General features: G+C 63.1%; 52 protein-coding genes and 2 pseudogenes (1 of these 54 only partly in view). 27 read left to right on the top strand and 27 right to left on the bottom strand.

Going from position 1 to position 57207, the window contains the following annotated elements:
* The 4 genes from BFQ01_RS01405 to BFQ01_RS01390 all read right to left on the bottom strand — a co-directional run.
* Positions 1-1255, bottom strand: the 5' portion of a protein-coding gene (locus tag BFQ01_RS01405) for an ABC transporter substrate-binding protein (protein WP_065923971.1). It extends 356 nt beyond the left edge of the window; the window shows 1255 of its 1611 coding nt (coding positions 1-1255); its start codon is at positions 1253-1255; its stop codon lies off the left edge, out of view.
* 45 nt (positions 1256-1300) lie between these two features.
* The gene (locus BFQ01_RS01400) at positions 1301-2338 is read right to left on the bottom strand and encodes an ABC transporter permease (RefSeq protein WP_065923970.1); all 1038 of its coding nucleotides are present in this window, start codon (positions 2336-2338) and stop codon (positions 1301-1303) included.
* A gap of 20 nt (positions 2339-2358) precedes the next feature.
* Positions 2359-3969 carry an ABC transporter substrate-binding protein gene (locus BFQ01_RS01395; RefSeq protein ID WP_065923969.1) on the bottom strand — a complete coding sequence of 537 codons (1611 nt, stop codon included), beginning with the start codon at positions 3967-3969 and terminating at the stop codon, positions 2359-2361.
* Between the two features lie 85 nt (positions 3970-4054).
* Positions 4055-5209, bottom strand: coding sequence for a mandelate racemase family protein (locus BFQ01_RS01390; protein ID WP_065923968.1), 1155 nt, complete (start codon positions 5207-5209; stop codon positions 4055-4057).
* 359 nt (positions 5210-5568) lie between these two features.
* On the opposite strand from BFQ01_RS01390, the gene BFQ01_RS01385 reads away from it, so the two are divergent.
* Positions 5569-6294 (top strand): oligogalacturonate-specific porin KdgM family protein, encoded by a 726-nt coding sequence (locus tag BFQ01_RS01385; RefSeq protein ID WP_065923967.1) that lies wholly within the window; start codon positions 5569-5571, stop codon positions 6292-6294.
* Between the two features lie 81 nt (positions 6295-6375).
* Positions 6376-7209 (top strand): NAD-dependent epimerase/dehydratase family protein, encoded by an 834-nt coding sequence (locus BFQ01_RS01380; RefSeq protein WP_065923979.1) that lies wholly within the window; start codon positions 6376-6378, stop codon positions 7207-7209.
* On the opposite strand, the gene BFQ01_RS01375 is transcribed toward BFQ01_RS01380, so the two are convergent.
* Complete coding sequence (locus BFQ01_RS01375; protein ID WP_065923966.1) at positions 7149-7928, bottom strand: FadR/GntR family transcriptional regulator; 780 nt, start codon at positions 7926-7928, stop codon at positions 7149-7151. The genes BFQ01_RS01380 and BFQ01_RS01375 overlap by 61 nt on opposite strands.
* A 220-nt stretch (positions 7929-8148) precedes the next feature.
* Between BFQ01_RS01375 and BFQ01_RS01370 the strand changes: the two genes are divergently transcribed.
* Positions 8149-9012, top strand: coding sequence for a sensor domain-containing diguanylate cyclase (locus BFQ01_RS01370; RefSeq protein WP_065923978.1), 864 nt, complete (start codon positions 8149-8151; stop codon positions 9010-9012).
* A 62-nt stretch (positions 9013-9074) separates the two neighbouring features.
* On the opposite strand, the gene BFQ01_RS01365 is transcribed toward BFQ01_RS01370, so the two are convergent.
* The 6 genes from BFQ01_RS01365 to hpaA form a co-directional block, all read right to left on the bottom strand.
* Positions 9075-10523 (bottom strand): amidase, encoded by a 1449-nt coding sequence (locus tag BFQ01_RS01365; RefSeq protein ID WP_065923965.1) that lies wholly within the window; start codon positions 10521-10523, stop codon positions 9075-9077.
* Between the two features lie 16 nt (positions 10524-10539).
* Positions 10540-11772 (bottom strand): MFS transporter, encoded by a 1233-nt coding sequence (locus BFQ01_RS01360; RefSeq protein ID WP_065923964.1) that lies wholly within the window; start codon positions 11770-11772, stop codon positions 10540-10542.
* 10 nt (positions 11773-11782) lie between these two features.
* Entirely contained in the window at positions 11783-12715 is a 933-nt protein-coding gene (locus BFQ01_RS01355) for a SphA family protein (protein ID WP_065923963.1), read from the bottom strand.
* Positions 12716-12783: 68 nt separating this feature from the next.
* Positions 12784-13764, bottom strand: a complete 981-nt coding sequence (locus BFQ01_RS01350; RefSeq protein WP_065923962.1) for a helix-turn-helix domain-containing protein — start codon at positions 13762-13764, stop codon at positions 12784-12786.
* Positions 13765-13931: 167 nt separating this feature from the next.
* On the bottom strand, positions 13932-14354 hold the full coding sequence (gene hpaR, locus BFQ01_RS01345; protein ID WP_027603497.1) for a homoprotocatechuate degradation operon regulator HpaR: 423 nt from the start codon (positions 14352-14354) through the stop codon (positions 13932-13934).
* Between the two features lie 173 nt (positions 14355-14527).
* Positions 14528-15433 (bottom strand): 4-hydroxyphenylacetate catabolism regulatory protein HpaA, encoded by a 906-nt coding sequence (gene hpaA / locus BFQ01_RS01340; protein ID WP_027603496.1) that lies wholly within the window; start codon positions 15431-15433, stop codon positions 14528-14530.
* Positions 15434-15594: 161 nt separating this feature from the next.
* Between hpaA and BFQ01_RS01335 the strand changes: the two genes are divergently transcribed.
* From BFQ01_RS01335 to hpaI, 8 genes are all read left to right on the top strand, one after another.
* Positions 15595-16263 carry a fumarylacetoacetate hydrolase family protein gene (locus BFQ01_RS01335; RefSeq protein ID WP_065923961.1) on the top strand — a complete coding sequence of 223 codons (669 nt, stop codon included), beginning with the start codon at positions 15595-15597 and terminating at the stop codon, positions 16261-16263.
* Positions 16260-17030, top strand: a complete 771-nt coding sequence (locus BFQ01_RS01330; protein WP_065923960.1) for a fumarylacetoacetate hydrolase family protein — start codon at positions 16260-16262, stop codon at positions 17028-17030. The genes BFQ01_RS01335 and BFQ01_RS01330 overlap by 4 nt, the downstream gene beginning before the upstream one ends.
* Before the next feature lie 5 nt (positions 17031-17035).
* The gene (gene hpaE, locus BFQ01_RS01325; protein ID WP_065923959.1) at positions 17036-18496 is read left to right on the top strand and encodes a 5-carboxymethyl-2-hydroxymuconate semialdehyde dehydrogenase; all 1461 of its coding nucleotides are present in this window, start codon (positions 17036-17038) and stop codon (positions 18494-18496) included.
* A gap of 148 nt (positions 18497-18644) precedes the next feature.
* Positions 18645-19502: a 3,4-dihydroxyphenylacetate 2,3-dioxygenase gene (hpaD, locus tag BFQ01_RS01320; RefSeq protein WP_053139655.1), complete on the top strand. Its 858-nt coding sequence runs from the start codon at positions 18645-18647 to the stop codon at positions 19500-19502.
* A gap of 45 nt (positions 19503-19547) precedes the next feature.
* A complete protein-coding gene (locus BFQ01_RS01315; protein ID WP_065923958.1) occupies positions 19548-19940 on the top strand; it encodes a 5-carboxymethyl-2-hydroxymuconate Delta-isomerase in 393 nt (130 codons plus the stop codon).
* A gap of 51 nt (positions 19941-19991) precedes the next feature.
* Positions 19992-21296, top strand: a complete 1305-nt coding sequence (locus BFQ01_RS01310; protein WP_065923957.1) for an MFS transporter — start codon at positions 19992-19994, stop codon at positions 21294-21296.
* A gap of 12 nt (positions 21297-21308) precedes the next feature.
* Complete coding sequence (hpaH, locus tag BFQ01_RS01305; protein ID WP_065923956.1) at positions 21309-22112, top strand: 2-oxo-hept-4-ene-1,7-dioate hydratase; 804 nt, start codon at positions 21309-21311, stop codon at positions 22110-22112.
* 13 nt (positions 22113-22125) lie between these two features.
* Positions 22126-22929: a 4-hydroxy-2-oxoheptanedioate aldolase gene (gene hpaI, locus BFQ01_RS01300; protein WP_065923955.1), complete on the top strand. Its 804-nt coding sequence runs from the start codon at positions 22126-22128 to the stop codon at positions 22927-22929.
* Between the two features lie 183 nt (positions 22930-23112).
* Here hpaI and hpaR (BFQ01_RS01295) read toward each other — a convergent pair whose 3' ends face one another.
* A complete protein-coding gene (hpaR, locus tag BFQ01_RS01295) occupies positions 23113-23535 on the bottom strand; it encodes a homoprotocatechuate degradation operon regulator HpaR (RefSeq protein ID WP_027603487.1) in 423 nt (140 codons plus the stop codon).
* Positions 23536-23774: 239 nt separating this feature from the next.
* Between hpaR (BFQ01_RS01295) and BFQ01_RS01290 the strand changes: the two genes are divergently transcribed.
* The 6 genes from BFQ01_RS01290 to BFQ01_RS01265 all read left to right on the top strand — a co-directional run bounded on the left by BFQ01_RS01290 (position 23775) and on the right by BFQ01_RS01265 (position 28650).
* A complete protein-coding gene (locus tag BFQ01_RS01290; RefSeq protein ID WP_065923954.1) occupies positions 23775-25073 on the top strand; it encodes an NAD(P)/FAD-dependent oxidoreductase in 1299 nt (432 codons plus the stop codon).
* Positions 25074-25104: 31 nt separating this feature from the next.
* Positions 25105-25470: a cupin domain-containing protein gene (locus tag BFQ01_RS01285; protein ID WP_065923953.1), complete on the top strand. Its 366-nt coding sequence runs from the start codon at positions 25105-25107 to the stop codon at positions 25468-25470.
* Between the two features lie 57 nt (positions 25471-25527).
* Positions 25528-26187, top strand: a complete 660-nt coding sequence (locus BFQ01_RS01280; protein WP_065923952.1) for a response regulator transcription factor — start codon at positions 25528-25530, stop codon at positions 26185-26187.
* Positions 26188-26272: 85 nt separating this feature from the next.
* The gene (locus BFQ01_RS01275) at positions 26273-27094 is read left to right on the top strand and encodes a molybdenum cofactor biosynthesis F family protein (RefSeq protein WP_065923951.1); all 822 of its coding nucleotides are present in this window, start codon (positions 26273-26275) and stop codon (positions 27092-27094) included.
* The gene (locus BFQ01_RS01270) at positions 27087-27887 is read left to right on the top strand and encodes an SDR family NAD(P)-dependent oxidoreductase (RefSeq protein WP_065923950.1); all 801 of its coding nucleotides are present in this window, start codon (positions 27087-27089) and stop codon (positions 27885-27887) included. The genes BFQ01_RS01275 and BFQ01_RS01270 overlap by 8 nt, the downstream gene beginning before the upstream one ends.
* On the top strand, positions 27880-28650 hold the full coding sequence (locus BFQ01_RS01265; RefSeq protein WP_065923949.1) for an SDR family oxidoreductase: 771 nt from the start codon (positions 27880-27882) through the stop codon (positions 28648-28650). The genes BFQ01_RS01270 and BFQ01_RS01265 overlap by 8 nt, the downstream gene beginning before the upstream one ends.
* Positions 28651-28673: 23 nt before the next feature.
* Here BFQ01_RS01265 and BFQ01_RS01260 read toward each other — a convergent pair whose 3' ends face one another.
* From BFQ01_RS01260 to BFQ01_RS01245, 4 genes are all read right to left on the bottom strand, one after another.
* A complete protein-coding gene (locus BFQ01_RS01260; RefSeq protein ID WP_065923948.1) occupies positions 28674-29303 on the bottom strand; it encodes a TetR/AcrR family transcriptional regulator in 630 nt (209 codons plus the stop codon).
* 15 nt (positions 29304-29318) lie between these two features.
* Entirely contained in the window at positions 29319-30281 is a 963-nt protein-coding gene (feaR, locus tag BFQ01_RS01255; protein ID WP_027603480.1) for a transcriptional regulator FeaR, read from the bottom strand.
* A gap of 116 nt (positions 30282-30397) precedes the next feature.
* Complete coding sequence (locus BFQ01_RS01250; protein ID WP_065923947.1) at positions 30398-31018, bottom strand: DUF3156 family protein; 621 nt, start codon at positions 31016-31018, stop codon at positions 30398-30400.
* A complete protein-coding gene (locus BFQ01_RS01245; RefSeq protein WP_065923946.1) occupies positions 30963-32462 on the bottom strand; it encodes an APC family permease in 1500 nt (499 codons plus the stop codon). The genes BFQ01_RS01250 and BFQ01_RS01245 overlap by 56 nt, the downstream gene beginning before the upstream one ends.
* 291 nt (positions 32463-32753) lie before the next feature.
* On the opposite strand from BFQ01_RS01245, the gene BFQ01_RS01240 reads away from it, so the two are divergent.
* Positions 32754-34082 (top strand): hypothetical protein, encoded by a 1329-nt coding sequence (locus tag BFQ01_RS01240; protein WP_065923945.1) that lies wholly within the window; start codon positions 32754-32756, stop codon positions 34080-34082.
* A 45-nt stretch (positions 34083-34127) separates the two neighbouring features.
* On the opposite strand, the pseudogene BFQ01_RS33245 reads toward BFQ01_RS01240, so the two are convergent.
* Positions 34128-34409 (bottom strand): annotated as a pseudogene (locus BFQ01_RS33245) (methyl-accepting chemotaxis protein); the annotation flags it as partial.
* Between the two features lie 15 nt (positions 34410-34424).
* A pseudogene (locus tag BFQ01_RS33240) lies at positions 34425-34667 on the bottom strand (PAS domain-containing protein); the annotation flags it as partial.
* A 684-nt stretch (positions 34668-35351) separates the two neighbouring features.
* Between BFQ01_RS33240 and BFQ01_RS01230 the strand changes: the two are divergent.
* From BFQ01_RS01230 to BFQ01_RS01215, 4 genes are all read left to right on the top strand, one after another.
* Positions 35352-36329: a helix-turn-helix transcriptional regulator gene (locus BFQ01_RS01230; protein WP_065923943.1), complete on the top strand. Its 978-nt coding sequence runs from the start codon at positions 35352-35354 to the stop codon at positions 36327-36329.
* A gap of 132 nt (positions 36330-36461) precedes the next feature.
* Positions 36462-37343 (top strand): transporter, encoded by an 882-nt coding sequence (locus BFQ01_RS01225; RefSeq protein ID WP_141691232.1) that lies wholly within the window; start codon positions 36462-36464, stop codon positions 37341-37343.
* A 22-nt stretch (positions 37344-37365) separates the two neighbouring features.
* Positions 37366-38529 (top strand): MFS transporter, encoded by a 1164-nt coding sequence (locus tag BFQ01_RS01220; protein ID WP_065923942.1) that lies wholly within the window; start codon positions 37366-37368, stop codon positions 38527-38529.
* A 34-nt stretch (positions 38530-38563) separates the two neighbouring features.
* Positions 38564-39670 (top strand): class II histone deacetylase, encoded by a 1107-nt coding sequence (locus BFQ01_RS01215; protein WP_065923941.1) that lies wholly within the window; start codon positions 38564-38566, stop codon positions 39668-39670.
* 50 nt (positions 39671-39720) lie between these two features.
* Here BFQ01_RS01215 and BFQ01_RS01210 read toward each other — a convergent pair whose 3' ends face one another.
* Together BFQ01_RS01210 and BFQ01_RS01205 are read right to left on the bottom strand one after the other, a co-directional pair.
* A complete protein-coding gene (locus BFQ01_RS01210; RefSeq protein ID WP_065923940.1) occupies positions 39721-40653 on the bottom strand; it encodes a p-hydroxyphenylacetate 3-hydroxylase reductase component in 933 nt (310 codons plus the stop codon).
* Between the two features lie 56 nt (positions 40654-40709).
* Positions 40710-41879 (bottom strand): p-hydroxyphenylacetate 3-hydroxylase oxygenase component, encoded by a 1170-nt coding sequence (locus BFQ01_RS01205; RefSeq protein ID WP_065923939.1) that lies wholly within the window; start codon positions 41877-41879, stop codon positions 40710-40712.
* 263 nt (positions 41880-42142) lie between these two features.
* Between BFQ01_RS01205 and BFQ01_RS01200 the strand changes: the two genes are divergently transcribed.
* The 3 genes from BFQ01_RS01200 to BFQ01_RS01190 all read left to right on the top strand — a co-directional run bounded on the left by BFQ01_RS01200 (position 42143) and on the right by BFQ01_RS01190 (position 45809).
* A complete protein-coding gene (locus BFQ01_RS01200; protein WP_065923938.1) occupies positions 42143-43630 on the top strand; it encodes an aldehyde dehydrogenase family protein in 1488 nt (495 codons plus the stop codon).
* A 137-nt stretch (positions 43631-43767) separates the two neighbouring features.
* A complete protein-coding gene (locus BFQ01_RS01195; RefSeq protein WP_053139697.1) occupies positions 43768-44829 on the top strand; it encodes an aromatic ring-hydroxylating oxygenase subunit alpha in 1062 nt (353 codons plus the stop codon).
* A gap of 29 nt (positions 44830-44858) precedes the next feature.
* A complete protein-coding gene (locus tag BFQ01_RS01190; RefSeq protein ID WP_065923937.1) occupies positions 44859-45809 on the top strand; it encodes a PDR/VanB family oxidoreductase in 951 nt (316 codons plus the stop codon).
* Positions 45810-45815: 6 nt separating this feature from the next.
* Here the strand turns inward: BFQ01_RS01190 and BFQ01_RS01185 are convergent, their stop codons facing one another.
* The 6 genes from BFQ01_RS01185 to BFQ01_RS01160 all read right to left on the bottom strand — a co-directional run bounded on the left by BFQ01_RS01185 (position 45816) and on the right by BFQ01_RS01160 (position 53899).
* A complete protein-coding gene (locus BFQ01_RS01185; RefSeq protein WP_065923936.1) occupies positions 45816-46529 on the bottom strand; it encodes a GntR family transcriptional regulator in 714 nt (237 codons plus the stop codon).
* A 67-nt stretch (positions 46530-46596) separates the two neighbouring features.
* Entirely contained in the window at positions 46597-48339 is a 1743-nt protein-coding gene (locus BFQ01_RS01180; RefSeq protein WP_065923935.1) for an acyl-CoA dehydrogenase, read from the bottom strand.
* A 29-nt stretch (positions 48340-48368) separates the two neighbouring features.
* Positions 48369-49610: a thiolase family protein gene (locus BFQ01_RS01175; RefSeq protein WP_065923934.1), complete on the bottom strand. Its 1242-nt coding sequence runs from the start codon at positions 49608-49610 to the stop codon at positions 48369-48371.
* Complete coding sequence (locus BFQ01_RS01170; RefSeq protein ID WP_065923933.1) at positions 49607-51481, bottom strand: feruloyl-CoA synthase; 1875 nt, start codon at positions 51479-51481, stop codon at positions 49607-49609. Before BFQ01_RS01170 ends, BFQ01_RS01175 begins: the two co-directional genes overlap by 4 nt.
* A 62-nt stretch (positions 51482-51543) precedes the next feature.
* Positions 51544-52992, bottom strand: a complete 1449-nt coding sequence (locus tag BFQ01_RS01165; protein ID WP_053139707.1) for an aldehyde dehydrogenase — start codon at positions 52990-52992, stop codon at positions 51544-51546.
* Between the two features lie 76 nt (positions 52993-53068).
* Positions 53069-53899, bottom strand: a complete 831-nt coding sequence (locus BFQ01_RS01160) for a p-hydroxycinnamoyl CoA hydratase/lyase (protein WP_065923932.1) — start codon at positions 53897-53899, stop codon at positions 53069-53071.
* A gap of 214 nt (positions 53900-54113) precedes the next feature.
* Here BFQ01_RS01160 and BFQ01_RS01155 point away from each other — a divergent pair, with 214 nt between their 5' ends.
* Positions 54114-54602 (top strand): MarR family winged helix-turn-helix transcriptional regulator, encoded by a 489-nt coding sequence (locus BFQ01_RS01155; protein WP_065923931.1) that lies wholly within the window; start codon positions 54114-54116, stop codon positions 54600-54602.
* 5 nt (positions 54603-54607) lie between these two features.
* Here BFQ01_RS01155 and BFQ01_RS01150 read toward each other — a convergent pair whose 3' ends face one another.
* Positions 54608-55933, bottom strand: a complete 1326-nt coding sequence (locus BFQ01_RS01150; protein WP_065923930.1) for an OprD family porin — start codon at positions 55931-55933, stop codon at positions 54608-54610.
* A gap of 308 nt (positions 55934-56241) precedes the next feature.
* On the opposite strand from BFQ01_RS01150, the gene mhpT reads away from it, so the two are divergent.
* The coding region (gene mhpT, locus BFQ01_RS01145; protein ID WP_065923929.1) for a 3-(3-hydroxy-phenyl)propionate transporter MhpT at positions 56242-57207 on the top strand (966 nt) is incomplete at its 3' end.

Raw genomic sequence — 57207 nt, 5'->3', positions numbered from 1 at the left:
CGAAATTGCGCGCGCGCATGGCGCCGTAGACCTGGTTGCCGGTGCCGGTGACGATGCTGGCCTTGATCCCGCCTTCGGCCAGGGTCGCTTGCAGGCGCGCGGCGATGTCGATAAACGGCGGCTCCGACAATGTACGAATGGTGGTGTTGAAACCGTCGGGGTAACCCGCCTCGGCCAGCAGCTTTTTCGCCTTGGCCACGTCCATGTGATAGCCCGGATCCGGCAAGCGCGCTTCCAGCCCCAACTGCATCGGCCGCTGATTGAGCTTGCCGTAATACGGCATCACCTGTTCATCCAGACCCTTGTAGTCGATCAGGTTGCGCACGGCTTCACGCACCTGAGTCTTGGCAAACTCGGGTTGCTTCATGCTCATCGCCACGTAGTACATGGTGCCGCGCGGCAATGATTGCACCTGAATCTTGTCCGAGCCGTCGATGGCGCGAATGTCCGGTGCCGCCATGCCGTAGGCCAGGTCGAGGTCGCCGCGCTCGAGCATCAGGCGCAAGGATTGGGATTCGGTCATGTGCCGCACCACCACGCGCTTGAGCTTGGCCGCGCCGCCCCAGTAGCCGTCGAAACGGGTCAGCAGCAGCGAATCGTTGGCGCTCCATTTGGTCAGCACGAAGGGGCCACTGCCGGCCTCGTTGGTCACCAGCCAGCCGGCGCCGAGGTCGCCGTTTTTCTCATGGGCCAGGGCGGTCTTGCGGTCCACTACCACAGCGCTCGGCGAGATCGCCAGGGAGTCCACCAGCAGCAGCGGGTCCATGGTCTGCGGCAGGTCGATGACCAGGGTGTGGGCGTCCGTGGCGCGGATCAGCGATTGGATATTCTCGACGCTGTAGCCATAGGCCTTCCAGGTGGTGGCCAGGCCGAAATTGAGCTTCATCACCCGGTACAGCGACCACGCCACGTCCTCGGCGGTCAGCGGGTTGCCCGAATGGAATTTCACATCCTGGCGCAGATGAAAGGTCACCTGCTTGCCGTCTTCGCTGATGTCCCAGCGTTCGGCCAATTGCGGCAGGTGTTTTTCCGGGTTGCCCTGGTCACGCTTGATCAGCGTGTCGTAGAGGTTGGCGTTGACGCCGGAGGCATCCAGGCCAGGCGCATTGGCCGGGTCGATGGAGAACAGGTTGACCATGCTCATGCCGACGATCAATTGATCGGCGGGGGTCTTGGCGCTGGCCGTTGTCATCGGCCCAAGGGCGAGCATCGCCGTCAACAGGCCAAGGTGCAGTGTTGAAAATACCGTCTTCATGCAAAATTCCTTCTTTTTATAGTTTTATCGGTACGGCGCAGTGCGTTAACGGGTACGGGGGTCGAACACCTTGTACAAGGCGTCACTGATCAGGTTGAGCGCAACGAAAATCAAGCCGATCACCAACACACAGCCCATCACCGCGTTCATGTCGCCGAGCATCAGGCTGCTGGTCAGGTACTGGCCGAACCCCGGCCAGGCAAACACGGTTTCGATCAGCACCGCGCCCTCCAGCAACGAGCCGTAGGCCAACGCAACCACCGTCAGCAACTGCACGAGGATGTTGCGAAACGCATGCCCCCACACCACCTGGCGCCGGGAAAGGCCCTTGACCCGCGCGGTGATGATGTACTCCTGGGACAGCTGCTCGAGCATGAAGCTGCGGGTCATGCGGCTGATATACGCCACCGAGTTCAGACCCAGGATCAGCGCCGGCAACACGATGTGGCGCAGAGCGCTGGCGAAGGCCTCCCAGTCACGTGCCAGGGTCGAGTCGATCAGCAGCAGGCCGGTGACCTCGGGCACCATGCCGTCGTAGGCCAGGTCGATGCGCCCCGCTCCACCGGCCCAGCCGAGCCAGGCGTAGAACACCAGCAGCCCCATCATGCCCAGCCAGAAAATCGGCGTGGAGTAGCCGAACAAGGTGATCACCCGCGCCACGTGATCGCCGAGGCGCCCCTGGTTGCTGGCGGCACAGACGCCCAGGGGCAAACCGATCAGCACGCCGAACAGGATCGCCAGGGTGGCCAGTTCGATCGTCGCGGGGAAGACGCGCAGGATGTCGTCGAGTACCGGGTGGCCGGTCAACAGCGCATTGCCGAAGTCACCGTGGAGCAGGTCGTTGAGGTAAAGACCGAATTGGGTCCAGATCGGCTTGTCCAGGCCCATCGACCGGTACACCTGATCGTAGGTTGAACTGTCGGCATCCGGCCCGACGACCGCCAGCACGGGGTCGAGCGGCATGACCCGGCCGATGATGAACGTCAGGGCCAGCAGGCCGAGCAAGGTCACCAGCACCGTACCCGCACGCCGGGCCGTGTTGGACGCGCGAGCGCCCATGACAGAGGCAGTCATAACAAACATAGTGAGCTCCTGATAATCGGTCAGCGCTTCTTGTAGACGTCTTTGTAGCGTGTGGTCGCGGCGGTATGGCCCTGGAAGTCGGCCACGTCTTCGTACACCACCACGGTGTCGGTCATTTGCGAGACCGGCAAAATGGCCCCGACCTGCCGGTCGACCTGCTCCTGGATGTCGCGGTACTGGGCCAGTTGCTTGCCTGTGTCAGGCTCGACTTCCGCGCGCTCGATCAGCTGGTTCAGCTCAGGGCTGTAGAAGGATGTGCGCCAGCCCTGGAAGTTGGTGAGCTTGGCCTCATCGCGGTTATCCGGGTTGTACACCAGCGTACGCAGGCTGGAGTGCGGATGCCGTTCCGCCCCGCCACCGCCGCGGCCGACGATGATGTCGAAGCTGCGCTCACGCATTGCGCCGTAGATCTGGTTGCCCGTGCCGGTGATGATGCTGGCATCGATACCGGCCTGGGCCAGGGTCGACTGCAGGTTGGAGGCAATGTTGATAAACGGCGGTTCGGCGAGCACGCGAATGGTGGTCTTGAAACCGTTCGGGTAACCGGCCTCGGCCAGCCAGGCCTTGGCCTGCTTGACGTTGAGCGTGTAGCCGGGATCCGGCAGGCGTGCGGCCAGGCCCAGGGGCAGCGGCCGTTGGTTGATCACGCCGTAATGGGGCATGACGGTCTGGTTGATGCCCTGGTAATCGATCAGCGCACGCACGGCCTTGCGCACACGCGCATCGGCGAACATCGGTTGCTTCACACTCAGGGCGACGTAGTACAGGGTGCCGCGCTGCAAGGTCTGGGTGCGGACCTTGGCGCTTTTCTGCAGGGCTTCAATATCCGGCGCAGACATGCCTTTGGCGATGTCCAGGTCGCCGCGCTCGATCATCAGGCGCAACGACTGCGACTCGGTCATGTTGCGCATGACGATGCGCTTGAGCTTGGCCGGGCCGCCCCAGTACCCGTCGAAACGGCTCATCAGGATCACGTCGTTGGCGCGCCAGTCATTGAGCACGAACGCACCGCTGCCGGCGGCGTGAGTCACCAGCCAGGCGGCGCCCATGTCGTTGTTCTTCTGGTGTTCGAGGACTTTTTTGCGATCGAGGACAAACGCACTCGGCGAGGTCGCCAGGGTGTTGAGCACCAGCAGCGGGTCGGTGGGCCGCGGCAACTCGATCACGAAGGTCGTGGCATCCGTGGCACGCATGTAGCGCTCGACGTTCTCGGCGGTAAAGCCGTAGGCCTTCCAGGTGGAAGCCAGCGCCAGGTTGAGCTTGAGCACGCGCTGCAACGACCAGGCAACGTCTTCGGCACTCAGGTCATTGCCGGACTGGAATTTCACGCCGGTGCGCAGGTTGAAGGTCAGGGTCTTGCGGTCGTCACTGACCTGCCAGCGCTCGGCCAGCGCCGGCACCAGGCGATCCGGCTGGGCAACGTCCTGCACCAGCAACATGTCATAGAGGTTGGCGTTGATCTCCGACACATCCAGGCCGGTGGCCGCCGCCGGGTCGAGGGACAGCAGGTTGATCATGCTCATGCCGACGATCAATTGATCGGCCGGGGTTTTTGCGAAACTTGCAGGTACAGCGGTGACAGCCAGCGCGGCGACGAACACCCGCGCCCACAGCGAAGGGAAAATGCTCATAACAAGAGTGCCTTTTTTATATTTATTCTTGTATTGGTAGGTGCTCTTGATCAGCCCGACTCATGCCGGACTGACCGTGTGCACGTCAGAAGCTTTTAAGCGTATTGGTCTCGATGAAGTTGAAATCGATGTCTTCACCCAGGCCCGGCAAGTCGGACAGGTGCACAAAACCGTCGCTGTCCATCGGGTCTACCAGACGCTTGAGGTAGGCCGGCACTTCGTCGTAATCCAGGTACGGGTGCAACAGGCCACGCTCATACCAGGTGCAGTTCTTGATCGCGCCGACGACAGCCAGGTTGGCCGCACCGTTGCCATGAATCTCGCAATCCATGCCGAAGGATTCAGCCAGGTGCGCAACCTTCAGGCACGGCGCAATGCCGCCGACGCCCGCCACACCGGCGCGCAAGATATCGCACACATCGTGCTTGACCCAACTGGCGCGGCTCAGGTGTTTGCCGGACAGGGTTTCCGGACCCAGCACCGGAATGTCCAACTGCCCCGCCAGCCAGGCATAGGACTCGGCGGACTCTTCCATCATCGGCTCTTCGAACCAGGCGAAGTCGAGCTTCTCCAGCTCACGCCCGATGTACAGCGCTTCGGTGCGGCTGTACCAGTGATAACCGTCCAACATCAGGGCGATGTCCGGGCCGACCGCTTCGCGTACCGCCGCACAAGCCTGCACGTCGATGCGCGGGCTCGGGGCGAAGGACACCGGCGGCATCCAGGTGTGCAGCTTGATGGCCTTGTAGCCGCGCTGCACCAGGGTCTCGGCAAAACGCCCGTAGTCTTCCGGGGTCGCCAGGCCACCGGGCAGTTCGTCGCCACACATGGTGGAGCCGTAGGCCGGCACCTTGTCGCGGAAACCGCCAATCAACTTGTGCACCGGCACACCCAGTTTGCGCCCGGCCCAATCCCACAGGGCCTGCTCCACCAGCGCCAGGGCGCGGTCGGTCAACTGGCTGGCACTGCCGCGCTGCCAGTGTGCGAGGTCGTGCCAGATTTTTTCGCGATCGAAAGCGTTCTGCCCCACCAGCACTTTGCGCACGAAACCATCCAGTACATACGGGCGGATCAGCTCCGGGGCGCCGAAGGCATAACCCTCCTGGCCGTCTTCGGTCTGGATGCGCAGCAAAGCCATCTGCGCCTGGGTGACATCACCGGGGTGCGCATGGCCGGCACTGTCCACTGCGCGGCGGGTCGGGTAGGAAAATACCTGGACGTTGACTGCTGTGATTCTCATGGACGTCGTAAGCCTTCTTATTGGATTTGTGACGGAAGTATCGTCTGTTGCGACCGATCATAGGTCATCGTACAACACTTGAAAAGACCCAATAACCCGCCCCTCACCTGCTTGCATTTTCAGTAAATCCCGGCAAAACCCTTATTTTTAAAGACAACCAAGGAATAACTCGGATTGCTGTAAAGCCCTATTCACTGGGCACATATATTTCAAGATGTTTCAAAACCACCGATAACCCATAGACGAGTCATCTTGTCGTACGATAACGTATATCGGCACCTTAGATGAGAGCCATCCGCAACAACCCACTGCCGTAGCAACCGTCAAACGACCCTAACAAAAACAAAAAAGAAGACCGTATGAACACCACCCTACGCACGCTCGTTACTGCCCTGACCCTCGGCCTGCCGCTGTATGTCAGCGCTGACTCTGCCAGCATCAACTACCGCCACCAGTTCACCGAGGAGGACAGCGCCCACGCTGACCGAATCAAGCTCAACTACCGCCTGGACAGTGGCCTGGGATTTGAAGCGGAAATGAAATACCGCACCGCCGGCGACCGTGAAGACGTCGCCTACGACAACATGGTCAACAACGGGCACGAGTTCACCGTGAGCTACAACTACAAACTCAGCGCGCAATCGACGTTGACCCCGGCGTTCCAGATGGACAGCTCGAAAGACTCGACCACCTACAAGTTCGGCCTCAAGTACAACTACAAGATCAACGACGCCTTCTACGCCGCCACGCGCTATCGCCTGGATGCCAAGAAGCTGGACCGCGACCAGGTCAACGAGGACTTGCCCGACCACATCAAGGATGACCAGACCACCCATCGTTTCGAGGGCTGGCTCGGCTACACGCCGGCCAGTAAGTGGGCGTATGAATATCAGTTCATCTACTTCAAGACTGACTACATCCGCTACGACAACAAGAAGAGCGATTACGAACAGAACCTGATCGTCAAATACAAGCTCACCAAGGAATGGGCCCCGTTCATGGAGATTGGTGATGTGAAGGTCAACGCCACGTCCGAAGACCGCCAGGCGCGGTGGCGCCTGGGCATCCAGTACAACTTCATGTAAAGCCCCCACGACTTGCCTGGCGAGTGCGCATCGCTCGACAGGCAAGCCACCTGCATTCAGCGTTCAATGGAAGACCTGACCATGACCACACCACCCAAACCCTTCACGCGCATCTTGCTCACCGGCGCCGCCGGCGGCCTGGGGCAAATCCTGCGGAACACCTTGCACGCCCATGCCGACATCGTCCGCGCCTCGGACATCAGCCCCATGGCCCCCAGCCGTGGTGAGCACGACGAGGTGATCACCTGCAACCTGGCCGACAAGGCCGCCGTTGCGGCGTTGGTCACCGGCGTCGACGCCATCGTTCACCTGGGCGGGATTTCCGTGGAGCGGCCGTTCGAGGAGATTCTCGACGCCAATATTCGCGGCACATTCCACATTTATGAGGCGGCGCGACAACAGGGGGTCAAGCGGATTGTGTTTGCCAGTTCCAACCACGTCACCGGTTTCTATCCCCAGGACGTTGAACTGGACGTGCACTCACCGCGCCGTCCGGATGGCTACTACGCCCTCTCCAAGGCCTACGGCGAAGACCTGGCGGCGTTCTACTTTCACCGCTATGGGATTGAAACCGTGAGCCTGCGCATCGGCTCGTCGTTCCCCGAGCCGCGCAACCGGCGGATGCTTTCGACCTGGCTGAGTTACGCCGACCTGGACCGTCTGGTGGCGCGCGCCCTGCTGGCCAAGGAGGTTGGGCACAGTGTGGTGTATGGCGTCTCGGACAATCGCGATCGCTGGTGGAGTACTCGGCACACGGAACACCTGGGCTTTGCACCCAAGGACAGCTCGGAAGCGTTTCGCGCCAAGGTCGAGCAGCAACCGCCGGCGGCGGCTGATGAACCGGGCAGCGGGCTTCAGGGCGGCGCGTTCACTGCGGCAGGGCCGTTCGACAACTCGGCGGCGGCGGCTTCATAGGCCCGGCGCATACGCTCGCGACTGTTGGACAGATGCAGGCGCATCGCCGCCCGAGCCGCATCGGCGTCACGGCGCAGGATGGCTTTGTAGATGTCCTCATGCTCACGACTCAGGCGCTCCAGGAAGGGCTCCTTGTTGTCGTTGGCCAAGCGTTTTGAGTGCAGGCGTGTACGCGGCAGGATGTTGACCCCCAGGTGCAACATGATGTCGGTGAAGTAGCGATTGCCCGTGGCCAACGCGATCTGCTGGTGAAACTGAAAGTCTGCCGACACCGCGTAGTCGGCACTCACCGCCCGCGAGTTCAGCGCATCCAGCGAGTCGCGCATCACCTGCAATTGCTCGTCGGTCCGCCCCACGCACGCGAGGCCGGCGGCCTCTACCTCCAGACTGATGCGCAACTCCAGCACAGCCAGCACATCCTGCAGGGTCACGATGCTGTCCGGGTCGATGCGAAACCCGCTGGGGCTCGGGATATCCTTCACAAAGGTACCGACGCCGTGCCGGGTTTCCACCAGGCCCGAGGCCTGCAGGCGCGAAATGGCCTCGCGCACCACCGTGCGGCTCACCCCATGTTCGGCCATCACTTCGGATTCGGTGGGCAGCTTGGTGGCACGCGGCAGCTCACCGGAACAGATGCGCCGGGAAAGCTCGGTGACCAGTTCTTCGGCCAGGCTGCGGTGCCGGCGGCGAACGGTGGGCTGGACGTTCGGGTTGTCCATCAAGAACGGGTATCTCGGTTGGCGGAGGAACGCGCATCATAGCGCATTCGGTTGTACGACAACCCTCCCTGTGGCTCGCAGCGCCGCCCCCTACGCGAAAAGCCTCTGCCAGGCCGCTCTCAGCGACTGCCGAGCGAACTAAAAATGTGCAGGATTGCTCGACGCCCCTGCTCATGATCGGGCTATGATCGGCCGATATGAACCGGACGCCCGATACCCCATGCCCGTTGACCTGCAAGCGCTGTACCCCAAACTGATCCACCTGATGCTGGATACGGTATTTGTCGTCGACAGCGACAGCCAGATTGTCTTCGTCAGCGATGGCTGCGAGGCCCTGCTCGGCTACCGTGCCGACGAACTGGTCGGCACCCTGATCACTCACTACATGCACCCCGAAGACCTGGCGCGCACTCGAGCCTCGATTGTGCGGGTCATGAATGGCCACTCCCATGTCGACTTCCGCAACCGCTATCTACGCAAGGATGGCAGTGTCGTGCACATCCTGTGGGCGGCCTTCTGGTCCAAAGAGGTAGGCGCGCGAATCGGTGTCGCACGGGACGTGACGGCGCTCACCCAGGCCGAAGAAGAACTGCGCTTCCTTGCCCATCATGATCCGCTGACGGGCCTGACCAACCGCTCACTGTTCAATGATCGGCTGGACCAGGCCCTGCACAGTGCGCAGTCCCACAACCGCGGCCTGGCGTTGCTGTTCCTGGACATCAATGATTTCAAGGGCATCAACGATGTGCATGGCCACGCCATGGGCGATCGCGTGCTGTGTGCGATTGCCCGACGCCTGGAACGCTGCGTACTCGACAGCGACCTGGTGGCGAGGATGGGCGGTGATGAGTTCACGGTGCTGTTGATGGACATCCCGTCGCGGGAGGCTATTTCTGCCAGGGTGGTGCAGATACTCGCGGTCATGGCCGAGCCGCTGGGGCCCGAGTTTGGTGGGGTGAAGATGCCGTCCTGCAGCATCGGCGTGGCGGTTTATCCCCAGGACGGAGAGGATGCCGACACCCTGCTCAGCCATGCGGACGGTGATATGTATCGAATAAAAAGGCAGCGATTCGCGGCTGAATGACCAGAAGGCGGTTTGCATCAGGCAGGTCGGCCCACCCGCCCGATGCAGAAGCCCTCAGAGGCTCACAACCGACAGGCATTGACCGGCGGAACCCGGCCGCGCCAGGGCTGGGCCCGCTCCAACTGCCCCGCAAGGGCCAGCAGGGTACTTTCTTCGCCAAAGCGAGCGGCGAAGTGGGCGCCCATCGGCAGGCCGGCAGCGCTCCAGTACAACGGCACCGACATCGCCGGTTGCCCGCTGGCATTGAACAGTGCCGTGAACGGCGAGTAGCTGTGGAACTGTTCAATCAGATCTTCCAGGCTCAGACGGTCGTCCTGCAGATCCAGCTCACCGATTGGCACCGGCTCGCGTGCCAGGGTCGGCGTGAGGATCAGGTCGTAATCCTGCATGAACACCGCCAACTGCCGGCCCAAGGCATGAATCCATTCCACGGCACCGGCGTACTGCGCACCGCTGACAGCCCCTTTGCAGCGCAAGATAATCCGGGTGCGGGCTTCCAGCTCCTCAGGCTGCACGGCGGAACCGCGCATCTGCCCCAACACATCGACATAGTGGCGAGTGCTTGCACCGATGATGGTGAAGACCTGATCGAGAAACGCCGGCAGCGCCACCGGCAAGTTGACCGGTTCAACGCGGTGGCCCAGGGATTCGCACAACCTGGCGGCCTGGCGTACGGCTTGCACACTTTCGCCGGAGGTCGGCCAAGGCCCGAGCTGCTCGACCAGGGCGATCCGCAGCGGCCGAGGGTCCTGCTGCAGCGCGCTGACATAGGGCTGCGCCTGCAGCGGCGCGGCATAGGGTGCGCCCAGGTCGATCCCGGCCGTGGCATCCAGCAGCGCGGCGCTGTCACGTACCGACAAGGTAATCGCATGGGGGGTGCCCATGCCGGCCCAGCCCTCGCCGATCATCGGCCCGGACGGCAACAGCCCACGGCTGGGTTTGAAGCCGAACACCCCACAGCAGGACGCCGGCACACGCAAGGAACCGCCGCCATCGTTGCCATGGGCAAACGGTACGACGCGCGCCGCCACCAAGGCTGCCGCACCGCCACTGGAGCCGCCGGCACTGTGGGCGATGTTCCAGGGGTTGCGCGTGGCGCCAAAGCGGTTGGACTCGGTGGAATAGGAGGTGCCGAACTCGGGTGAGGTGCTGGTACCGACAATCACACACCCGGCCCGGCGGATACGGCTTACGTGTTCGGCTTCAAAGTCAGCGCGAGCGCCTCCCAACGCCTGCGAGCCATTGGTCATCGCCGCGCCGTTGACCGGCGAAAACAGATCCTTGATCAGAGTCGGTACCCCGGCAAACACACCGGGGCCGGGGCGCGACGCGCGTACCGACTGGCGGGCCGAATCGTAAAGCCGCTCGGCCACCGCATTCAGCTGCGGTTCGACCCGTTCGATACGCTCGATCACCGCTTCCAGCAGCTCGCCGGGCTGCACCTCACCGCGCCTGACCCATTCGGCCAAACCGGTGGCGTCTTCGCTGTCCAGCAGGTTGTGGATGTCCATGTTCGTCTCCTATTGATTATGAATGACTTGATCCGAATGCCTGAGTCAGCGCTTTGCGCCGTGCTTGCAGGCCTGCCAGTGCCCAGGCCAGGGCCGAGGCAAAACTGGCGCAGGCCAGCCACAGGATTGAACGACGTACGTCACCCGAGTAAACGCTGAGCACGGCCACCACCAGCGGGCTGACAAATTGACCGAAATACAGAAACGCCGTGAACCCACCCAAGCCGCGCCCGCGGGTTTTCGCGCTCAGGGCATTCATCACCGGCGCCATCGCGTTGGGCACCAGCAGCCCGGCGCCCAGGCCATGGATCAGCACGGCCACCAACACCATGGTGTAGCTCGGTGCGCGCATCAGCAGCCACAACCCCAGGCCCAGCAGGCTCAGCAACAGCGCATTGCAGCCGGGGATACCGATGCGCCGGCGCAGCAGCGGCCAGGCTAACGAACCGCCCAGGGTCGCCAGCAGACTGCCCCCCGCCGCCAGCCCGATCATCGTGCTTGAAGTGATGCCGAGGCTGACGAGTAAAACCGGCGCCTGGATCGGCACGATAAAACTCAGCACCATCCCACTGAGGATCAGCAGATAACCGAGCACCAACGGCAGCACGGCCACCCTGCCCTGTTCAGCCACCTCGACGGGCTGGCGAGCGGCCGCGGGCTCCCACAGCACCTTGATCATCATCGGCACCAACAGCAGTGGCAGCAGGTACAGCAGGAATGGCAGGCGCCAGGAGTGTTCGCCCAACGCGCCGCCCACGACATAGAACAGCGAGCCGACCAAACCGATGGTGACCACTTGCCGATTGATGTAGCGCAGCCGTTCCTCGCCGTGCCAATAGTCGGCAATCAGCGTCGCGCAACAGGTCATCACCGCCGCCTCCGCCGCGCCGAACAGCAGGCGTACACCGACGATGGCGGGCAAGTTATCCAGCAGCGCCGGGATGGCCCCGAGCACGGCATACAACAGCGTGGCGATCACCAGCAACGCCTTGCGCCCGACCCGGTCGGCCAACCAGCCGGCCAGGGGGGCGCACAGCGCAATCGCGAGTGCCGGCCCGGTGACCGCCAAGGGCACCAGCAGGTCGGCGCGCGGTTCCAGCGCACCGAACTCGGCGCCCAGCTTGGGCAGGATCGGCGCCACCATGGCCGCGCCCATGATGGTCAGGCTGCTGCCCAGCATCAGCACCAGCCCTTCACGGCGCCCGGTGGCTTGCCGTGGCGAGGGGGAATCGGAATGTGATGAGTTCATGGCCAGCCCCTTAGAAACTTTGAGAAATGCGCAGTGCCACGGTGTAACCCTCGGCACGGTTGCGGGCATCGGTTTCCTTGTAGGCGTGCAGCCAAATGGGCGGCAGGCCGGGCTTGAAGTAACTCACGGCCGGCCCGACCGCCAGCACCCGCGCCCGGTTGCCCGATTGCAGCCCTGGCGCGTCGTCATCGCTGAACTGACGGTAGTAGTAACCACCCAGGCCCAGGGTCCAAGGCCCTACATGCTGGCCCACGGCAAATTCGTGGCGGTATTCGACACCGTTCTTGTAGTCGGTCGCGGGGTTGCGGGTATTGACGTCAACCTCAAAGCTGGAAGAAACCTCGAAACCACTGTCGGTGATGTAAGTGGCGTTGACGATCGGCGAGAACGTCCAGTGATTGAGCCCTGGGGAGATCAAACGATTCTTGTCGTAGTCACCGGTGGGCGCCTGGATCTGCAACTGCGTGTTGATAAACAGGTTCGGCGACAGATTCCATTGCAGGATCACCGGCAGAAATTGCATGTCGGCCATTCGAAACGGATCGGCTTCCAGGCTCAGCGGACCCACCGGTGTGGGCACCTTGACGGAAGCGTCCATCTTGAAAAAAGGTACCACCACGCCGAAACCATAGTTGGCGCCCAGCACCGTGTGATCGGTCATGCGCATGTAGGCGACGCCGATGGACAACACATCCAGTGAGAAGTGGTTGTCGACGGAGCGACCGTTACGGTCCTTCTGCACATTGGCCGAGTAAAACGCCGTGCGCAGCCCCACGGTCCCGAACGGGGTGGCCGGCGGCATCATCCCCGCGCCGAAGTCATACACGCCGACGGCGGTGGTCGGCGCACCGTTCTCGGTGGCCTGGACACTGGCGCAGCAACCCAGCAGCCCCAGGGTGAACAGCGTCATGCGTGTGGCGCTTGCATTATTGTGGTGAATCATCGAATGCCCCTCCCATCAAGTGGTGTGGGCCATCCTAGTAACGCGCAGAGTGCGGCGGTTATCCGTTTTCAGCAGAGTTGCGTGCGACGCAGGGTCTGGGAAGGGCTTTCGCCGAACATGGTGCGGTAATCGCTTGCAAACCGGCTCAAATGCCAGAAGCCCCAGCGCGCCGCCACTTCCTGTACGCCGTGGGCTTGGGTGCTGGTTCGCAGTTCGCGGCGCACCGCATTGAGGCGCAGTGCCCGCAGATAGGCCACCGGGTTGATGCCCAGGGTCTCCTGAAAACAGTACTGGAGTTTGCGCCGGCTGGCGCCGATGTGGTTGCACAGGTCGAGGATCGACAGCGGCTCGTCCAGGTGACTCAATGCATATTCGCGGGCGCGATCGACCATCCTTTTGCGCGCCGTGGGGTTGAGGGGTGGCGCCTGGTCCGGGGCGATCAACTCCAGCATATGCAGCATCACCGCATCGCGGATGCCGCGGCGGATCGAGTCATGCCCGAGCACGGCATCACAGCCCGCCAGCTCATCGAACAACGCCGCGAGGTCACGTTGCACGGATGAATCACCCAAGCGGTAACACCTGGGAAGATCGGTAATTCGAAATTGAATGCCCTGGCACTCCAGCACATGTTCCAGGGCGTGCTCTTCGATGGCCACGCCGAGCAGGTCCAAGTGCTGTGGAGTGTGCAGCTCGGGCAGGTTTTCACCGTGGGCCACCAACAGGCTGGGCTCGTGGATCGGATGCCCCGAGCAATACACCGGGCCGTCGGCACTCAAGGGAATGCTGAAGGTGATCGCACCTTTCCAGGCCACACCACTCTTGACCATGGCCTGATTAGAGCGGTCGCGCACCAGTTGCATCCAGTCCGAGCGGAACTCCAGCAACTCACCGGCAAAGGAGCCGGGTGACAACTGATCGTAGCGAACCTGCCAGCCGCCCATATTGCGAGCGTGCTCATCGATGTCGCTGGTCAGGAAACGCTGGAGGGGTAACGCCGGTGGAAGCACCACCGAGGCCGCAGGCATCAGTACATTATTATTGTTCATTGACCCAACCTTTTTCAGTTGCAAGGCTTACAGGTCGTATCGCACGCAAGTTCCATTCCGAACCCGGGGCAGCTCGTGCATGTGTGCCGAAAATGGATAGTGAGGATGTGCGCCCGCGATGCCAGCCTCGGGCAAACACGTTCACCTGTTAATGATTTTTTTTACCTTCAAGGCTTGATGTTTTTCAGCTCATTGAGCAAGTCCAGCAACTGCTGCATTTTCTCCGCGCCAAACTGCGCTTCGATTTTCTGGTAGTTGCTTTCCATGCCCTCGCTCATGGAGACGAAACACTGCTGGCCGCGCTCGGTGAGGCCCACGAACACCCGGCGCTGATCCTGGCTGGACTTCTGCCGGCGCACCAGGCCGTCGCGCTCCAGGCGGGTCAACACTCCGGTCATGCTCGGTTTCAGGATGCAGGCCTGCTGGGCGAGCTGGTGGCTTTCGAGTTCGCCCTGCTGGCGCAGGATCCGAATGACCCGCCACTGTTGCTCGGTCAGTGCATGCTTGTTCAGCGCCGGGCGGAAGAACGCCATTGCGGCTTCACGGGCTTGCAGCAGGGTCAGGGTCAGCGAAGGTCTGGGGTTGGCCATATCGGCACCAATTGGATGGGCGAGTCGGCAGCTTAGTGTCGCCGGCCAACCGCTGCAAGCGGCCTGGGGGCTGTGAAAAGTACAATCGGTTCGGCGTAAAAGCCATTCTGTTGCACCGCGGCGATGCTCATGATGATCCGCACAAGATCAACAAGACCTACCTTATGCCTGGCTCAACGCAACCCCGATTGGCGCTGGCGGTACTCCCCCGGAGTGAGCTGGGCGTAACGCTGGAAAAAACGACTGAAATAGGCCGGGTCCTTGAACCCCAGCTGATAGCAGATCTCGTTGGCCGAGCTGCCGGTAAACAGCAGCAGGCGCTTGGCTTCCTGCATCAGGCGCTCCAGGATCAGGCGCTTGGACGGCAAGTCGGCAATGCGTCGGCACACATCATTGAGCCGTGCTTCTGTCACCCCAATGCCCTGGGCATACCGCGACAACGGCCAGTGTTGCTGGTAGTGCGCTTCGATCAGCTCGTTGAAGCGGTGGAAGATTTTCAAGTCTTCGTGGCGGGCGGGCGTGGCTTTCAACGAGTTCGAACACAGCCGCAACAGGCTGATCATGATCAACCGCGTCAGGCTATCCAGGGCTGCGCTGCGCCCGGAACGCTGGGCTTTTACCTCTTCGCGCAGTTCCTCGAACAGATAATCCAGGCGGCGGATATCGCCCGCGTATTGCGGCGCCAACTGCGTCAGGGCGACACACGCGGCCGGCAATTGCACACCGGCCGGCGCCAGGCTGGCGTCGGCTTCGATCAGTTGCCACACCAATTGCTGACGCACCGTCAGCACATGCCCGTCACTGTCGGCCTCGGTCACAAACGAGTGCGGCACCGTGGGTGGCGTGAGGAAGAACATCGGCCCGGACTCGACGTATTGCTGGTCGTCCAGGTACACGCGCACGGTGCCGCTTTTTACGTAGTGAACCTGGAAGAACCGGTCATGCCGGTGAACGGGCATGTTGCGCCCGAAAAAATCCGCCAGGTTGGCCAGCTTGTCGTAATGGACTTCGGCGTCGCTGTAGCGCTGGTCGTACACCTGGCCAATGTTGATGTTCGGGATGGGTTGACGGTCGCTCATCGCACGCTACTCGTTTTTATTGTGATTGCCCTGATGCAGCGGTGCTCACCCTGCAAGCACCCCGTGGACAGTCTACACCCTTGACGATAGTTAACATCTTAATTATAACTGTTAACACATTAACTAAATGCAAGGCCGCCATGGCCCTGCCAGGAGAACCCATGAGCCGTGCCTTGCATGACATCGCGACCGGCACCCTTTTCGGTGTCGCGCTGAACTACCAGGGTTTGCTCAAGCAGCGCCTCGCCGAATTCGAACAGCCGCCGTACCAGAAACCGCCGGTCAAGCCGGTGCTGTTCATCAAGACGCCCAACACCCGCAACCAGCACGGCGCCGAGGTGGTGCATCCCGGCCAGGGCGAACGCCTGCAACCTGGGCCGGCGTTGGGGGTGGTGATGGGCAAGAGCGCCAGCCGCGTCAGCGTAGATGAAGCCCTCGACTACGTGGCCGGCTACACCCTCGTCAATGAGTTCAGCCTGCCGGAAGACAGCTACTACCGCCCCGCCGTCAAAGCCAAATGCCGCGATGGGTTCTGCGCCATCGGGCCCGAGCTGATACCCACAGGGCAGGTGTCGAACCCGCACAATCTTGCGATCACCCTGTACGTCAACGGCGAGGTTCGCCAGCACAACACCACGGCCAACTTCGTGCGCAATATTCCATTGCTGATCGCCGAGATCAGCGAATTCATGACCCTGCACGCGGGCGATGTGCTGATCACCGGCACGCCCGAAGGCCGGGTGGATGTGCAGCCCGGCGACACCGTGGAGGTCGAGATCAGCGGCCTCGGCCGCCTGGTCAACCACATCAAGGCAGAGGAGCTCTCATGAAACACGCCCGTATTCGCTTTGAAGGTGAAGTCCATTCGGTACAGGTCGAAGCTGAAAACGCCGTGCGCCTGGCCGACGGTCGCCTGCTGGCCGAAGACCAGGTGCAATGGCTGCCACCGGCGACCGGCAGCATGTTCGCCCTGGGCCTGAACTATGCCGACCACGCCGCTGAACTGGCTTTCAAGCCGCCGACCGAACCCCTGGCCTTCATCAAGTCCGTGGGCACGTACACCGGCCACAACCAGGTGACCTGGCGCCCGGATAACGTCGCCTACATGCACTACGAGTGCGAGCTGGTGGCCGTCATCGGCAAGCCGGCGCGCAACGTCAAGCGTGAGGATGCCCTGGAGTACCTGGCGGGCTACACGGTCTGTAACGACTACGCCATTCGCGACTACCTGGAAAACTACTACCGGCCCAACCTGCGCGTGAAGAACCGCGACGCCACCACCCCGGTCGGTCCGTGGATCGTGGACGTGGCCGATGTGCCGGACCCAAGCAATCTGAAACTGCGCACCTGGATCAACGGCGAGCTGCGCCAGGAAGGCAGCACCCAGGACATGATTTTCGACATTCCCTACCTGATCGAATACCTGTCCAGCTTTATGACCTTGCAACCCGGCGACATGATCGCCACCGGCACGCCCGAAGGCCTGGCCGACGTCGTGCCTGGCGATGAAGTGATTGTGGAAGTCGAAGGCGTAGGCCGCCTGGTTAACCGAATTGTCAGCGAAGCGGCGTTCTTCAGCGCCCGTAAAGAGGCTTGAGCAGCATGATCAAACATTGGATCAACGGCCGTGAGGTCGAAAGCAAAGACGTGTTCGTCAACTACAACCCGGCCACCGGCGAAGCCATCGGTGAAGTCGCCAGCGGCGGCGCCGAGGAAGTCGCGCAAGCCGTGGCGGCGGCCAAGGAAGCCTTCCCGAAATGGGCCGGCACCCCGGCCAAGGAACGGGCGCGCTTGATGCGCAAGCTGGGTGAACTGATCGAACAGAACGTGCCGCACCTGGCCGAACTGGAAACCCTCGACACCGGCCTGCCGATTCACCAGACCAAAAACGTATTGATTCCCCGCGCCTCGCACAACTTCGACTTTTTCGCCGAAGTCTGCACGCGCATGGACGGCCACAGCTACCCGGTCGATGACCAGATGCTCAACTACACCCTGTACCAGCCGGTGGGTGTCTGCGCGCTGGTGTCGCCGTGGAACGTGCCGTTCATGACCGCCACCTGGAAAACCGCGCCGTGCCTGGCCCTGGGCAATACCGCGGTGCTGAAAATGTCCGAGCTGTCGCCGCTGACCGCCAACGAACTGGGGCGCCTGGCGGTGGAAGCAGGGATTCCAAAAGGCGTGCTCAATGTCATCCAGGGTTACGGCGCCACCGCTGGCGACGCCCTGGTGCGTCACCCCGATGTACGCGCGATTTCCTTCACCGGCGGCACCGCCACCGGCAAGAAAATCATGCAGACCGCCGGGCTGAAAAAGTACTCCATGGAACTGGGCGGCAAGTCGCCGGTGCTGATCTTCGAAGACGCCGACCTGGAACGCGCCCTCGACGCTGCGTTGTTCACCATCTTCTCGTTGAACGGTGAGCGCTGCACCGCCGGCAGCCGGATCTTTATCCAGGAAAGCGTGTACCCGCAGTTCGTCGCCGAGTTCGCCGCGCGCGCCAAACGCCTGATCGTCGGCGACCCCCAGGACCCGAAAACCCAGGTCGGCTCGATGATCACCCAGGCCCACTACGACAAGGTCACCGGTTACATCAAGATCGGCCTTGAAGAAGGCGCCACCCTCCTCGCCGGTGGCCTGGAGCGTCCGACCAACCTGGCGGCGCACCTGAGCAAAGGCCAGTTCATCCAGCCCACGGTGTTCGCTGACGTGGACAACTCCATGCGTATCGCCCAGGAAGAGATCTTCGGCCCGGTGGTGTGCCTGATTCCGTTCAAGGACGAAGCCGAAGCGCTGCAGCTGGCCAACGCCACCGAGTACGGCCTGGCGTCTTACATCTGGACCCAGGACATCGGCAAGGCGCATCGTCTGGCCTATGGCATCGAAGCGGGCATGGTGTTCATCAACAGCCAGAACGTGCGCGACCTGCGCCAACCGTTCGGCGGCGTGAAGGGCTCCGGCACCGGCCGTGAAGGCGGCCAGTACAGCTTCGAAGTGTTCGCCGAGATCAAGAACGTGTGCATCTCGATGGGCAGCCATCACATTCCACGCTGGGGCGTGTAACCCGGACACAACAACGCGTCCTGTAGGAGCGAGCTTGCTCGCGAAGAATCCGCAGGCGCCGCCGGCTAACAGAAGTGCTGCGTTATCGTTGATGTTTTTCGCGAGCAAGCTCGCTCCTACAAAAGAATAAATACTCAGGAGAATGATCATGGGCGAAGTAGTTCTGGCAGCAAAGATCTGCCACGTACCCTCGATGTATTTGTCGGAGCTGCCTGGCAAGCACCACGGCTGCCGCGAAGCGGCGATTGCCGGGCACAAGGAAATCGGTCGGCGCGCCCGCGAGCTGGGCGCCGATACCGCCGTGGTGTTCGACGTGCACTGGCTGGTCAACAGCGCCTATCACGTCAACAGCGGCGAGCACTTCAAGGGCATCTACACCAGTAACGAACTGCCGCACTTCATCAAGAACATGGCGTACGAATACCCCGGCTGCCCGGAGCTGGGCGAGCTGATCGCCGCCGAGGCCAATGCCGCCGACGTGCGTACCCTGGCCCACAACATCCCGAGCCTGGAGCTGGAATACGGCACCCTGGTACCGATGCGCTACATGCACATGGGCGTACCGGACGAGCAGACCTTCAACGTCGTTTCGATTGCCGCCTGGTGTGCCTGGCATCGCCTGCAAGACAGCTTCACCTTCGGCGCCGCCGTGCGCCGGGCCATCGAGAAGAGCGACCGCAAAGTCGTGGTGCTGGCCTCGGGTTCGCTGTCGCACCGCTTCTCCGACGACCGCAATGCCGAAGCCAATATCCATAACTGGACCCGTGAATTCGACAAGCAGGTCGACCTGCATGTGGTGGAACTGTGGCGCCAGGGCCGCTGGAAAGAGTTCTGCGCCATGCTCCCGGACTACGCCGAGCATTGCTTTGGCGAAGGCAAGATGCACGACACCGCCATGCTCCTGGGTTTGCTCGGCGGGCCGGACTACGACAAGCCGGCCGAGATCATCACCGCGCCCTTCGGCAGCTCGGGCACCGGGCAGATCAACGCCATTTTCCCTGTTTGACCGCATGGCCGCGCGGCATCCCCGCGCGGCCTGAAGGAGCCGTTCATGCCTCACTTCATCGCTGAATACACCGACAACATCGAACAGCAGGCCGACCTGCCGGGCCTGTTTGAAAAAGTCCACGCCAGCCTGGGCGCCAGCGGCGTGTTTCCCCTGGGCGGCATCCGCAGCCGTGGCGTGCGCCTGGACACCTGGCGCATGGCCGACGGCAAGCATGACTACGCCTTCGTGCACATGACGTTGAAGGTCGGCCATGGCCGCGACCTGGCGACACGGCAGCACGTCGCCGAGCGCCTGTTCGAGGTCATCACCCAGCACTTCGCCGCGCTTCAGGCCCAGCGCCTGCTGGCCTTGTCGTTTGAAATGCTCGAACTGCACGAGCAGCTCAATTTCAAGCAGAACAACGTGCATGCGTTCCTCAAGGCGCAGGTCGGCTAAAGCACCCTGCCCGTTCACACCCTCGGCCTCTCAGATAAAAAGTATAAAACCATGAGCACAGCCCATACCGCCGCCCCCCTCGGCCAGGTCGCACGCGACCGTACCCACAGCACCATCACCTGGCGGCTGATGCCGTTGTTGCTGATCTGCTACCTCTTCGCCCATCTCGACCGCATCAACATCGGCTTCGCCAAGATGCAGATGAGCGCGGACTTGAACTTCAGCGACACCGTCTATGGCTTCGGCGCCGGCCTGTTCTTCGTGGCCTATGCGTTGTTTGGCGTCCCCAGCAACATGGCCCTGGACCGTGTCGGCCCCAGGCGGTGGATTGCCACGCTGATGGTGGTGTGGGGCGTGCTGTCGACCTGCATGTTCCTGATCGACGGCGCCATGGGCTTCTATGTGCTGCGCTTTTTACTGGGGGTGGCCGAGGCCGGTTTCTTCCCGGGCATCCTGGTGTTTCTGAACCGCTGGTACCCGGCCGGGCGTCGCGCGCAAGTCACCGCCCTGTTTGCCATCGCAGTACCGATGGCCGGGGTGATCGGCGGCCCGCTTTCCGGCGGCATCCTTGAACACTTCCACGACCTGGGCGGCCTGCGCGGCTGGCAATGGATGTTCGTCATCGAAGGCGCCCCCGTGATTCTGCTCGGGCTGGTGGTGCTCAAGTGCCTGCCGGACAGCTTCGAGACGGTCAAGTGGCTGGCGCCGGAACAGAAGCAACACCTGCGCGAGCAACTGCACCAGGAAGAACACCGCAAATCCATCACCTCGTTCTCCGCGATTCTTCGCAACCCACAGGTGTGGCTGCTGGTGGCGGTGTACTTCGCGGTGATGCTGGCGGTCAACACCCTGGCGTTCTGGATGCCGACGCTGATCCACGGTGCCGGCATCGGCAGCGACGGCAAGGTCGGCCTGCTCAGTGCGGTGCCGTACCTGGCCGGGTGTTTTTTCATGATTGGCTGCGGGCGCTCATCCGACCACCAGCGTGAACGCCGCTGGCACCTGTGCGTGCCCTTGCTGATGTCGGCCGTGGGCATTGCCATCGCCGGGCTCGCCCCCGCCAACCCGGCCGTGGTGCTGGGCGGCCTGATCGTCGCCGGCATGGGCGCCAGCGCGGCGTTGCCGATGTTCTGGCAACTGCCTCCCGCGTTCCTCTCCAATAACACCCAGGCCGCCGGGATCGCCCTGATCAGCTCGTTCGGCAGCATCGCGTCATTCTTCGCGCCCTACCTGATCGGCTGGATGCGCGACACCACCCAGAGCGCCAGCCTGGCCCTGTACGTCCTGGCGCTGCTGATTGCTCTCGGTGGCCTGCTGGTGCTGCGCACCCGGGCAGCCATCGTCAACCCTCAATAAGAGACTCTTGCCATGCTTGATCAATCGCTCATTTTGCAAGCCGCCGCGCGCCTCGACCAGGCCGAACGTTCACGCGAACAGGTGCGTCAGTTTTCCCTCGATCACCCGGCGATCACCCTCGAAGACGCCTACGCCATCCAGCGCGCCTGGGTGGAACAGAAAATCAGGGACGGGCGCAAGCTGGTCGGCCACAAGATCGGCCTGACCTCCCGGGCCATGCAGGTCTCGTCCAATATCACCGAGCCGGATTTCGGTGCGCTGCTGGACGACATGTTCTTCGATGAAGGCACCGACATCCCCTTCGAGCGCTTTATCGTGCCGCGCGTCGAGGTGGAGCTGGCGTTTATCCTGGGCAAACCGCTGAAAGGCCCGAACGTGACGGTGTTCGACGTGCTCGACGCCACCGAATGGGTGATCCCGGCACTGGAGATCATCGATGCACGCATCCAGCAGGTCGACCCGCACACGAAGGCGACCCGCAAGGTCTTCGACACCATCTCCGACAATGCCGCCAACGCCGGCGTGGTCATGGGCGGGCGGGCCGTGCGCCCCACCGAGATCGACTTGCGCAAGGTACCCGCGGTGCTCTACCGCAATGGCGTGATCGAAGAGTCCGGCGTCTCCGCCGCCGTGCTCAATCACCCGGCCAAGGGCGTGGCCTGGCTCGCGAATAAACTGGCCGCCTATGACGTCACCCTGCAACCCGGACAAATCATCCTGGGTGGCTCCTTCACCCGTCCGGTGGCGGCCAACCCTGGAGATACCTTCCATGTCGACTACGACATGCTGGGTTCGATTGCCTGCCGATTCGTTTAACCGGAGAGTGCTCATGGACATGCCTGTCAACACCTTCAAACATCGCCTGCGCAGCGGGGAAGCCCAGATCGGCCTGTGGCTGGGCCTGGCCGATGCCTATTGCGCGGAACTGGCCGCCAACGCCGGTTTCGATTGGCTGCTGATCGACGGCGAACATGCGCCCAACGACCTGCGCGGCATGCTCGGCCAGCTCCAGGCCGTGGCGCCCTACCCCAGCCAGCCGGTGATTCGCCCGGTGATCGGCGACACCGCGTTGATCAAGCAAGTGCTCGACATTGGCGTACAGACCTTGCTGGTGCCCATGGTGGAGAGCGCAGAACAGGCGCGTACGCTGGTGAAAGCCATCCATTATCCGCCCAAGGGCGTGCGCGGCGTCGGCAGTGCGCTGGCCAGGGCTTCACGCTGGAACAGCATTGCCGGTTACCTCGACCACGCCGATGAGCAGATGTGCCTGCTGGTGCAGATCGAAAACCGCGAGGGCCTGGCCAACCTGGAGGCGATTGCGGCGGTGGAAGGCGTAGACGGGGTGTTTATCGGGCCGGCGGACCTGAGCGCGTCGATGGGCCATCGCGGCAACCCCGGCCACCCCGAGGTGCAGGCCGCCATCGAAGACGCCATCGCGCGCATCCGCAACGCCGGCAAAGCCGCCGGCATTCTCAGCGCCGACCAGGCACTGGCGCGGCGCTACATCGAACTGGGCGCGGCGTTCGTGGCGGTGGGCGTCGACACCACGGTGCTGATGCGCGGGCTGCAAAGCCTGGCGGCGGCCTTCAAGGATTCACCGGCGCCTGACAGCGCGGCCGGCGGCGTCTACTAACGTAGCAGCTGCCGAGCCCCGGCGAGGCTGCGTAGAGCGCGACTCGATCTTGAATCGGCAGCGCGGCCTACGCAGCCTCGCTTGCGCTCGGCAGCTGCTACGGGGGGAGACCTTGGTGGGGGGTTGGCATTCGTAGGATTTGCGCGGTGTTGGATAAGACGGTATCCACGGGGGGTAGTTTAACTAGCGCTTGAGAGTTTTCAGTTCGTTGAGCAAGGTCAGCAACGTCTGCAACTTCTCCTCGCCAAACCCCGCCTGCAAGCGCTGGTAATTGGCTTCCATGCTCTGGCTCATTGAGTCGAAACAGGCTTGCCCCTTCTCGGCCAGCCGCACCAGCACGCGGCGTTGGTCCTGTTGCGCCTTGCGCCGCTCCACCATGCCTGCCGCTTCCATGCGCACCAGCACCCCGGTCATGCTCGGCTTGAGAATGCACGCCAGCTCGGCCAGGCGGTTGATCTCAAGCTCCTCATGCTGGCTGAGGATCCGAATGACCCGCCATTGCTGCTCGGTCAGCCCGTGTTGATTGAGCGAAGGGCGAAAAAACCCCATGGCGGCTTCACGCGCATGGAGCAAAGTGAGGGTCAGGGATTGGCGCGGTTTGGACATGGATGGCGGCGTCGCAATTGGTTAACAGATTAACAACATTCTAGCATTGGCGATTGTTGCCCGTGTGCGGCTTTACCGCGCGGCCGGATTCAGGGTTGATGATTGGCAGCCACGGTCAAGAGCGGCGGCACACAGAATCAAGACACCTACCGCTCGGAAGGCACTTAATACACCCCAACAGGCACAGAGCTTCGTGTCGGCTCTGCAGTGCGTTTCCCTTCACTTTTCCAGGCTGCGCCATGATCAATATCGAAACGCCGACCTACTACTCGGCAACCAAGAAATACAACCTCAGCTTCCCCACCCTCGAACAGGACGTGGAAGCCGATGTGGTGGTGATTGGCGGCGGTTTCTCCGGCATCAACACCGCACTGGAACTCGCCGAAAAAGGCATCACCAACATTGTGGTGCTCGAAGCGCGCTACCTGGGTTTCGGCGGCACGGGCCGCAATGGCGGGCAGATCATGGCGGGGATCGGCCATGACCTGGAGAAGATCAAGCAACAAGTCGGCGACGAAGGCCTGCGCCAGATCTTTGAAATCAGCGAGCTGGGCGCCGGCATCATCAAGGATCGCATCGCCAAGTACGCGATCGACGCCGATTTCTGCCACGGCTACGGCTACATGGGCTTCAACGCCCGCCAGGAAAAAACCCTGCGCGCCTGGGAGAAGGACTTCAAGTCGATCAACACCAAGGACGAAATCCGCTTTATGGCGGGGTCCGAGGTCAAGCAGATCATCGGTTCCGACGCCTATACCAGCGCGCTGCTGCACATGGGCGGCGGGCACGTGCACTCGCTGAACCTGCTACTGGGCGAAGCCAAGGCCCTGGCGGGCCACGGTGTGCGCATCTTTGAGCACAGCCCGGCGCTGGAAGTCAGTTATGGCGAACGCATCACCGTGCGCACCGGCCGCGGCTCGGTCAAAGCCTCCAAGTTGCTGTGGGCCTGCGACAGTTTCCTCAACAAGCTGGAACCGGAACTGCACAAGACCACCGTCAATACCTATGCCTTCCAGTTGATGACCGAGCCGTTGTCGGACGAGATGATCAACCGCATCAGCCCGATACGCGGCGCCTACAGCGATATTCGCCCGGTGATCGACTACTACCGGGTCACCAACGAAAACCGCTTGCTGTTCGGTGCCGCCACGCCTTTCGTCGAGCACATCCCGCTGGACCTCAAAGCCTGGAACCGCAACCTGATGCTGAAGATTTTCCCCTACCTCAAGGACGTGAAGATCGACCTGGCGTGGGGCGGTCCGATGGCGACCGGGGCCAACCTGTTCCCGCAGATCGGCACGCTCAGCGGGCGCCCGAATGCCTTTTATGTGCAGGGCTACGCCGGCTTCGGGGTCACGCCCAGCCACATCATCTGCAAGGTCTTGGCCGAGGGCATGAGCGAAGGCTCGTCGCGCTACGACCTGATCAGCGCGGTCAAGCATGCGCAGATCCTGGGCAAGGACCATATCCGCCCGCTGCTGCTCACGGCCGGCAAAAGCCTTCATCAACTTTCGGGCTATTTCAACGGTCGCCGTTGAGCCCCGCTGTTTCATTCACAGGAGAACTGCCATGCCCGTTACCACCCTGAAGAAAGACATCCAATTATCGGACCTCGATGCCTGGGGCACCGTTGCCGACCTCGGCTCCGAGATCCTCGAAGGCGAAGTCAAAGCCTTTGGCAAAATGACCTTCGGCGCCCCGACCGACGCCGTCAGCAGCGCCTATTTCGGCACCACCCAAGGCAAGTTCCGGATGGTCTACCCGTTCGCCGAACAAGCCACGGTGGTCACCGGTGAAGTGGTGCTGACCGACGAAAGTACTGGCCAGAGTACCCGCTACAAAGCCGGCGACAGCTGGTTCGTGACCAAGGGCACGCCGGTGCTGTGGGAGGTGGTAAGCGAGAGTTTTGTGAAGCACTATTTCGCGGTAGTCTGATCGCTCCCCTCTGCCGGCTTCGGCCGGCAGCGTTTGTTCCGGCGCAGGTGACTGACCATGCACGCCATCCCCGCTCAGGAAGTCGCCGGCCATTGCCTGCAGGCTTTCACTCAACTGGTGCCCGCCAGCCAGGCAGCGTTCTATTGCGTGGACCGCCAGCTGCAGGCCCGTGATTTCAGGCTGCAAGGCATGAGCGGTGAGATGCACCGCGACTACCTGGACAACTACCGCCAATTCGACCCGTTGCAACCGCGCAATTGCCTGTCCAGCGGGCTGGCGGTGGTGCCGCTGGGGTTCGCCATGGCCCGCCAGCCCCTGCGTGACAGCCGCCGCTATCAAGACTTCCTGCAACGCTACGGTGTGGTCGATGTGGTGGAGATCGTGGCCCATCGCGCGGACCAGCCCCAGGCGGCCATCTCCTTGCTGCGCACGGCGGAGCAAGGGGTGTTTACCCCCGACCAACTGGCTCAGCTCAATGCCTTGCAGGCATTGCTGCAAATGGCGGTGGCCAATATGCAGCCCTGCGACGATGCATTGGCCGGTCTCACGCCCAAGGAACGCCAGATTGCCTGGTTATTGCGTCAGGGTGCGAGCAACAAGCAACTGGCCCTGGAGCTGGATGTCGGCCTGCCGACCATCAAGACGCACTTGATCCACCTGTTTCGCAAAACCGGTGTGAGCAGCCGTACCGAACTGGTCGCCGCGCTGTTTCTTTAAGCCGCCTCAACCCTTTGGTTGATAGGCGCGCCAGGTTGCCAACCGCATGATCCGGGGTGTCCATTCCCTCAACCGGAGCCATGCAATGACCACTTCATCCGACTGGATCACCGTAGGCGCCCTCGCCGATGGTTTTGCCCCCGACGCGTTTATCCTGCCCAACCTGGCCGACCTCAACGGCAAGGCCTTCACCCTGCACTTCGCCAACGGCTGGCAGATCGAGCATCGCTTCGACACCGAGCAGTTGCACTGGCACGCCGCCGACGGTCACTCCAGCGGTTCGGCCGCCTACCGCGCCACCTCGGTCCGCCCGGGCCTGTACCTGGTCGACTTCATCAAGCATGAAGCCGGCCAGGCCTGGTCCATCAGCCTGGTGCTGGACACCACCACGTCGTCGTTCACCGCCGTGATCGGGCGCATGCCGGACCGCGAACAAACCGAGCAAGGCCTCTACAGCCGCGCCCTGGCCGGCAAGGCCCTGACCTCGGTGGACGTGGACTTCCTGCACGGCAGCCTGGATCAACCTTGGCAGCCGGGCCAATGCCCCCACGCGCCCACCCAGGAACTGACCGGCCTGCGCAACCTGTATCGCTACAGCCCCAGCGAAGTCTACGAGCACATCTACCTGAACGATCAGTTCTATGCCTGGCAATGCCTCAAGGGCGTGGAGCAAGGCCTGTGCGATACCGATCGCTGCCACTACTACAAGATCGCCGATCAGCTGTACCTGTTCGTCTGGCGCGAAAAGATCATCCCGACCCTCGGCCTGGTGCTGATCGACCTGCAACAGCACCGCAGCGACGGCAAGATCTTCGGCTATGCCGGTGCGTCGTTCGATGAGCTGTCGAACTTTCCAGTCAGCTCCTACTGCCAAGTGCTCAACCGCACGGAGTATCCCGATGCCTGATCCACGCACCGTTGTCATCACCGGTGCCGGCACGGGCATCGGTGCCGCCTGCGCGCGCTTATACGCCGCCGAAGGCGCCAACCTGGTGCTCATCGGCCGTCGCCGCGAGCCGCTGGAGCAAGTTGCACAGGACACCGGCGGCCTGGTGCTGGTCGGCGATGCGGCCTGCCCGGCCACCTGGGAGGGTTTCGTTGCGCAGATTGCTCAGCGCTACGGCCGCCTCGATGTGCTGCTGGCCTGCGCCGGCGGGCATGGCGTGGGCAGCGCCACCCAGACCAGCCCACACACCTGGGAGGCGGCCTTGCGCAGCAACCTGGACAGCGCGTTCTACAGCGCCCGCGCCTGCCTGCCGCTGCTGATCGAAAGCGCCGGCAATATCGTGCTGCTCGGCTCCATCGCCTCCCTGGCCGCCGGACCCGAAGTATGCGGCTACACCACCGCCAAGCATGCGCTGCTCGGGCTCAATCGCTCCCTGGCGCGGGATTACGGCCCACGCGGTGTGCGGGTGAACGCGGTGTGTCCCGGCTGGGTTACCACGCCCATGGCCGACGAGGAAATGCAGCCGTTGATGAGCTTCCACGGCGACACCCTGCCGCAAGCCTATGCCCGCGTATGCGCCGACGTGCCGTTGCGGCGCCCCGCCAGCGCCGAGGAAATCGCCAAGGTGTGCCGCTTCCTGGCCAGCCCGGATGCCGCGATCATCACCGGGGCCAGCGTGGTCGCCGATGGCGGTTCGAGCATCGTCGATGTGCCCACACTGGCTTACGTCCATATGGAGCGTGCACATGCCTGAAGACTTGGATTTCAGCGGCAAGACCGTGCTGGTCACCGGCGGCGCCCAGGGTATCGGCCAGGCCATCGTCGAGGCGTTCGCCTGGCGTGGCGCCCGCGTCATGATCGCCGACCTGCGCCTGGCACAAGCCCAGGCATTGGCCGAGGGCTTGCGTGCGCGCGGCTGCCGGGTCGAGGCCATCGCGCTGGACCTGGCCGAAGCGACGGCGGTGTTCGAAGGCATCAAGGCTATAGAACAGGACTGGGGCCGCCTGGATATCCTGGTGCACAACGCCGGCTACTTTCCGTTGACAGCGTTCGCGCAGATCACCCCGGCCATGCTTGAACGCACGCTGGCGGTCAACCTCTCGGCGCTGTTCTGGCTGACCCAGGCCGCCTTACCGATGTTTCAACGCCAGGGCGGTGGCTGCGTGCTGGTCACCTCATCGGTCACCGGGCCACGGGTTGCCTATGCGGGGCTCAGCCACTACGCGGCGTCCAAGGCCGGGGTCAACGGTTTTATCCGCAATGCCGCGCTGGAGCTGGCGACTTACCAGGTGCGCGTCAACGGCGTCGAGCCAGGGATGATTGCCACGCCGGCCATGGATAACCTGGGCGACAGCCAGGTCAATGCCGACATCGCCAGCCGCGTGCCCCTGGGACGCCTCGGTGCCGCTCAGGATATTGCCGGGGCCATGCTGTTCCTGGCCTCCGACCTGGCGACCTACATCACCGGGCAGACCATCGTGGTGGACGGCGGCTCGACGTTGCCAGAGGTGAAGTGACCTCTGTCGGGATGTAAACCGGATCAAATCTGGGAGGGGCGGTGTATCCGTTGAATAGCGCTCGCCCCTTCAAGCAGCGACAGTGAATCACTGAACACCCGCGACAACGCCGCAAGCCGCTTGACGTAACCCTGGGGCGTCGAATAGATCAGCTCCACATGCAGGCTGTCGACGATACCCAGGTAAGCGTCACAAAACACCTCGAGCGCCTCGGGCCGTACCATCCTGTACCGCCCTTGCGCGGCACGCTGGAAATCCTCGCGAATGCTCGCCAGGTACCCCTCAAATCCTGCCGTAATCACGCTGCGAATATCCGCCGGCGGAAAGTAGGCCGTGCGCAACAGGAAGCGCAGGTGCGCCGACCCCGCATAGCGCCCGCGCAACCGCTCAAGGTGCAATTGCCCAGGCACGCCAGGGTGCCCGGCCTCTTCCTTGAAGCACTGCGCGATGTACTGATGTTCATGGGCCAGGGCAATCTCGAAGACCGTCTGAAACAGCGCGTCCTTGCTGACAAAGTGCGCGTACAGCGAGGCCTTGCGCATGCCGGCCCCGACCGCGATTTCGTTCAGCGATGAAGCGTCGTAGCCGTAAGCGGCAAAGTGTTCGACCGCGACTGCGCAAATGTTATGGGCCGACAGGGTGAGCGGTTTCATTGATCCATCGATACCCTATGCCGCACCGACCGCTTGCTGCAGATGAGTGGAACGAAAATCCTTGGGCGACAGCTCGAATTGCTTCTTGAACGAGCGGCTGAAGTGCGCAGAATCGGTGAAGCCCCACTTGTAGGCAATCGAGGTGATCGACTCGCTCTTGAGGAACGGGTTGGTCAAGTCGTCCGCGCTGCGTTTGAGCCGCGCACGCTGGATGTAGCGGCAGACGCTGTCGTCCTGTTCTTCAAACAAGCGGTACAAATGCCGCACTGAGATGTTCAGGCGGCTGGCCAGGCCTACCGGGCTCAGGCCGGGTTGGGTCAGGGACTCGTCGATGACTTTCTGCACATAACTGCGCAGGTTGCTGCCCTGCAAGGACACGCCGCTGTCGCCTGGGGCGTCATGCAGTTCAAAGGCTGACCCGAGCAGGGAGACAAACGCCGCTTGCAGCGCCTCGGCCTCTTCAATCGAATCCTGACCCTCCAGGCCCTCGCGGCACAGCTGGTCCATCAACACGTGGAGCATGCGCCCGCAGGCCTTGCTCGAAGAGATCTTGCCGAAGGTTTTCGAGGCGCTGCCCAGCTGCTTGCACACTTCATTGCGCGAGAGTGACAGCGAGGCATGTTCGATAAGGCCAAACGGGCTGATCTCGATCGAACCCGTGGAGTCCATCAGCAGCATATCGCCGGGGGCCAATTGAATGACCTGGCCGTTCTGGGTGATCTGGCAATAGCCACTGCGCTGGCTGACCAGGAAGCAATGCTGGTCCATATCGTGATCGGCATTGGGCCGCTCGCGTTTGATCAGGCCGGCGTTGGTGCGCAGGTTGGCCAGTGACAGGCCGCCCCGGGAGTGCTTGGACACCTCACCGATGAACAGTGAGCGGTTGAAGGCCAGTTCCGTGTCGAAATGGCCGCAGGCCGCTCGCAGATCCCGAGTCCAGGTTTCCAACCCATAGTGCGCAGACTGATAGGTGCTCATGGCATCTCCACAATGGTTTCTTGTTTTTGTCGGCCAATAGTTAACATGTTATCTATATAGGCGCAACAAGTACGTGATACCGACTGTAGAAGCACTAATGATGCCAATTGCTCGACTCAGAGCGCGCCCAATACCCGCTGCAAACCCGCCAGTACCGTGAGCAGCCCGGCCCGCTGCGCGCCGCTCAAGGGGATGTAGCGCCGGAACGCCGGCATGCGGTTGACCACCTCGCTGCCGCCCATGTGTTCAAGCCGTACGTGCCATTGCTGTCCGCTCAAATCGAGGTGCAGGCGCTTGAAGTCCAGCCCCATCAACGCTTGATGCAGGTCGGGGTCATCGTTCAAGGCCGCCTGGAGCCTGGCCAGCAAATCCGGCGCTCCAGCCCGTTGCCGGCAGGCCAGCCCCGTGCGCCGGATCGACCCGCTGTGGTGCAGTTCAAAGCGCGCACTGCCCTGCTCTGAGGCGGGCACCGTGAACCTGAATTCGGTCATCACCAGGTGCATCAGCAATTGCGCTTCGGTGCGCTCGGCCACGTCGACCTGAAGGCCGATGTCGTCCAGGCAAAACCTTGCCTGGGCTGGCCCCGTCGAGGTGAAACTCGCCAGCCCGAGGTTGCGCCGCACGTACTCAAGCGTGACCCCAGGCCGGTAACCGGACGGGGCCCGTTGGGCGCTGAACAGCTCAGACAGCTTTTGCAGCCTGCTCGAGATAAGGGTTGTGAGGGTTGCCAGGCTCATGGGAAAACTCCTTGGCCAGCACTTCTTCTACCGAAGCCGGCTTGAATGGATTGACCTTCTGTACCACCAGTGTCCAGAACAGCGCATATGAAGCCGTGATCCCGAGCATCACCCCGAACGGCACATAAATGTCCGCAGGGTTCATGCCCGGCGGGGTAATGAACCACATGCCCAGCAAGATGCCGACGCTGGAAAGGATCTGTGGCAACGGGAAGAACGGCGAACGATAGGCCCGTGGCAGGTCCGGACGACGAATGCGCAGGATCACCACCGACAGCGTCACCAGCAGATAAGAGAAACTCCACGCACACACCGCCGCCAGCACCAGGTGCATGATGTTGTCGGTGTTGCCGCCCAACCACAGGGCATACAGGCACGGAATCAGCATCGCCGCCAGGATGCACAGCAGCGGCGTCTTGAAGCGCGGGTGCAAATAAGTGAAGACCTTGGGCAACGCGCCGTCCACCGCCATGCCGTAGAGAATCCTCGGCACGCCCGCCATCAGCGTATTGATGGTGGCGGCACCGGCGAACAGGAAACCGATCCCCAGCCACAGCGGGCCAATATCGCCCATGACCTGCTGGGCAAAGCGTGGGATCGCCATGGGCGTGTCGAGCAGGTGCACGCCGGTGGCGGCATCCAGCACCACGTTTTCCACCTGGCGCTTCATCGCCGCGCCATAGATGAACATGCAGGTCGCCACGCTCAACAAGCCGAAAATCATGGCCTTGGGCATGACCTTGGCCGAGTTGCGCAGGTCCGGGGCCAACGGCGTGACGAACTCGCAACCGACGAACATGAACATGGCCATGCCCACCAGCGACAGAATGGTGACCAGGTCGGTACCCACCAGCGATACGCCGAACCAGCCCTCCAGCTGCACCGCCGGGGCCGCGATCAGGCCGAGCACGCCGAACACCATCAGGGTGGTCCACATGCCGAAAGTCAGGATGATCTCGGCCCTGCCGAAGGCGCTGACGCCAAAGGCATTGAGAACACCGAACACCACGACAAACCCCACTCCCAGCAACCAGGAGCCGCCGGCGGACTCCGCCAGGGTGTTGAGGTGTTCGAAGTTCACCAGGGCCATGACCCCGGACAGAATCGTCTCGGCGGTGCCGGCGAACACGTGCACGATCAGGTACGCCGACAGGGTGCCGGTGATCGCAAAGAAACGACCCATGCCGCAATTGATGTAGTCGTAGACCGAGCCGGTGGTCGGCAGGATCGACGCGGCCTCGGCAAAGGTGGTTGCCTGGGCCAGCATCATCACCACCGCAATCAGCATGGCCACCGCGAAGGCGCTGCCGCCGATACCGAAGCCCATGGTCGCGGTGAGAATCACCGGGCTGGCCATGATCAGGCCAATGGTGCTGGCCAGCGCGGTCGGAAACCCGACGCTGCCGCGTTTCAAATGCTGTGTGAGCCGGTCATTGATCGACATGGTGCGGATCCTCGAAAGCGGATTTCTGAGTGGATGCATCGAGCCGTTCAAGGAGCCGGCGATAAAGCCCTCCCCAGCCAGTCCCTGATCGAAACGGCATCGTGCGCAAAATCACTGTGCACTTCCCGAGCACCGAGCGTCTTGCCCATGTCTGCCGTGGCTTTTGTTGCTGCCTGCCAAGGCATACGGCTTGGCGGGCAGGATCAATTGCGTGGCACGCAGGTGAAAGACTTCCTCCGCCTGGGGTCATCTTAATGCGCCCTCGACCTAACCATGCTGGGGACTATAACAATGGAGCACACCTTGAAAATACGCACGCAATCCTTGGCCGTCGGCCTGGGTATCGCGCTGTTGATCGGCCATTCACCGGCCCAGGCCTATGAGCTATACGCCGACGAGGACACCCACCTGAATGCGGACTTCCTGGCGGTCTACGGCCTGTTCAACAGCCGTCACAACTACGACGGCACAGCGGGCGGCTCGACCTGGCGCGAGGGTTTCATCAAGTACGGGGTGAGCGGCGACCAGGGCCTGGCCGGGCACGGCACCGCGTATGGCGCGCTCAATTGGGTCAGTTCCGGCACCTGGGGCGACGGCGATGCGGCGGGCAACACCGATGGCAGCGAACGCACCACCAAAATCGAAGACGCCTACCTGGGATGGCGCTCGGCCGACCTGTTTCCGGCGCTGGGCAAGGACGGTGTGGATTTTTCCCTCGGGCGCCAGGTGGTCAAGATCGGCCGGGGGTTCCTGATCAACGACGACGGCCCCAACCTCGGCAAAGGCCCGGCTGACGGTGCGCTGAACCGTGGCGGCGCCTATTACCTCGCGGCACGCCACGCCTTCGACCGCACGGCGGTGCTGCGCCTGGGCGGGCAAGAGGGCCTGCACGGCTCGGTGCTGTGGCTCAAGTCGGACAACCGCGCCCAGGCCGAAACCGAACTGGCGGCGGGCACCCTCGACTACACGGCCGCCGCCGGCACGCTGGGGCTGACCTGGGTCCACGGCATGAACGTCACCGACCAGTGGGCCAGCGACTTCCAGAAACAGCGCGAGGGCCTGGACACTTACAGCGTGCGCGGCGAAGGCAGCGCCGGTATCGACAACGCCAGCTTCGCCTTCGAATACGCCTGGCAAGACAAGGACGCGGGGCCGGAAAAAGCCTGGTACGCCGAGGCCGGCTACACCTTCGCCGATGTCGGTTGGTCGCCAAAAGTGACCTACCGCTACACGCGCTACTCGCAAAAATGGGACCCGCTGTTCACCGGGCTCAGCACCGGCTATGGCACCTGGTTCCAGGGTGAAGTCGCCTCCAACTATGCCGGCCCGTTCAACAGCAATACCGGCATCCATCACGTCGGCCTCAAGGCGACGCCCCTGGAGAACCTCACGGTCGGCGCGCTGTACTTCGACTTCAATACCCTGCGCAAACACGACGCGCTGAACCTCGACGCCCGGGAGCTGGACCTGTACGCCGAATGGGCGGTCAACAGCCACCTGATCATCAGCCCGCTGGTGGGCATCTACCAACCCAAAAAGGATGCCGACTCCGGCGGTAACCAAGTGGGTGGCAATGGCACCAACCTCTACAGCCAGTTGACGGTGGCCGTGCCCTTCTGACCGGCCTCAGGAGCTGCGCAACGCAGCTCCCTCCTAGCGTTCGTGCTGATGCAGCATCGTCTGGATCTGATGGGTCGCCTGACGGGTGTTTTCCGCCAGCTTGCGCACCTCATCGGCCACCACCGAGAACCCGCGCCCGACCTCGCCGGCCCTGGCCGCCTCAATGGCGGCGTTCAAGGCCAGCAGGTTGGTCTGGTCGGCAATGCCCTTGATCACACTCACCACCGTGGCGATCTGGCCGTAGGTGGCCTGATTGTGTGCGAGCAGCTGTTGATGGGTGGTCTTCGCCGACTGCTCGTCGCTGATATCGCGTACCGCGCCGATCACCCGCGTCAAACGCCCCTGGGCATCGCGCACCGCTCGCCCACGCTCGCGGCACCAGATGTAGTCACGGGTCTTGTGGCGCATCCGGTATTCAAACACGTACTCACCGCTGCCCTGGGGCGCAAGGATTTCCCGATCGAAGATCGCCATGATCTTCGGCAGGTCATCGGGGTGGGTGATGCTGACCTGCGCGTCCCAGCCATCGGGCAGCTCATGGGGCGCGTAGCCCAGGAGCAGACGGAACTGATTGAAAATCCGCATGCGACTGGCGGGATCCTGCACGTCACCGTTGACCACGGTGATGTCCCAGCAGCCTTCGGTCATGGTGCAGAGCAGCAGCTCCCAGATCTGCGTCTCGTGTTGATGCGCAAGGGCGCGCTGCGCATGCTCACGCAACTCGGCTTCCAGCGCCTGTTCACGCTGCCCGGCCTGCTCCAGTTGCCGGCGAAGCACGGCAAGTGCCTGTTCGCTGCGCGCCCCTTCGGCAGCCTGATCGCGGGCTGATTCCTCGAGCAACAGCAACTGCCGCGCAGCCCGCGCACGTTGTGTGGCGAGTTGCTCCAGGTCGGCCTGCACCGACGGATAAGCGTGCAGTGCCTGGGTTCCCAACACCTCTCCCGCCAGCAGTTGCTTGAGGACGGCGGCAAGGTCCTGCATCGGCTGTTTTTTCTTGAAGAACATCGGCCTGGCCCTTTCTGATCGAGTCGAAACCCCGGATCTGATCGCAAACCGAGCGTGATTGCTTGTACGAGCCTGCAAGGCCTTTGCGCGTGGCTGCCATCCAAAAAAACCCTGCATCGGGCGCTATCGTGCATCTGTAGGATGGTGATCGGCTTTCAACCCGTCGATACTTGTCTCCAGGCCCTGCCCACGTCAAAACGACGTTCCGGCCCTTAATGACTTCGTGACGAAAACAATAAGAATGTCGCACAGAGGTACATACGAATGAGCCGTCATGATCATGGTCACGCCAGCCTGCTGGAGGCATTCAGCGCGATGACACTGGAGCTCCAACGCCTGGCGCAGGACAAAGACATAGAACACTTCCACGAAGCGGCGCTGAGCTGCATCCGCCAACTACTGCCCTTCGACAGCGCCTGGTGGGGCCGGGCTGCGCTGATTGACGGCCTGCCGGAAGAACACAGCTCCTACCTCTACAACCTGCCCCGCAGCTACCTGGCCGATTGGCAATCGATTCGTCATATCGATGTGACCATTGCCAGGGTCAACGACGTGCCGGGGCAGGCGGTCATCGTCGACATGCGCAACCCCGCCAACGGCCCGGGGCTCAACTGGCTCGGCTCGTGCTACGCGATCGGTGAATTGCTGTGCGTCGTGTACATCGACCCGCAAACCCACCTCAGCGATCACCTCACGCTCTACCGGGCGCCCGACGCCCCACGCTTTACCGAGCAGGACTGCCTGCTGCTGAACAACCTCATGCGGCACCTGGTGGCGGCGGTCTCGGCCAATCAGATTCGTACCCTGGTCGCCATGCGCGAAGCCCTCACCCACCCGCGCAATCTCGCACTTGCCGTGTGCGACCAGCGCGGCACCCTGCACTGTACGGAACGTGGCTTCGTCGACTTGCTGCTGAGCGAATGGCCGGACTGGACCGGCCCTTGCCTGCCGGTCGCGATGGACGCCGGGGGCTATGACGGCAAGCACCTGCAGGTCGAGGCCTCGACGGTCGGCGACCTGCTCCTGCTGGCCGCCCGCAGCCGTACGGTGCTGATGCAACTGAGCCCTCGGGAGAATGCGGTGGCCCAGGGTTTCGGCGAAGGCAAGACCTACAAGGAAGTCGCCCGCGACCTGGGTATGTCGCCCAATACCGTGCGCCATCACATCCGCGCCATCTACAGCAAACTCGGGGTCAAGGACAAAGCCCGAATCGCCCATCTGCTGCACGCCCCGCCTGATTGATCTGCACCACTGACCCGCGCTGACTTTTTCGCTGTCGTTTTGACGGCCACGGGACACCTTTGCGCTTTTTTTGTCCCCTCTGCCACCCACGGGCGAGCCGTTCGCCACACAACACCTCAAAGAAGAGATGCCATGCCCATGATCCACACCTTCACCCGCACCACCACACTGGCCCTGCTCGGCGGCCTGTCGAGCCTGCACGCCAGTGCGGCCGACCTCAACGCCCGGGACTTTTTCGGCGCCCCCTCGGGTACCAGCCTGGGCGTGCTGTACCTGCCGGCAAGCCGCGCCAGTGACTTCCACGGCCCGGCCGACAGCACCGGCAAGGCCGACCTGAAGGTCAACGCCGTGGCGTACCGCCAAGTGTTCTTCACCGACCTCTGCGGCACCCTCTGTACCCCGCAGTTCATCGTGCCTTTCGCCGACATCAACGCCCGCCTGCCGGGTGCCGGCCAACGCAGCGCAGAAAGCGGTTTCGGTGATCCCCAGGTCGGCGGCACGGTGTTTTTCATCAACGATCCGGCCTCGCGCACCTACAGCGGCCTACTGACCCTGATTACCCTGCCTGTGGGCGAATACCACGGTAACAATCCCGATGTGTCGCCCGGTGCCAATCGCTGGGGTACCACCTTCGTTTACAACTACACCCAGGGCATCGGTGAAAAATGGGTGCTGGAAGCCAACCTCGAAGCCCAACTCTATGGCAAGAACGACGACTACTTCGGCAGCGACCTGAAACAGGACCCGCTGTACCGCCTGCAAGCCTTCGCCTCCTACGACTTCACACCCAGCACCTACGGCGCACTGCGACTGATCCACGCCGATGGTGGCGAATTGCGGATCAATGACCAGCGCATCGACAACACCCACAAGCGCTACACCCAAGTGGGCTTCGAGGTTGGTCACTGGCTGGATAAACAGAACCAGTTGATGTTCGGCCTCTCGCAGAACGTCGCCACCGACAACGGCTATCACGGTACCGACGCGCTGCTGCGCCTGGTCCATGTGTTCTGAACCCCCTCATCGGAGCTTGCCCATGAACACCCAGACCCAACCGCTGACCGATGAACGTTCGCGCGCCTCATCCCCATTGGCATTGCTGGCCGCCATTGTGCTGTTCGCTGCCATCACCCCGACCATTCTGATGACCGCACCGGCCGTGGCGGCGCAACTGGCGACGCAATGGCAGTTGAGCCCGTCGCAGATCGGGGACCTGTTCTCCACCGAACTCGGCGCCATGAGCCTGGCCACCCTGCCCGCACTGTGGTGGCTCAAGCGTGTCGACTGGCGCCGCGCCGCCTTGCTGGCCGGGTTGCTGTTCATCGCCGCCAACCTGCTTTCAATGCTGGCCCACGACTACCCGATACTCCTGGCACTGCGCTTTTGCAGCGCCCTGGCCGGTGGCTCGTTGATGATCATCTGCCTGTCCAGTGCGGCCTCCACGGCCCATCCCGGGCGCGTCTACGGGTTATGGGTGATGGGGCAACTGGTGGTCGGGGCAATCGGTCTGAGCATCCTGCCCCGGCTGTTCGAGCACTACGGGCTGTCAGCCTGCTACCTGATCCTCGCCGCCTTGATGACGCTCTTTCTGCCCCTGGCACGGCACTTTCCCCAGGGCAGCCCGGCGCCTGAAAAAGCCGCCGAGCGCATCGCCCTCGCCTCCCGGTGGAAAGCCGCACTGGGCATTCTGGGCCTGCTGAGTTTCTACGTCAGCCTGAGCGGTGTCTGGACCTTTATCGGTTCCATCAGCAGCCATGCCGGCCTCTCTGCCGAGGCCAGTGGCGAGATTCTGGCGCTCGCCACGGTGATGGGCATCGTCGGGGCCGGTTGTACCTCGCTGATCGGCGACCGTCTGCCACGCCTGTTGCTGTTACTGCTGGGGTACGCGTTGATGGCAGGCGCCGTGCTGTTGCTGCTGGGCCAGCCCGACATGCTGCGTTTTGCCTTGGCGGCGCTGCTTTTCAAGTTCACCTGGACCTTCATCCTGCCGCTGGTCCTGGCCTGCCTGGCCGACCTCGACCGCTCCGGAAAATTGATGAACACCTCCAACCTGGTGATCGGTGGCGGCCTGGCCATCGGCCCGACCGTGGCTGGCCGGATGATCGAAGCCAGCGGCGGCTTCCAATCACTGCTGATCGCAGGGGCGTGCATCACCGTGCTGTCCCTGGTGTTGATGCTGAGCAGCCGCCCGAATGCCTGACGGGCCCTTTTACCCCAACGAAAATGGAAAGACGATGAGCCGAAAAAGTGCATTTTTCTTCGACGAACTCAGCCTCTGGCACAGCGCCGGGTTGCACGCCTTGACCTTACCGGTGGGCGGGTGGGTGCAGCCGCCTGCCGCCGCCGGCCACGCCGAGTCACCGGAAACCAAGCGTCGCTTGAAGAGCCTGCTGGACGTTTCCGGTCTGACCCGCCACTTACAGGTGCGCAGTGCCAACGCGGCCACCGATGAAGACCTGCTGCGGGTGCACACGCCCAACTACCTGCAACGCTTCAAGGCGATGAGCGATGCCGGGGGCGGCGAATTGGGCCTCCACGCGCCCATCGGGCCAGGCAGTTATGAAATAGCCAGGCTCTCCGCCGGGCTGGCCATGGCAGCAGTGGATGCGGTGCTGTCCGGCGAAGTCGACAATGCCTATTCTCTGTCACGCCCACCCGGTCACCACTGCCTCGCCGACAACGCCATGGGCTTCTGCTTCCTGGCCAACATCGCCATCGCCATCGAAGCCGCAAAAGTACGGCGTGGCCTGGGCAACGTCGCGGTGATCGACTGGGACGTGCACCACGGCAACGGCACCCAATCGATCTTCGAAGAACGCGGCGACGTGCTGACGATTTCCCTGCATCAGGACGGCTGTTTCCCGGCAGGTTACAGCGGTGAAGCGGATCGCGGGCGCGGCGCGGGGCTGGGTGCGAACATCAATATCCCGCTGCCTCCCGGCAGCGGTCATGAGGCGTATCTGCACGCGATGGAGCGTATCGTGATTCCGGCGCTGGAGCGCTTCGAGCCGGAATTGATCATCGTCGCCTGCGGCTACGACGCCAACGCGGTCGACCCACTGGCGCGAATGCTGTTGCACAGTGACTCGTTCCGGCACATGACCCGTCTTGTACGCCAAGCAGCCGAACGCCTGTGCCAGGGCCGCCTGGTGCTGGTGCACGAAGGCGGCTACTCCGAAGCCTATGTACCGTTTTGCGGGTTGGCGGCCATTGAGGAATTGGTGGGTGTCAGGACGCAGGTCGGTGACCCGATGCTGGAGTTTGTGCAGTTGCAGCAACCGAACGCGGCGCTGGCGGCGTTTCAGTTACGCTTGATCGATGAGTTGGCCGAAGCCCGCTGAGCGTGACGCAAAAAAATCCGATGTCGTTGCCGGCATCGGATTTTGAGCAATCAGCAGTGGCTGATCAGTCCCTTCAACACCGTCTTGAAGGTGTCGATCTGGTCCTGGCTGAACTCGGCGAACACCTTGTCCTGCTGTTCCCGCGCGATGGCCCAGAGGTCTTCGGTCTGTTCAATGCCCGCAGCGGTCAGGCGTACGCCGTGTTCATCATCGTCGACCAGCCCCTTGCGCTTGAGGTTGGCCACGGCGTCGTCGATTTCCCGCACCGGCATCGCCACTTCCCGCAGCAGGTCGCCAGCGCTCAGGCGGGCATCGTTCTCCAGCACCATCAGCATCCGCGCCTCGCTGGTGCGCAGGCCGGTGGACAGTTGCCGGGGCTGGTAGCTGGACTGGTAGGCGCGTACCGCCTGGGTCATCAGGTAATACAGGTTATGGTTCAGGCGCCCCTGGAAGTGGCTGCTCGGCGGTTGGCTTTCGTCGCGCCTGGTCATGCGCGTATGGGGCAGGACCATGGAGTAGGCGCCCTGGTGGTAGAGCAGCGGCGAGCGCCCGAAATCGTCGAAGGCCACCACCTTGCCGATCATGATCCAGTGATCGCCGCCATCCACCTGCTGGTATTTCTCGCAGTGAAAACGTGCCGCACAATCGGCGAACACCGGCGCCCCGCCCTCCCCCGGTTCATAGGCGATCTCGGCGAAGCGGTCGTCCTTGGGCCGGGCAAAATTGTTCGACAGGTCGATCTGGTCCGCCGCCAGCACGTTGACCGCGAAGTGGCTGGCCTCCTCGAATACCCCGTGGCTGCTGGAGCGTTTGTCGATGCTCCACAGCACCAGTGGTGGGTCCAGGGACACCGAGTTGAAGCTATTGGCGGTAACGCCCACCTTGCGGCCGGAGGCGTCGGCGGCGGTGACCACGGTCACGCCCGTGGCAAAGTTGCCCAGGGCCCGGCGAAAGGCGCGTGGGTCGAAGGTCGATTCGGACATGCAAGACTCCCGGGCTGCGTCAGGCGCAGCCCTGATTGTTGTTTTCAAAAGCAGCTTCAGATCATGCTCGGATCGGGCTCCAGGCCCATCAACTCGCGGCCGAGGATCTGTGCACAGACGTCGTAGTCGGTGTAGGCATGGGCGCCGGTCATGTGTGAGTCGCGGAACAGGCGCTGCATCTCGTTGTGCTCGAACCAGGCGTTGCCGCCGGCGGCTTCGAACAGACGGTCCACTGCCTGGATGCACATCTTGGTCGCGTAGGCCTGGTTGGTGCGCCAGAACGCCAGGGTCTGGCGGCTGGGGTAGCGCTGCTGCTCACTGTGTTCGGCGTGTTCGTCCCAGGTTTTTTCGAGGAAGGCGCGCGCGGCGGCCACCTGGTGCGTCGACTCGGCCAGGCGCATCAGCGCCGGGGTCGCGGCACCGACTGCCGCGCCGGTGTAGGCGCGCACGCGGGTCCTGGTCTTTTCGCGGAACACCTCCAGCATTCGCTCGGCGACGCCCAGGCTGACGGTGGAAAAGCCACTGGCAAAATACGGCCGGTACGGCGAATAGAAAATCTTGCTGTCGGGGTACAGCCCAAAGCCGGCGGACTTGCCTTCCATCATGTCCTTGGCTTTCTGGATGCGGTGTTCCGGCACCCAGGCCTTGTCGATGATCAAGGTCTTGGTGCCGCTGCCTTTCATGCCGGCGGCAAACCAGTCATCGCGGATCTGGTAGTCACTGCGCGGCAGCACCGCGAAGCAGTAATCCTGGGTGCCCTGGGCGTTGTTGCGGCGGAAACCCACGATCGCCCAATCGGCGTGATCACAGCCGCTGCTCCAGCCCATTTCTCCGCTGAACAGCACGCCGCCCTCGACTTCCTCGGTGCGCCCGAACGGCGCGATGCTGCTGCTCGCAGTGGCATCCGGGTCAGCGCCCCAGACCTCCTGCTGCAGTTGGGCCGAGAACAGTGCCAATTGATGGCTGTGGGTACACAAGAGGCTCATGGCCCAGGCCGTGCTGGCGCATGCCCCGGCGAGCAACGCGATGCAGTCGGCAAACTGCGGCAGCGACAACTCCATGCCGCCGAACACTTTCGGCTGAAACACACGGTGCATGCCGATGCTCTTGAGCAGCGCAATATTCTCGGCGGGCACTTGGCGGTCCTGCTCGGCCACGAAGGCATTGGCGGCGATGGTCGGCAGGATGGACTTGAGGTCTTCAAGGAGCGGGTTTGGCTTTTTCATGGATGGCCCTGCTTATTATTGGATGTCCGGGCAGCGCCAGAAATCAAGGCGTGGCGCCGGATGCAGGGCCAGTATGGAGCGTGCCTTCCTGGCAGGACATGCACCTTCCAGAGTCAAGATTGTACTTTTCAAAGGCTCAGGCTGATACGCCGCGTACAGGCGCTGGCAGCCACAGACATGCCACTGGGCAGCCACAGTCAAGCCCGTTCCGGCCACGGGGATTAACCTCGGGCTTTTCAATGTCTGCCACCAGGAAAAACCCCATGAGCGATATTCCACTGCTGCCCCAGGTTGAAGCCTTCCTCCGTCGAACCCACGGGTTGTTCATTGACGGTGGCTACGTCGAGAGCCATTCCAGCCAGCGGTTGGAGGTGATCAACCCGGCCACCGGCCAGGTCATCGCCGATGTCGCCGACGCCGACCCGGCCGACATTGACGCGGCTGTGGCGTCGGCGAGCCGAGGCTTCAAGCAGTGGTCGCAGGTCGCACCAGCGGTGCGCGGCAACGTGCTGTTCAAACTGGCCGATCTGCTGGAGCAACACCGCGAAGAACTGGCACAGATCGAAACCTGCCAGTCGGGCAAGATCATCCAGATTTCCCGCGCCTTCGAAGTCGACCAGGCCGCGCACTTCCTGCGTTACTACGCCGGCTGGGCCACCAAGATCAGCGGCCAGACCATCACTCCGTCGCTGCCCTCCTTCGCCGGCGAGCGCTACACCGCGTTCACCCTGCGCGAGCCGGTCGGAGTGGTGGTCGGCATCGTGCCGTGGAATTTCTCGACCATGATCGCCATCTGGAAACTCGCCTCGGCGCTGGTAACCGGTTGCAGCATCATCATCAAGCCCAGCGAGTTCACGCCGCTGACCATCCTGCGCATCGCCGAACTGGCGATTGCCGCCGGCCTTCCCGCCGGTGCGCTGAACGTCTTGACCGGCGGCGGCAGCGTAGGCAAAGGCCTGATCGAACACCCCGGCACCGACAAAGTGTCGTTCACCGGCTCCGTGCCGACCGGAATTGCGGTGGGCCAGAGTGCCATGGGCGCCGGGCTGACCCGGGCCACCCTTGAGCTGGGCGGCAAGAACTCGGCCGGGTTCCTGCCCGATGTGGACCTGGACAAGGCCGTCAACGGCATCATCGAAGCGGGCTTTTTGCACTCCGGGCAAATCTGCGCCGCCGCCGAACGCTTCTTTGTGCATCGTTCGCAGATCGAAACGGTGATGGGCAAACTGGCCCAGCGCCTGAGCACGCTGAACATCGGCTCGCCTCTGGACGAGCGCACCGAATTCGGCCCGGTCACCAACCGCCAGCACCAGCTCAAACTCGGCGAGTTCTTCGCCAAGGCCCGTGCCGAAAACAACCGCATCATTCACGGTGGCAACCTGATCGACCGTCCGGGCTGTTACGTCGAGCCGACGATCATCCTCGCCAACAGCGTCAACGACACCCTGCTCAACGAGGAGACCTTCGGCCCCATTGCCACATTCTTGCCGTACGACAGCGAAGAGGAACTGCTGGCCTTGATGAACAACACCCCCTACGGCTTGAGCGCCAGCCTGTGGACCAACGACCTCAGCAAAGCCTTGCGCATGGTGCCCGCCATCGAGGCCGGCACGGTGTGGGTGAACATGCACACGATGCTGGACCCGGCGGTGCCGTTTGGCGGCAACAAATCCTCGGGGATAGGCCGGGAGTTCGGCAGTGCGTTCATCGATGACTACACCGAGCTGAAGTCGGTGATGATTCGCTACTGAACCCAATCAGTGGATCCACTGACATATAATAGTCCGATAATCGCCCAATAAAACAACCATACAAGATTGACTCTCCATCATGCCGGTCATTTAATGGATCCATTAAATAAAAACAATCCGCCGCCTGGAGAGTCATCATGTACCCGAAGAACACATGGTATGTCGCCTGCACCCCCGATGAAATCGCGCACAAGCCGCTGGGTCGACAGATCTGTGGCGAAAAGATGGTGTTTTATCGTGGCCAGGAAGGCGCCGTGGTGGCGGTCGAGGACTTCTGCCCCCATCGCGGCGCGCCGCTTTCACTGGGGTATGTCGAGAACGGCAACCTGGTCTGCGGCTACCACGGCCTGGTCATGGGCGGCGACGGCAAGACCGTGGAAATGCCCGGCCAGCGGGTACGTGGTTTTCCCTGCAACAAGACCTTTGCCGCCGTTGAACGCTACGGCTTCATCTGGGTATGGCCCGGCGATCAGAGCCAGGCCGACCCGGCGCTGATCCATCACCTGGAATGGGCCGTGAGTGACCAGTGGGCCTATGGCGGCGGGCTGTTCGATATCCAGTGCGACTACCGCCTGATGATCGACAACCTGATGGACCTGACCCACGAAACCTATGTGCACGCCTCCAGCATCGGCCAGAAGGAAATCGACGAAGCGCCGCCCGTGACCACGGTGGACGGCGATGAAGTGGTCACCGCCCGGCACATGGAAAACATCATGGCCCCGCCGTTCTGGCGCATGGCCCTGCGCGGTAATAACCTCGCCGATGACGTGCCGGTGGACCGCTGGCAGATCTGCCGCTTCACCCCGCCCAGCCATGTGCTCATCGAAGTCGGCGTGGCCCACGCCGGCAAAGGTGGCTATAACGCCGCCCCCGAACACAAGGCTGCGAGCATTGTGGTCGACTTCATCACCCCGCAAACCGAGACCTCGATCTGGTACTTCTGGGGCATGGCGCGCAACTTCAACCCCCACGATGAGGCACTGACCGCAAGCATTCGCGAGGGCCAGGGCAAGATTTTCAGCGAGGACCTGGAGATGCTCGAACGCCAGCAACAGAACCTGCTGGCCCATCCGCAGCGCAACCTGCTCAAGTTGAATATCGACGCGGGTGGCGTGCAGTCACGCAAGATCCTGGAGCGACTGATTGCCAAGGAACGCGCCCTCGAACCGCAACTGATCGCCACCACCACCGCCTGAACAGCGCGACAACTTTGCGAGGACTGAACATGATCGATGTGGTGGTGGTATCCCGTAACAACGAAGCCCAGGACATTTGCAGCTATGAACTGGCCAGTGTCGATGGCCAGCCGCTGCCGGCCTTCAGTGCCGGCGCGCATATTGACCTGCACCTGCCCGATGGGGTGATCCGGCAATATTCCCTGTGCAATCACCCCGAGGAACGTCATCGCTACCTGATCGGCGTGCTCAAGGACCCGGCCTCCCGGGGCGGCTCGCGCAGCCTGCACGAGCAGGTCCACGAGGGCACCCGCCTGACCATCAGCGAGCCACGCAACCTGTTTCCCCTGGTCCACGACGCGCGTCGCAGCCTGCTGTTTGCCGGTGGCATCGGCATCACCCCGATCCTGTGCATGGCTGAGCGCCTGGCCCATGCGGGAGCCGACTTCGAACTGCATTACTGCGCCCGCGCCAGTGAGCGCGCGGCATTTGTGCAGCGGCTCAAGGCGTCGCCGTTTGCCGAGCGGGTGTTCCTGCATTTCGATGAGCAGCCGCACACCGCGTTGAACATCGCCGAAGTGCTGGCGGCGCCTGCCGATGACGTGCACCTGTATGTCTGCGGTCCTGGCGGGTTCATGCAGCATGTACTCGACAGCGCACGCGCACAGGGCTGGCAGGAAGACTGCCTGCACCGCGAATACTTCAGCGCGGCACCGGTGGACAGCAGCCTCGACGGCGGCTTTTCGGTAAAGCTCGGCAGCAGCGGCCAGGTCTTCGAAATCCCCGCCGACAAGACCGTGGTCCAGGTCCTGGAAAGCCATGGCATCGAGATTGCCGTGTCCTGCGAACAAGGGATTTGCGGCACCTGCCTGACCCGTGTGCTGGAGGGCATACCGGAGCACCGCGACCTGTTCCTCACCGAACAGGAACAGGCCCTGAATGACCAGTTCACCCCCTGCTGCTCGCGCTCGAAAACCCCGCTGCTGGTACTCGATATCTGACAGGGTTCACGACGCGGGCAAAATCACCTTCATGCGCGCAGCGGCGGTGGCTGAACTGAAGATCTCGGCATAGCGCAACGTCGCATTGGCGTGCTCGCGCATGATGGCTTCGGCCCGCGCGCCCTGGCGATTGACCAGGGCATCGAAAACCGAATGGTGCTGCATGTGGGCATAGTTGAAGCGTCGGTACTCGCGGGCCATGTCCTCGCGATCCACCGCCAGCGCCGTCACCGAGGCGAACGGCAGGTGATCATTGCGGGCCAGCGCGTCGGCGATCGCCGGGTTGTGGCTGCCTTCGACGATGACCTGGTGAAAGCGCATGTTCAGGTCGTGATAGACCTCAAGGTCATCCTCGGTCACATAGCCCTTTTCGAACAGTTGGTCGCCTTCCACCAGGCAGCGCTCCAGCGCCGCACGCGCCGCAGTGGACAAACCCTGCTCGGCGGCTTGCCGTGCCGCCAGGCCTTCCAGGACGCCGCGCACTTCGACGGCGCCGGCAATGTCGCTGGGGCTGACCGAACGCACCTGATAGCCGCGCCCGCCAAACGGTACCAGCAGTCCTTCCTGTTCGAGGGTACGAAAGGCCATGCGCACAGGCATGCGCGACACGCCGAACAGCTGCGCCGTGGGAATCTCCATCAGCCGCTCGCCCGCCGCCAACTCCCCGCTGGCAATCATCTTGCGCAGTGCAACCAGCACCAATTGACCGGGTTTACTCATCCAGGCAACTTCCAGAAAACGTGAGCCGCCATGGTACCGCAAGTAGTACCGCAAGCACCTGGCCGCGTCAGATGAACGCCAGCGCTGCCCGTGCCCCGTCTATGGCGCCCAGGTGCTGGGCCAACCGCGACGGCAGGTAATCGAAAAAGAACCCGGCGCTTTGCAGCTTGGCGGCACGCAGCGGATCGTCTTCGCGCAGTGCCCTGGAGACCCGCGCGGCCCGCGCCCAGGCAAAGGCCAGCAACGCGACGCCACAGAGCTGGAGGAAATCCGGCGCCGCCCGATAGGGGTATTCACTGTCTTCGTGCGCGCGTTCACGTATGGCGCTCACCACACTGGCCAACGCGTCGCACAGGCTGGCCAACGCAGCGGAGAAGCCTGCGCATTCGACATACTGCCTGCCCTGCGCGGCCTCGGCGCGCAACTCGGCCAGCAGCAGGCCAAAGGCTCGGCCCTCATCCCCCAGCACCTTGCGCAGCAACAGGTCATTGGCCTGGATCTCGTTACTGCCCTCGTAGATCATCGCGATGCGACTGTCGCGCAGGGTTTGCTCGATGGCGAACTCGGTGACGTAGCCGTAACCGCCGAACACCTGCAGCCCATGGCTGGCCTGGCGAAAGCCCTGTTCGGTGAAAAACGCCTTGATGATGGGCGTCAGCAGCGGCGCCAAGCGGGCGGCCGACGAGTCCTGGTCATGCTCGGCCTGATCAAGCAGGTGCGCCGCCCAATAGCCGATGGCGCGCATGCCCTCGCTGGTCGTGCGCAGCTCCAGCAACACGCGGCGCATGGCCGGGTGATAACGGATCGGGTCAGCCGCCTGGGCGACCACCTCTTCCGGCCGGCATGGCGCACGCATCTGCAAGCGCTCGGCGGCGTACTGGCGGGCGTTCTGCCAGGCCGCCTCGACATGCCCCAGGCCTTGCAGGCCCACATGCAGGCGCGCCGAATTCATCATCACGAACATCGCAGCCAGGCCGCGATGGGCCTCGCCGATCAGCCAGCCCTGGGCGGCGTCGAACACCAGGGAACAGGTGGCGCTGCCCTTGATGCCCATCTTGTGTTCGATGCCGTCGCAGTGCACGCCATTGGCCTGGCCATCGTCCAGTTGCTTGGGCACCAGGAACAGTGAAATACCACGGCTGCCCGGCGGCGCATCGGGCAGGCGCGCCAGCACCAGGTGCAGGATATTCGCCGTGAGGTCATGCTCGCCGCCGGAGATAAACAGCTTGCTGCCGCTGAGGCGATAACTGCCATCCGCCTGAGGCTGCGCGCGACAGCGCAGCAAGCCGACATCGCTGCCGGCCTGGGACTCGGTCAGGCACATGGTAGGCAAGGCCTGGCCACTGACAATGTCGGGCAGGTAGCGCGCCTGCAACCAAGGAGCGGCGTGGGTCTTGAGGCACAGGTAGGCGCCGTGGGCGATGCCGGTGTACATGGCCCAGGCGTGGTTGCTGGCATAGAGCATCTCTTGCAGCGCCGCATCGAGCAGTTGCGGCAAGCCCTGGCCGCCGTGTACCTCGGCACACGCCAGCGCCGGCCAGCCCCCTTCGACATAGGCGCGATAGGCCTCGACGAAGCCGTCCGGGGTGCTGACCCGGCCCGCCTGCCAGCGGCAGCCCTGGCGATCACCGCTGCTATTCAACGGCGCCAGCACGCCCTGACTGAAGCGTGCCGCCTCCTCCAGCACCTGTACCGCCAGCGGCAGGTCCAGGGTCGCGAATGCCGGGTGGCGCTGCCAGGTATCGGGCGCCTGCAGCCAGTGTTCCAGGACAAATTGCATATCGCCCAGGGGCGCCTCATAGCTCCACATCGGGACACCTCATCGACTAAGAAAAACCATCAAGCGCGGTAAGCAGGGTTCTCGATCAGCAACGCCATGCCCTGCCCGCCGCCCACGCACGCTGCGGCAATCCCGTAGCGCAGGTTGTGCTGGCGCAGTTGCCGGGCCAGGGTCATCACCAGGCGCAGGCCGGTAGCGGCCAGGGGATGCCCCAGGGCAAGCGAGCCGCCCTGGACGTTGAGGCGGGTGCTGTCCAGGTCCAGTTCATGGGCCACCGCCAGTACCTGGGCGGCCTGGGCTTCGTTGATCTCGAAGCGGCCGATGTCACTCAGGTTCAAGCCGCTGCGTTGCAGCAGCAGGCGGATCGCCGGTGCCGGGCCGATGCCCATGAACTCGGGGGCCACGCCGACCACCGCGCTGGCCAGCAGCCGCGCCAGGGCCGGACGTGTGCAGGCCGAGGCACGCCCCACCAAAGCCGCCGCCGCGCCATCGACCACCGCGCAACTGTTGCCGGCGGTTTGCACGCCGCCTGGATGCACGGCGCGCAAGCGTGCCAGGGCATCAAGGTCGGTGGGACGTGGGTGGCTGTCGGCGCTGACGGCACTCGCCCGACGCGCCAGGCTGATGCCCCTGGGCTGGTACCCCTCAAGCTCGAACACCTGGTTATCGACCGTGACGATTTCTTCCGCCCACGCGCCGTCACATTGCGCTTGCAAGGCGCGCTGATGGCTGTCGCAGGCGTGGCGGTCCACGGCCTTGCGGCTCAGGCCATAACGGCGCGCCAGGTTGTCGGCGGTGGCGATCATGTCCAGGCCGGGGGCCGGGTCGTACAGGGCCTCCCAGAGAAAATCCTTGAATTGCACTTCGCCGCCGAGTCGAAATCCATCCCGATGGGTGTAGGCCGCAATCGGATTGCGCGACATGGATTCACTGGCCACGCACAGGGCCAGTTGCACCTCGTCGCGCAGTTGTTCAGCGGCCTGGCGCAGCAGCTCGAAACCGGTGGCGCAGATGCGCTGCACCCCCAGTGCCGGGACTGCTTGCGCCACCCCGCTGTACAGGCCGATATGCCGTGGCAGCAAGTAGGCATCGAAACTGGCCTGGGCCATGGAGCCGGCCAGCACGCTGTCCACCGCCAGGGGGTCGATGCCGGCCCGGGCCAACACTTCACGGCCGACCTTGATGCCCAGATCGATGGGCGACACCTGGGACAGTGCGCCGCCAAGGTCGACCCACGGCGTGCGCACCGCCTCGAAAATCACCGCATCGGCAAACGCCGAGTACTGCCCGGCGCTGTTCAAGGCTTGGGCCCGGCGCGCAGGATCGCAGGGTCTTCACCGCGATACAGCGCCTCGACCCTGGCCGCGCGCCATTGCAGCACGGCGCGCTGGTTGATCGAGCCTTTGTCGGTGATTTCCCCGCGATCGATGGACGCTGGCTCGTCGAGCAGGGCAATCCATTCCAGGCGACTGGCATTGCCGGTGGCCTCGCGGTTGAGGCGCTGCAACCAGTCGCCGAACCACTGGCGTACCGGCGCGCTGGCCAGCACCTCAGCGTCGCTGGCGTCGGCACTCAAGCCGGCCAGCCGACGGCACTCGTAGAGCCGGGGGAATACCAGGGCGCCCAGGCATTCGCGGTCCGGCGCAGCAATCACCAGGTCTTGCACATAGGGCGCGCCATCGAGCACCGCGCGATTGCGCAACGGGCCGACACTGACAAACACCCCGGAAGACAACTTGAAATCCTCGGCGATGCGCCCGTCGAACATCAGCCCCAATTGCGGCTGGTGCGGGTCGGCGAGCTTGATCGCGTCACCTGAACAGTAGAAACCCTGGTCGTCGAACACCTCGGCGGTTTGCTCCGGCGCCCGCCAGTACCCCGGCATGATGTGCGGCCCGCGGAAGCGCCCTTCGAACTTGCCGTCCAACGGCACCAGGCGCACCTCGCAGCCGGGCGCAGGCAAGCCGATATAGCCGGCCATGGACAACGGCCCGGTGGTGAAGGTGCAGGACGGCGCGGCTTCGGTCATGCCCAGCCCGGCCATCATGCGGATACGTTCACCGCAGTGCTGTTCGGCCACGCGGTCGAGGCGATCCCAGATACTTTGCGACAGGCCGGCGGCGGCGAAGAAGAACAGTTTCATGCGCGCAAAAAAACGCTCGCGCAACTCGGCGTCCTGTTCCAGGGCGTTGACCAATTCTTCCCAGCCCTTGGGCACCGTCAGGTAGGCCGTGGGCGAGATGTCCTTGAGGTTGCGCAGGGTCTCGGCAAAGCCCTGGGCGGTCGGCTTGCCATCGTCGAGGTAAAACGTGCCGCCGTTGTAGAGCACAATGCCGACGTTATGGCTGCCACCGAAGGTGTGGTTCCATGGCAGCCAGTCCACCAGCACCGGCGGTTCCTCACCGAACACCGGAAATGTCTGCAACAGCATTTGCTGGTTGGCGCAGAGCATGCGCTGGGTGGTGACCACGGCCTTGGGCAATTTGGTCGAGCCCGAGGTGAAGAGAAACTTGGCGATGCTGTCGGGGCCGGTGGCCTGGAACGCCGCGTCGGCCTCAGCGCCGCCCGGCGTTTGCAGCAGGCTGGCGAAGCTGGCCTGAGTGCGCCCAGGCACGTGGCCGCGAACGCTGATCAGCGGGGTCTCGGCCGGCAGGACGGCGTCGATGGCACGCTGGTAAGCGGCCCCATCGCTGACGAACACCAGCCCCGGTTGCAGCAGGTCGCACACATGCCGCAGCTTGGCGAAATCCTGGGACAACAACGAATACGCCGGCGACACCGGGCAGTAGGGAATGCCGGCGTACATCGCGCCGAGGGCAACCTGCAAATGCTCGATGTCGTTGCCCGACAGCAACGCCAGCGGCTTATCCGCCGACAACCCGTAACGCAACAGGCCCTGGGCAATCGCACGCACGCTGTCGAGCATCTCGCGGTAGCTGACCCGGCGCCAATCACCACCGGCCTGGCGTGCCGCGATAAACGTCTGCTCGGGGCGCACCTGGGCCCAATGCACCAGGCGATCGAGCAGGCGCGCCGGCAACTCGGCCAGGGGCTCCAGGGAGCGCATATGCAGCACGCCGTGTTCTTCAGTGACCGCCACCGCTGCGTGGCCAATGGAGACCTCGCGGTATCGCGGTGCGGGCTGGGGTTGCGGTCTGAATTCGGAACTCACAAGGGTGTCCTCCAGCAAGGCGGATCAACGCCGCCTTGTTATTGTTATGTCGCGACGCCTGCTCAGATCGGGTAATGCCGTGGCCCGTTCTGCAAGGTCACCCAGCGCAATTGCGTGAAGTGCTCGATCGAGGCCTTGCCGCCAAAGCTGCCGTAGCCGCTGGACTTGACCCCGCCAAACGGCATCTGCGCCTCGTCATGCACGGTCGGGCCGTTGATATGGCAAATGCCCGACTCGACACGCTGGGCCAGGGCCAGTGCACGCCCGGTGTCACGGCTGAAGATCGCCGCCGAGAGGCCGAACTCGGAGTCGTTGGCCAGGCGCAGCAACGCTTCATCCCCGTCACCACGCAGCAGCACCGCCACCGGGCCGAAGGATTCTTCGCGGTACAGGCGCATATGCTCGGTAACGCCATCGATCAGAGTCGGCTGCAGGATGCTGCCGTCCAGTTGGCCACCCACCACCAGCCGCGCGCCCTTGGCGAGGGCATCGTCGATCAGGGCCTTGATGCGTGTGCCGGCGCCGGCATCCACCAGGGAACCCAGGACCGAATCCGCCGCCACGGGATCGCCCGCGCGCAGGGTCGCGACCTTGGCCGCGAGCTTGGCGGTGAAGGCATCGGCGACCTTGGCATCGACAATCAGGCGCTCGGTGGACATGCAAATCTGGCCCTGGTTGAAATAGGCGCCAAAGGCCGCCGCTGCCACCGCCGCGTCGAGGTCGGCGTCGTCGAGCACCAGCAACGGCGCCTTGCCGCCCAGTTCCAGCAACGCCGGCTTGAGGTGACGCGCCGAGAGCTCGCCGACAATCCGCCCCACATGGGTCGAGCCGGTGAAGTTGACCCGGCGCACGGCCGGGTTGGCGATCAGGCGCTCGACAATCGCAGCGGCATCCGCCGGGGCATTGCTGATGACATTGACCACGCCATCGCCCAGGCCGGCGTCCTGCAACACCTGGCCAATCAGGCGATGCACCGCCGGGCTCAGCTCCGAGGCCTTGAGCACCACGGTGTTGCCGCAGGCCAACGGCATGGCGATGGCACGTGTGGCGAGGATCACCGGGGCATTCCACGGCGCGATACCCAGCACCACGCCGCAAGGTTGACGCAAGGCCATGGCGAAACTGCCGGGGACATCGGAGGGGATCACTTCACCGGTGATCTGGGTGGTCATCGACGCCGCTTCGCGCAGCATATTGGCCGCCAGGCGCACGTTGAAGCCATACCAGTTGGCCATGGCGCCGGTCTCGCCGGCGGCGGCAATGAATTCGGCGCTGCGGGCCTGCAACTGCTCGGCTGCCTTGAGCAGCCGAGTGCGGCGTTCGTTGGGCGCCAGCGCCGCCCACGCGGGGAATGCGGCGTGGGCGGCCGCTACGGCGGCGTCGGCATCTTCCAGGGTGGCGGCAGCCACCCGCGAGACCACTTCACCGGTCACCGGGTTGCGGCGCTCGAAGGTTCGACCGTCACGGGCGGGGCACGACTGGCCGCCGATCAACAGGGGCACGTCCAGCATGGTGATTCCTCTTTATTGTCTTTATCGGGAATACGTTCAAGCAGGGTACAACGGCGCGGCCAGGCGGCCGCGCCCTTCAGCGTTTATACGCCTGCAGGCCAGGCTTGATGCTCTTGTCGTCGAGGAACTGCTTCATGCCCTGCTCGCGACCGCCTTCGGTGTCGAGCAGGCGCGACTGATCGAGCTTGGCGTAGAGGTAATCCTCGTTCTGCTCCCAGGTCAATTCGCGGCAGCGCTTGAAGCCATGCTTGGCGGCACGCAGCACCACCGGGTTTTTCTCCAGCAGGTTGCGCGCCAGTTCGATGGTCACGTCGCGCAGTTGAGCCAGCGGCACGCTTTCGTTGACCAGGCCCATTTCGGCGGCTTTCTGCCCGCCAAAGGTCTTGCCGGTCATGATGTAGTAAAGCGATTGGCGATGGCCCACGGTGTCGGCCATGGCCTTGCTCACCAGGTTGCCCGGCGGGATGCCCCAGTTGATTTCCGAAAGGCCGAAGGTCGCTTCGTCCGCACAGATCGCCAGGTCGCAGGCCACCAGCGGGCTGAAGCCACCGCCGAAGCACCAGCCATTGACCATGGCGATGGTGGGTTTGGCGTACATGCGCAGCAGTTTCCATTGCCATTGCGAGGCTTCGCGGCGGATTTTTTCCTGGAGGATTTCCGGGCCGGCGTCCACCTCGCGAAAGTATTCCTTGAGGTCCATGCCGGCAGTCCAGGCTTCGCCGGCGCCGGTCAGCACCAGCACGCCTGCGGCAGGGTCCTGCTCGAGGGTTTCAAGAACGTCGATCATTTCCCGGTTCAGGGTCGGGCTCATGGCGTTGCGTTTTTCCGGACGATTGAGAATGACCCAGGCGATGCCTTCTTCGATCTCAACCTTGACAGTGGTCCAACGGCCTTCGTAATTGCTCATGGCGGTACGCTCTTGTTCTGGGGTTTGAAGATGATTCGAAATTAAACCGCAAATATAGTTATGTCAATTAACTATTAATCCGGATAACCAATATTTTTACGCGATGAAACCTGCGTTTTCCAGGCGTTGTGAAAAGCCGGCATAGCCATGGCGCGTTAACCCCGGCAAACTAGATAGCCTTCTTAACCTCCACCCTTTGAGGATTGCACTGCCAATGGCCAAGCCTTCCACCATCGCCGCCGCCAGCCAGGCCCTGCCCGACAACGACGAGGTACGGCCGCCGCTGGATTCAGCCCTGGACGATCTGATCGGCTACGCCATGCGCCGCGCCCAGCTCAAGCTGTTCCAGAACCTGATCGGCCGGCTGTCGGACCACGACCTGCGCCCTGCACAGTTCTCGGCCCTGGCGATCATCGAGCAGAACCCCGGGCTGATGCAGGCCGACCTGGCTCGCGCACTGGCCATCGAGCCGCCCCAGGTAGTGCCGTTGCTGAACAAGCTGGAAAGCCGCGCCCTCGCCGTGCGGGTGCGCTGCAAGCCGGACAAGCGCTCCTACGGGATCTTCCTCAGCAAGAGCGGCGAAACCCTGCTCAAGGAACTCAAGGCCATCGCCGCCCAGAGTGACCTGGACGCCACGGCCGCCCTCGACGGCCAGGAACGTGAAGAGCTGCTGCGCCTGCTGAAGAAGGTCTACCAGGACTGAGCGGCTTACCAGAGCGCCACGGTGTAGAGCACCAGGAAACGGGTCTGGTTTTCATCGCGAAACGCCGCGCCGCTCGGGAAGTCATTGCGGTAGATCGACTTGCGCGCCATGAACCCGACGTTCTTCAGCGGGCCGTCCTGGATCACATAGCCCAACTCCATCTGGAACTCGCGCTCCTTGCGGTCCTCGGCATTGAAAGCGGCCAGTTCGATGTTGTCGCCGCGCACATAGCGCAGCCGAGTCTTCAACCCCGGCACACCCGCTGCGGCGAAGTCATAGTCGTAGATAGCCTGCCAGGTGCGCTCCTTGGCGTTGAGAAAGTCCGAGCTCATGGTCAGCTCGCTCATGCCCATCAACTCGGTGCCGGAGATATAGGGTGTGGCCGTCTCCCCGCTTGAGTGCATGTAGCCAAGGCTGACGCGATGGCCGCCGAGGCGGTAGCCGAACAGCGCCGAGAGGTTGCGGTTATCCACGTTGCCCGCCTGGGCACTGCCATCCTCGCGGCTGAAAAAACTGCGCAGGTCGCTGGTGAGCACGCCATCGCCCAGCGGCAGGTTGTGCAACAGCGCCAGGGTGTCCTGCTGGTAGAGGTCCGCGACCTGGGAGTGATAGACGCGCAGGCTGAGGTCTTTGTTGACCTGATAGTCACCGCCCACATACGCCAGGTGCGACGTGGTGGCGGTGGCGTTGAAACGCCGGTTGGGCGAAGCGATGGTCATGGCCTGGTAGTCGGTGGAGTCGCGCTTGTTGATGCGGTCGATGTAGCCGGTGTTGAAGGTCAGGCCCTCGATGTCCTTGGAGCTCAAGGTGGTGCCGCGAAAGGTTTGCGGCAGCAGGCGCGACGGACTGGCAAAGGCGAACGGCAGGAAGATCGACACATCGCCGGCCTTCACTGTCGTTTGCGCAAACCGCAGCTTGGCAGTCGGGGCCAGGCGCGAGTACTCATCGGCGGCGCGCTTGTCGCTGGCCGACACCGGCAGCAACTCGGTGCCGCTGCGGTCCGGCGACGAGTCGAGCTTGACCCCCATCAATCCGCGCACATCCAGGCCGAAGCCCACCGGGCCCGGGGTGTAGCCCGATTCCAGGTTGAGGATGAACGCCTGGGCCCATTCCCGCGCGGCGGTCTTCGCCCCGTCGTCCTTGTAGTCGCGGTCCAGGTAGTAATTGCGCAAGGTCAAGGTGCCGTGGCTGTCGTCGATAAAGCCTGCGGCCCACAGCGAAGTGGGCAGCACGCTCAAGGCCAGGCATGCCATGAGCAGGCGTGGGGTATTGTTCGACACACAGGCGACGGGCGCCGCTGCAACGGCGTGCTCCATAGGGAGTTCTGGCATGTTCGATGTCCATTTTTTGTTGTTGTTTTTGGGGTGGCACACGCTCGGCCCGGTCGGCTTCGCGAGCCAAGAATGGAAACAGCCGACGGTGCCCGTCAACCGCAACTGAGCGATAATCGAACATTAATAAAGCTATCTATTTTTTAGTTGTATATGAATCAACATCGCAAGCTTATGAATTGCATGAATTTATTCATGTTTTATGGGCAGATTAATCCACGATTCATTTTTTAGTTATCTTTGTTATCTTAATCACCAGCAGCCACTCGCGCTCGTCACCACAACAAAAACAACAATGAGGTTTGCCCATGGACAGTCCATCGCGTCGTTCGACGCTGACTATTGCGTTGTGCTTTATCGTTGCGCTGATCGAAGGGTTCGATCTGCAGGCCGCCGGCACTGCCGCCGCCGGGTTACGTCAAACGTTCGCCCTGGATCCGAAGATGCTCGGCTGGGTGTTCAGCGTCGGCATCATCGGTCTGCTGCCGGGGGCGTTCTTCGGCGGCTGGGTCGCCGACCGCATCGGGCGCAAGAAAATCCTGGTGGGTGCCGTGCTGCTGTTCGGGCTGTTTTCCCTGAGCACCGCGTTTGTCGACAGCTACGCCAGCCTGTTGCTGGTGCGCTTTCTCACCGGCCTGGGCCTGGGCGCCGCACTGCCCAACCTGATCGCGCTGTGCGCCGAAGCGGTGAGCGAACGCAACCGGGGCACGGCCATCAGCGTGATGTACTGCGGGGTGCCGCTGGGTGGCGCATTGGCCGCGGTGGTGGCGATGTTTTCCAGTGAGCACTGGCAGACCACCTTTATCATCGGTGGCCTGGCGCCGTTGCTCGCCGTACCGTTGATGATCCTGCTGCTGCCGGAGTCCAGCGCCTTTCGCCAACAGCGCGACACTCCGCACGGCGCCCGCCCTTCTACCGGCCAGGCGCTGTTCGGCGAAGGTCGCGCCCGCACCACACTGGCCTTGTGGCTCAGCTATTTCTTCACCCTGACCGTGATGTACATGCTGCTTAACTGGCTGCCGTCGCTGTTGCTGGAGCAAGGTTTCAGCAAGCCCCAGGCGGGCATGGTGCAAATGCTCTTCAATATCGGCGGCGCCCTCGGTTCGCTGCTCGGTGGCGTGCTGCTGGACCGCTGCAATGCCGTCAAAGTGGTGCTGGGCGTGTATGCCGGATTGCTCGCAGCGTTGGCCGGGGTCGGGTTGTCGGTGGGCATCGTGCCCATGGCCATCGCCGGTTTTGCCGCCGGCCTGTTCGTGATGGCCGCGCAGTTGGTG

The sequence above is a fragment of the Pseudomonas sp. 8 R 14 genome (genome assembly GCF_900005955.1).
GTDB classification, from domain to species: domain Bacteria; phylum Pseudomonadota; class Gammaproteobacteria; order Pseudomonadales; family Pseudomonadaceae; genus Aquipseudomonas; species Aquipseudomonas marginalis.
The sequence above is the reverse complement of the archived record's forward strand: the minus strand, read 5'-3'. Positions and strand labels throughout refer to the sequence as shown.

Coding starts and splice junctions, on each gene's coding strand:
- BFQ01_RS01400 (WP_065923970.1), bottom strand. CDS start 2,338: ATGTTTGTTATGACTGCCTCTGTCATGGGCGCTCGCGCGTCCAACACG.
- BFQ01_RS01395 (WP_065923969.1), bottom strand. CDS start 3,969: ATGAGCATTTTCCCTTCGCTGTGGGCGCGGGTGTTCGTCGCCGCGCTG.
- BFQ01_RS01390 (WP_065923968.1), bottom strand. CDS start 5,209: ATGAGAATCACAGCAGTCAACGTCCAGGTATTTTCCTACCCGACCCGC.
- BFQ01_RS01385 (WP_065923967.1), top strand. CDS start 5,569: ATGAACACCACCCTACGCACGCTCGTTACTGCCCTGACCCTCGGCCTG.
- BFQ01_RS01380 (WP_065923979.1), top strand. CDS start 6,376: ATGACCACACCACCCAAACCCTTCACGCGCATCTTGCTCACCGGCGCC.
- BFQ01_RS01375 (WP_065923966.1), bottom strand. CDS start 7,928: ATGGACAACCCGAACGTCCAGCCCACCGTTCGCCGCCGGCACCGCAGC.
- BFQ01_RS01370 (WP_065923978.1), top strand. CDS start 8,149: ATGCCCGTTGACCTGCAAGCGCTGTACCCCAAACTGATCCACCTGATG.
- BFQ01_RS01365 (WP_065923965.1), bottom strand. CDS start 10,523: ATGGACATCCACAACCTGCTGGACAGCGAAGACGCCACCGGTTTGGCC.
- BFQ01_RS01360 (WP_065923964.1), bottom strand. CDS start 11,772: ATGAACTCATCACATTCCGATTCCCCCTCGCCACGGCAAGCCACCGGG.
- BFQ01_RS01355 (WP_065923963.1), bottom strand. CDS start 12,715: ATGATTCACCACAATAATGCAAGCGCCACACGCATGACGCTGTTCACC.
- BFQ01_RS01350 (WP_065923962.1), bottom strand. CDS start 13,764: ATGAACAATAATAATGTACTGATGCCTGCGGCCTCGGTGGTGCTTCCA.
- hpaR (WP_027603497.1), bottom strand. CDS start 14,354: ATGGCCAACCCCAGACCTTCGCTGACCCTGACCCTGCTGCAAGCCCGT.
- hpaA (WP_027603496.1), bottom strand. CDS start 15,433: ATGAGCGACCGTCAACCCATCCCGAACATCAACATTGGCCAGGTGTAC.
- BFQ01_RS01335 (WP_065923961.1), top strand. CDS start 15,595: ATGAGCCGTGCCTTGCATGACATCGCGACCGGCACCCTTTTCGGTGTC.
- BFQ01_RS01330 (WP_065923960.1), top strand. CDS start 16,260: ATGAAACACGCCCGTATTCGCTTTGAAGGTGAAGTCCATTCGGTACAG.
- hpaE (WP_065923959.1), top strand. CDS start 17,036: ATGATCAAACATTGGATCAACGGCCGTGAGGTCGAAAGCAAAGACGTG.
- hpaD (WP_053139655.1), top strand. CDS start 18,645: ATGGGCGAAGTAGTTCTGGCAGCAAAGATCTGCCACGTACCCTCGATG.
- BFQ01_RS01315 (WP_065923958.1), top strand. CDS start 19,548: ATGCCTCACTTCATCGCTGAATACACCGACAACATCGAACAGCAGGCC.
- BFQ01_RS01310 (WP_065923957.1), top strand. CDS start 19,992: ATGAGCACAGCCCATACCGCCGCCCCCCTCGGCCAGGTCGCACGCGAC.
- hpaH (WP_065923956.1), top strand. CDS start 21,309: ATGCTTGATCAATCGCTCATTTTGCAAGCCGCCGCGCGCCTCGACCAG.
- hpaI (WP_065923955.1), top strand. CDS start 22,126: ATGGACATGCCTGTCAACACCTTCAAACATCGCCTGCGCAGCGGGGAA.
- hpaR (WP_027603487.1), bottom strand. CDS start 23,535: ATGTCCAAACCGCGCCAATCCCTGACCCTCACTTTGCTCCATGCGCGT.
- BFQ01_RS01290 (WP_065923954.1), top strand. CDS start 23,775: ATGATCAATATCGAAACGCCGACCTACTACTCGGCAACCAAGAAATAC.
- BFQ01_RS01285 (WP_065923953.1), top strand. CDS start 25,105: ATGCCCGTTACCACCCTGAAGAAAGACATCCAATTATCGGACCTCGAT.
- BFQ01_RS01280 (WP_065923952.1), top strand. CDS start 25,528: ATGCACGCCATCCCCGCTCAGGAAGTCGCCGGCCATTGCCTGCAGGCT.
- BFQ01_RS01275 (WP_065923951.1), top strand. CDS start 26,273: ATGACCACTTCATCCGACTGGATCACCGTAGGCGCCCTCGCCGATGGT.
- BFQ01_RS01270 (WP_065923950.1), top strand. CDS start 27,087: ATGCCTGATCCACGCACCGTTGTCATCACCGGTGCCGGCACGGGCATC.
- BFQ01_RS01265 (WP_065923949.1), top strand. CDS start 27,880: ATGCCTGAAGACTTGGATTTCAGCGGCAAGACCGTGCTGGTCACCGGC.
- BFQ01_RS01260 (WP_065923948.1), bottom strand. CDS start 29,303: ATGAAACCGCTCACCCTGTCGGCCCATAACATTTGCGCAGTCGCGGTC.
- feaR (WP_027603480.1), bottom strand. CDS start 30,281: ATGAGCACCTATCAGTCTGCGCACTATGGGTTGGAAACCTGGACTCGG.
- BFQ01_RS01250 (WP_065923947.1), bottom strand. CDS start 31,018: ATGAGCCTGGCAACCCTCACAACCCTTATCTCGAGCAGGCTGCAAAAG.
- BFQ01_RS01245 (WP_065923946.1), bottom strand. CDS start 32,462: ATGTCGATCAATGACCGGCTCACACAGCATTTGAAACGCGGCAGCGTC.
- BFQ01_RS01240 (WP_065923945.1), top strand. CDS start 32,754: ATGGAGCACACCTTGAAAATACGCACGCAATCCTTGGCCGTCGGCCTG.
- BFQ01_RS01230 (WP_065923943.1), top strand. CDS start 35,352: ATGAGCCGTCATGATCATGGTCACGCCAGCCTGCTGGAGGCATTCAGC.
- BFQ01_RS01225 (WP_141691232.1), top strand. CDS start 36,462: ATGCCCATGATCCACACCTTCACCCGCACCACCACACTGGCCCTGCTC.
- BFQ01_RS01220 (WP_065923942.1), top strand. CDS start 37,366: ATGAACACCCAGACCCAACCGCTGACCGATGAACGTTCGCGCGCCTCA.
- BFQ01_RS01215 (WP_065923941.1), top strand. CDS start 38,564: ATGAGCCGAAAAAGTGCATTTTTCTTCGACGAACTCAGCCTCTGGCAC.
- BFQ01_RS01210 (WP_065923940.1), bottom strand. CDS start 40,653: ATGTCCGAATCGACCTTCGACCCACGCGCCTTTCGCCGGGCCCTGGGC.
- BFQ01_RS01205 (WP_065923939.1), bottom strand. CDS start 41,879: ATGAAAAAGCCAAACCCGCTCCTTGAAGACCTCAAGTCCATCCTGCCG.
- BFQ01_RS01200 (WP_065923938.1), top strand. CDS start 42,143: ATGAGCGATATTCCACTGCTGCCCCAGGTTGAAGCCTTCCTCCGTCGA.
- BFQ01_RS01195 (WP_053139697.1), top strand. CDS start 43,768: ATGTACCCGAAGAACACATGGTATGTCGCCTGCACCCCCGATGAAATC.
- BFQ01_RS01190 (WP_065923937.1), top strand. CDS start 44,859: ATGATCGATGTGGTGGTGGTATCCCGTAACAACGAAGCCCAGGACATT.
- BFQ01_RS01185 (WP_065923936.1), bottom strand. CDS start 46,529: ATGAGTAAACCCGGTCAATTGGTGCTGGTTGCACTGCGCAAGATGATT.
- BFQ01_RS01180 (WP_065923935.1), bottom strand. CDS start 48,339: ATGTGGAGCTATGAGGCGCCCCTGGGCGATATGCAATTTGTCCTGGAA.
- BFQ01_RS01165 (WP_053139707.1), bottom strand. CDS start 52,992: ATGCTGGACGTGCCCCTGTTGATCGGCGGCCAGTCGTGCCCCGCCCGT.
- BFQ01_RS01160 (WP_065923932.1), bottom strand. CDS start 53,899: ATGAGCAATTACGAAGGCCGTTGGACCACTGTCAAGGTTGAGATCGAA.
- BFQ01_RS01155 (WP_065923931.1), top strand. CDS start 54,114: ATGGCCAAGCCTTCCACCATCGCCGCCGCCAGCCAGGCCCTGCCCGAC.
- BFQ01_RS01150 (WP_065923930.1), bottom strand. CDS start 55,933: ATGCCAGAACTCCCTATGGAGCACGCCGTTGCAGCGGCGCCCGTCGCC.